The sequence below is a fragment of the Diaphorobacter nitroreducens genome (genome assembly GCF_002214645.1).
GTDB lineage: Bacteria > Pseudomonadota > Gammaproteobacteria > Burkholderiales > Burkholderiaceae_C > Diaphorobacter > Diaphorobacter nitroreducens.
On record NZ_CP016278.1, the window covers coordinates 3,615,172 to 3,670,502 of the forward strand.

Below are 55,331 nucleotides of genomic sequence, written 5' to 3' on the forward strand. Positions count from 1 at the left end.
CCAGCGCACGCATCTGCTCGGCGGGCGCCAGCGCGGCGTCGAACTCCTGGGTGCTGGTGTAGAAGTGCAGGATGCCCTGCGTGCGCTGGTCGTACTGCAGGCCCGTGTCGGTGCGCAGTTGCTGCAGCGTACTGCGGCTGTAGCTGCCCAGGCTCACGATCTGCTCGATGTTGTGGCGCGTGCGCGCGGGCGTGCATTCGCGCAGGAATTGCAGGCCCCAAAGCCACTGGCGCATGTCCGCGCGCAGGCGAAACAAGAGCGGCGCATCCTCTTTGCCCAGCCACTGCAGCACCTTGAGCGGCGCGCCGGGGTTGGCCCAGGGCTCGGCGTGGCTGACCGAGATCTGGCCGCCGTTGGCGAAGCTGGTTTCCGCACCGGGCACAGCCTGCCGGTCGATGACGGTGACCTCGTGGCCGAGTTGCTGGAGGAAGTACGCAGAGGTGGTGCCGACGACGCCGGCGCCCAGAACGATCACGCGCATGGTTTACAAGCCTTTTTCAAGGTTTGCGCAGGCAGGGCGCGCGCGAGCAGCTATTGAATGAATAGCGAACAGCGGGCGCGACATGGCCTGGCTGCCGCTCCCCCTGTCCTTGGTACCTGAGAGATTCATGCCGCGCGGGACCGTGCGCGGCACTTGCTCCTTCGGTGCGCCACGGCGGGCGTGGCGGCTCTCCAGACGGCTGTGTGGGTGTGCAGTACGGAACCTGAGCGTGTATGGGAGTTTGCGCCTTCGGTGAAACGGCATGCAGCCGTTTGCTCTCCTGCGCCGGCCATCGTAGCTGCGCGGGCGCGATGGCCCCAGCGGGCTAACCCTCAAACCATGAACACGCTCTCAGGGTGGGGCGCTGGGCGCATGCTCAGGGGTAGACCGCTTCGCCCAGGTTGAGCATGAGGCGGTTGGCCCAGGCGAACAGCGCGGCGGCGTGCACCGTGTCCAGGATTTCCAGGTCGCTCAGGCCCGCGGCGCGCAGCGGCGCGAGGTGCTGCGGCCCGAATGCACCGGGCGCGCGCGTGAGCGCGGCGCTGGCCTGCGCCAGGGCGCGCTCGCGGGCGTTGGTGCCGGCGCTGTCGGGGTCGGCGAAGATCTGCGCGATCACGTCGTTGCGCTTGGCCAGCTGCTCGAAGCGCTGCGCATGCACCGACGCGCAGTACACGCAGCCGTTGATGCGCGAGACCACGGTGGTGGCTACCTCGCGCTCGGCGCGCGGCAGGCCGCCAGGCGCGTACATGATGGCGTTGAACGCCTCTGAGCGCTCGGCGAGCACGCGGGGCTGGTGCGCCAGCACGAGGTAGAAGTCCGACGTGCGTGCCTTGGGGTGGCTTGCGTCGAGCACGGCGTTCTGCTCGGCGCTGGCGGTGGCGGGGTCCACCACGGGCAGCCAGGCCTTCCAGTCCAGCGTCTCGCTGGTGTAGCCGGCCAGGCGCAGTGGCTCGCCGGGCGGGGGCAGGTTGGCGGGGTGCACGAAGGGCGCGTCCGGCGTGGTGGGAGCGACCGCCGTGGCTGCGGTGCCCGCGGGGCCGAGGGTGGCCAGCGCCGCCACGCCGGCCACCAACCGCGCCTGGTAGGCCACGAAGCCGATGAGCTGCGCGAGCAGCACCACGTCCGGCGTGGCGAGGCCCGCCTGGGGCAGGGCGAGCAGGGCCGCGCGGTCGGCCGCGGCGGGCTGCGTGGCCAGCAGCTGCGTGAAATGCGTGATGGCTTGCCAGCGGGCATCCGCCGCGGGGGCGGGCAGGCCGGCCAGGCGCGCGCCGTAATGGTCGGCCAGCGTTGCCACGCCGCTGGCGGCCGCCACGGCCTGGGCCACGGACAGGCGCTCGGCCAGCGCCAGGCCCCCGGGCAGTTCGGGGGCGAGCAGCAGGTCTTCGCAGGCCTGGGTGGCGGTGATGGCCTTGGCGCGCTGTTGGCGCGCGGCCTGGGCATGGGGGGCATGGCCCAGGCGGGCGAGTTGGTCGATGGTGTCGGTCATGGCGAAGGCAGGATGCGTTGGGAGGTGTCGGCGGGCGTCCATTCGTCGCCCAGCAGTTCCGGCTCGGCATAGGCCTGCAGCGCGGCGAAGTGGTGCTCCACGTCCTCGCGGTACAGCAGGCCGGCGATGCCGCTGGCCAGGCGCCGTGCGCCGTCGCTGATGGCGGGAATGTCGCCCGACACCGTGCCGTGCGACAGCGCCGCCGGGTAGCAGAAGCAGTGGATGCGGTCCAGGCCGGGGCAGGCGCCGGCGGCTTTCTCGCGGAATTCGAACACCGGGCCGAGGTCGGGCGAGTCGGACAGTTCGCGGTCTTCATCGCCGGCGGGCGGCTGGTAGCGCTCGCCCCAGGTGCGCACATGGCGCGCAAACGGCGCGAACTCGGGCTTTTGTGCCCAGTCGATCACGAAGCCTGTGGCGAGGACCAGGAAGTCGAACGCAAACGTGCCCTTGGCCGTCGCCACGTGCAGCGCGTCGCCCACCTGCGTGACGCCCTGCACCGCGCAACCGAAGTGGAAGAACGCATGGGCGTGCCGCGACACGCGCAGCGTGCTGCCGTGCGGCGGCGGCACCTGCTGCACGTTGATGTAATGGCGGATGCGCCACTTCCATGCGTCGGGCAGGTCGTGGTGCCCTTGCGTGAGGCCGGGCACGCCCGAGCCCTTGGACTTGTTCACCGTGGGCATCACCGCGCGGCGCGCGATCAGGTCCACGCTGGCGGCGCCGCATTCCAGCGCCGTGCCGGCGCTGTCCATCGCGGACGAGCCCATGCCGATCACGCCCACGCGCTTGCCCTTGAGCGTGGCGTAGTCCAGCACGTCGGACGAATGCGCCCACAGGCCACCCTGTGCGGCGTGGGCCACGCCCCGCATGAAGGCAGGGACCTGCGGGCCGCCCAGGCCGTCGCGGCCCGTGGCCAGCACCACGCGGCGCGCCAGCCAGGTGGCGTGGCCGGTGGGGGCCTGCACGTCCACCGCCACCAGGCCGTCGGCGCGTGGGTGCACGGCAGTGACGGTGTGTTCATTGCGCACGTCGGCCTGCGTCACGCGGCGGTACCAGCGCAGGTAGTCCATCCACTGCAGGCGCGGGATCTTGTCGAGCGCGGCCCAGGCCTCGCTGCCCCACTGGGCCTCGAACCAGGCGCGGAAGGTGAGCGAGGGCACGCCGAGCGCGGGGCCGGTGAGCTCCTTGGGCGAGCGCAGCGTGTCCATGCGCGCCGTGGTGGCCCAGGGGCCCTCGTAGTCGGCGGGCGCGCGGTCCAGCAGCACGGCGGCAATGCCCTGCTGCGCCAGCGCCATGCTGGCCGCCAGGCCCGCCTGGCCGGCGCCGATGATGAGCACGTCGGTGACGGGCTGCCCTTCATGGGTGCGTGGCGGCAGCCATGCGCGGGCGCGCCAGTTGAGGGTGAGCAGGTCGTGCCGCAGGCGGTCTTCGAGGGCGGCCAGGCCGGCCGCCCCCAGGGGAAGCGAAAGTGACATGGAGGGCGTCGAAGAAAGCGTGGAGGGCGAAATCAGTCGATGCTGATTTTGGCGTCCTTCACCACCTGCGCCCACTTCGCGCGGTCCTTGTGGACCGTTTGGCGGAACTGCTCGGGCGTTTCGATGCGCACCGTGTTGCCCTGCGACTCGAAGCGCTGGCGCACGTCGGGCTGCTCCAGCACCTCGCGCAAGGCGGTGTTCAGCTTCTGGACCACGGCTGGGTCGGTGCCCTTGGGCGCGAAGATGCCGAACCAGATCGAGCTGTCAAAGCCCTTGGTGCCGGGCAGGCCACTGGCGCCGATGGGCGGCACCTCCTTCACGGCCGCCACGGGCTTGGCCGTGGTCACCCCCAGCAGGCGCACCTTGCCGGTCTTGTAGTGCGGCAGCACGGTCTGCACCTGGTTCATGATGCAGCAGGTCTCTCCGCGCAGCACGGAGGTGATGGCCTCGGGCCCGCCCTTGTAGGGCACGTGCACCATGTTCAGGCCCAGGCGCGCATTCAGCTCGGCAAAGGCCATGTGCGTGCCCGTGCCGTTGCCGGTGGAGGCGAAGTTGTACTTGCCCGGGTTGGCGCGCACGGTCTCGACGAACTCCTTGAGGTTCTTGGCGTCGATCACCGCGGGGTTGATGGTCAACACGTTGGACACGTCGATCAGCGGGGCGACGGGCACGAAGTCGGCCTCCACGTCGAACGGCAGGTTCTTGTAGAGCGCGGCATTGCTGCCGTGCGTGGCGGCCGTGCCGAAGGCCAGGGTGTAGCCGTCGGCCTTGGCCCGGGCCACGTACTCACTGGCGATGTTGCCGGCCGCGCCGGACTTGTAGTCGATGACCACGGGCTGGCCGAGTTTCTGGCCCAGCGGCTCCTGCACCGCGCGCGCCACCACGTCCACGCCCGATCCGGCCGGAAAGCCCATGATCAGGGTGACGGGCTGCTTGGGCCAGTCCGTGGCCTGGGCGAGGGCGGATGTGACGGTCAGCAGCGTGGCCAGGGCGGCGGTGGCGTGGCGCAGGAGGGGCATGGCAAATTTCCTTGTGATGGGTCAGTGCAAGGCGGCGCCCTATCGTGTAGGCACAGCCGAAACACGCCCATTGTGGAGAAATTCACATGCGCACGCGCTATATGCATATGGACGGCCCGTCGCCGTCCCGGGCCATGCTGGGCGCGGACGACCGGCGCTCGGCCGTTCATCTCCGGTAGGGGTTGTCGGGCCGGCGGTCGTGGCGGTTGGGCACGCCGTCGCCATCGCGGTCCCAGCCGCCGCGCACGAAGCGCCATTGGTCACCGCGCTGCACCCAACGCGGCTGGCGGTAATGGTGGCCGTGGCGCACCTGCATCCACTGGCCGGGCACCCACACATGGCGGTGGCCGCGCCATTCCCAGTGGCCCTGCGACCAGACCATGCCGCGGCGCGGTGCAGGCACGCGCTCGTAGCGTGGAGGCGGTGGCGCGTGGTATTGCACCGCATAGGCGGGCGGTGCCGAGTAGTGGGGCGTGCCGGCCTGGATCACGACGGTGGCGTTGGTGGCCGCATGCGCGGCGCCTGCCAATGACAGCAGGGCGACGAGGCTGCCGGCTGCGGCAAGGGTGGTGGTGCGGACCATGGCGTTCTCCTGTGTTGTGGGATGCGGCGCGGGGCGCTGCGGGAGACTCCATGCTGCGGGCCGCATGTCAACGTTTCGGGCGCGTTGTTGCATCCCCGGCAAAGGTTTGTGAGCAGGTGTGACGACGGCCTTCCGGCGGGCAGGACTCAGGTGCTGGTAGGGCTGAAGCCCTTGTCAGAGAAGCGGTACAAGCTCCTTTTTCAAGAGTGAGAGAGGCGCGACCAGTGCGTGGCGAGGCGCCGCGGTGCTTGGCGCACCGCCCGCCACGCCACGATTGCTTGCATGTACCGTGGGATTGACCCCTCTGGGGCCGCCCCCCCTAGATCAAACACCGCACACGGCTTGGAGAACTGGGGGCTTTGCATGGACACACCCAACTGGGCCCTGGTGGCCCATGGCTCGATGGCGCGCCTGCTGGAGCTTGACCCCGCGGCAGCCACGCACTGGACGGAAAGGCAATGCCTGACGCATCCGGCCGCCCGCCTGCATGGCAGTGCGGCGGGGCATGAGCCGCCCGGACATTCGATTGCAGGACGCAGCGGTCTGGCGCCGCGCAGCGAGGCCGCCGCGCAGGAGCGGCGCACCTTCGCGCGCGAGGTGGCCCACGCGCTGCGCGAGGCCGTGTTCGCGTCCAATCCTTTCCTCGGCGAGCTGATGGAACAGCTGGATGGTGTCACCCATCAGCGGCTGGTGGCCAGCCATGCACAGGATCTGACGCACCTGAGCTTGCAGGAGTTGGCGCGGCACTTGCAGGCAGAACGCGGCGGCTGACACTGCCCCGGTGTGAGGACCGACCATGCGCGCCATGGTGCTGGACGGACCCGGCCAGCCGCTGCGGCTGGCGGAGTTGCCGTGCCCCGTTCCGCAGGCAGGCCAGTTGCTGCTGGCGGTGCAAGCCTGCGGCGTGTGCCGCACGGACCTCCACCTGCGTGACGGCGATCTGCCGGACGCGGTGTGGCCCCTTGTGCCGGGGCATGAGATCGTGGCCCGTGTCGCCGGCCTGGGGCCGGGCGTGCGGGGCTGGCGGCAGGGACAGCGGGTAGGCGTTCCTTGGCTGGGGTGGACCTGTGGGCACTGCCGGTTCTGCACCAGTGGGCGCGAGAACCTGTGCGTGCAGGCGTGTGGGGGCGACGGATGGTCCAGTGTGGGCACCGCGAAGGGGGAAGTCAATGGCAGGCCGACTGCGTCGGGTTTTGGGTGTTTTAAGGCGCTGGCACCCGTCCATCAAGCGCCATAAGCTATTAATATAGGAGCATCACGGCCTTGCGGTGCGGCGCATCTGGGCAAAGGCCTCGAACTCCCAGCTGCGCATGGCCAGCAGCAGGGTGTAGCCCTCGCGCTCACGCTCGGGCAGGCGCTGGTCGGCCAGGTGCTGCTGCGCGAAATCCTGGGCCACGCGTTGCAGCCGCTCGGTGAAGGCCGGCGCCAGGCTGCGTGCGATGGAGCCGTGCACCAGCAGCACGCCCTCGCCCGGCGCGTCGAAGCCGCCGTTGAAGTAGTCCAGCAGTGCATGGTCGCGGAAGTAGTGCATCACCGGCCCGTGCGGGCGCCAGCGGAAGGTCTTGGCAAGCTTCAGGCGGTAGCGGTTGAGGGGGCGCAGTTCGATGATGCCGATGCGGTCGAGCTGCGCCAGGTACTGGATGCCCTCGGCCTCGCTCAGCCGGTAGGTGGTGGTGATCTGCTCCAGGGTCCACTGGCTCAGCACGCAGATCGCCATCAGCAGCAGCTTCTTGTCGGCCACCACGGCCTTTTCCTGCTCCTGCGTCAGCTCGCTCAGCAGCGGCTGGCTGTCGGCCACGCGCCGCGCCAGGTCGGCAAAGTCCAGCCGCAGCACGCGGCAGATGGCGTCGATGCGCGACAGCGGCATGTCGCCCTTGGCCAGCATGCGCTTGACGCTGGACTCGGCCATGCCCAGCGCCTGTGCCAGGCCGGCATAGGTCATCTGGGCGGACTTGAGTTCCTTCTTCAGGGCGATGACGAGGTCGGCGGTGGTGCTCATGGGGCGTGGAACGTAAAAAGTATCGAATGGCGATACCCTAAGTGTGATCCAAGCCACAAAGGCCCACAAGCGGCTGGCCTGCGCGGGCTTTGTGCGCACAATGCGCGGCACCTTCACACCCCAGCACACCGCATATGAGCGCGCAGCACCCCGTGACCTTGTCGCCCACCGCCCAGCCTGCCGAGGCGGCGCACCCCAACCAGTTCGCGCTGCTGCGCCAGCGCCGCTTCGCGCCGTTCTTCTGGACGCAGTTCGCCGGCGCGGCCAACGACAACCTGTTCAAGTTCGCCTTCACGGTGATGGTGACCTACCAGCTCAGCGTGTCGTGGATGCCGCCGGCGCTGGCGGGACTGGTGATCGGCGCGCTGTTCATCCTGCCGTTCCTGCTGTTCTCGGCCACGGCGGGGCAGCTCACGGACAAGTACGAGAAGACGCGCATCATCCGCTTCGTGAAGAACCTGGAGATCGCCATCATGCTGGTGGCGGGCGCGGGTTTCGTAGCCGGCAGCGCGGCCATCCTGCTGGGCTGCGTGTTCCTGATGGGGCTGCATTCCACGCTGTTCGGCCCCGTGAAGTTCGCCTACCTGCCGCAGGCCTTGAACGAGCGCGAGCTGACGGGCGGCAACGGCATGGTGGAGATGGGCACCTTCGTCGCCATCCTGCTGGGCAACGTCGCGGGCGGCCTGCTGGTGGCGCTGCCGGCCATCGGCCACACCACAGTGGCGGTAGCCTGCCTGGCCCTCGCCCTGCTGGGACGCCTGGTGGCGCAGTTCATTCCGCCGGCCCCGGCCACTGACCCGGGCCTGACGGTGAACTGGAACCCGGTCAGCGAGACGTGGCGCAACCTGAAGCTGGCGCACGGCAACACCGTGGTGTTCCGCTCGCTGCTGGGCATCTCGTGGATGTGGTTCTTTGGCGCGGTGTTCCTGTCGCAGTTCCCCAGCTTCGCCAAGGACGTGCTGCATGGCAACGAACAGGTGGCGTCGCTGCTGCTGGTGGTGTTCTCGGTGGGCATCGGCATCGGCTCGCTGCTGTGCGAGGTGCTCTCGCGCCGGCATGTGGAGATCGGCCTGGTGCCGCTGGGCGCCATCGGCATGAGCGTTTTCGCCATCGACCTGTACTTCGCCTCGCGGGCCCTGCCGCCGTCGGAGGTGCTCACCCTGGCGGCCTTCGCGGCGCAGCCCGCGCACTGGCGCGTGATGGCCGACCTGCTGCTGCTGTCGCTGTTCGCGGGCCTGTACAGCGTGCCCATGTACGCGTTGATCCAGATGCGCAGCCAGCCCACGCACCGCGCGCGCATCATCGCCGCCAACAACATCCTCAACGCGCTGTTCATGATCGCCAGTGCCGTGCTCGCGGGGGCGCTGCTGTCGGCGGGCTTCACGGTGCCGCAGATCTTCCTGTTCACCGGCATCGCCAATGCGGTGGTGGCGTTCTACATCTTCCTGCTGGTGCCCGAGTACCTGCTGCGCTTCGTGGCCTGGGTGCTGTCGCGCTGCATCTACCGTTTCAAGGTGCGCGGCGACGAGCACATTCCCACGGAGGGCGCGGCCATCCTGGCCTGCAACCATGTGAGCTTCGTCGATGCCGTGCTGCTGATGGCGGCCAGCCCGCGCCCCATCTACTTCATCATGGACCACCGCATCTTCCGCATCCCGGTGCTGGGTGCGCTGTTCCGCCTGGCCAAGGCCATTCCCGTCGCGCCGCAAAAGGACGATGCCGCCACCTACGAAGCCGCGTTCGAGCGCGCGGCCCAGGTGCTGAAGGACGGCGACCTGCTCGCCATCTTCCCCGAGGGCGGCATCACGCGCGACGGGCAACTGCAGGCGTTCAAGGGCGGCATCATGAAGATCATCGAACGCGCGCAGGCCGACGGCGTGCAGGCGCCGGTGGTGCCCATGGCGCTGACCAACCTGTGGGGCTCGTTCTTCAGCCGCATTGAGCAGGGCGGCGCCATGGTGCGGCCGTTCCGCCGCGGCATATTCAACCGCGTGGGGCTGAACGTGGGCGCACCGCTGCCGGCTGCCGAGGTGCAGCCCGCCCTGCTGCGTGAGCGGGTGGCGGGGCTGCTTCAGATCAGCGCCTGAGCCAGCAGGCGCCCCAGGGCCTGCGCATCCGCTGCGGCTTCAGCCGTTGCGAAAAAGAAAGCTGTACGCGTTCAGGGCCGGCACGCCGCCCAGATGCGCGTACAGCACCTTCGATCCGGCCGGGAATTCGCCGTTGCGCACCCGCTCGATCATGCCGTGCATGGACTTGCCTTCGTACACCGGGTCCGTGAGCATGCCCTCCTGGCGAGCGCACAGGCGGATGGCCTCCAGCGTGCCTTCATTGGGTAGGCCGTATTCCGGGCCGCCATAGCGTGTGTCCAGCACCACATCCTCGGCGGTGATGTCCTGGCCCAGCTCCACCAGATCGGCGGTGCTCTGCGCGATGCGCAGGATCTGCGCGTGGGTCTTCTCGGGCGTGGCGGATGCGTCGATGCCGATCACCCGGCGCGCGCGCCCGTCGGCGGCAAAGCCCACCACCATGCCCGCCTGCGTGCTGCCTGTGACCGAGCACACGACGATGTAGTCAAACCGAAAGCCCAGCTCTTTTTCCTGCTGGCGCACTTCCTCGGCAAAGCCGACGAAGCCCAGGCCGCCATAAGGGTGCTCGGAGCAGCCAGCAGGAATGGGAAAGGGCTTGCCGCCGGCCTGCTTCACGTCCGCCATGGCCTGCTCCCAGCTCGGGCGGATGCCGATGTCGAAGCCCGCCGCGTCCAGGCGCACGTCGGCGCCCAGGATGCGGCTCATCTCGATGTTGCCGACGCGGTCGTACACCGCGTCGCTGTAGTTGACCCAGTTCTCCTGCACCAGCACGCACTTGAGCCCCAAATGCGCGGCCACGGCGGCCACCTGGCGCGTTTGGTTGGACTGGATGCCGCCGATGGACACCAGCGTGTCGTAGCCGCCGGCAATCGCCTCGGGGATCAGGTACTCCAGCTTGCGCGTCTTGTTGCCGCCGAAGGCCAGGCCCGAGTTGCAGTCCTCGCGCTTGGCGTACAGCTCTACCCTGCCGCCCAGGTGCTGCGACAGGCGCTTGAGCGGCTGGATGGGCGTGGGGCCGAAGGTCAGGGGATGGCGGGGGAATTTCTGCAGGTTCATGGCGGTGTTCCAGTCGATGGGGAAGGTGCCTTGCATCGTAGGAAAACCGCGCATTAACAGGGTTGTGAAATAAGATGATCGCAAGAATCAAAAAAAGTACTTGCCGCCAAATAGCAGTATTTCATTTCCCCAATCAAGCAATGGCCGCAATAAAAAAACGCAACGTGAATGCCGCGGCAGAGGGTGCCGAGGTGGACCGCACCGACCGCGCCATCCTGCGCCTGCTGCAGCGCGACGCGTCGCTGTCCAACGTGGCCCTGGCGGCCAAGGTGCACCTGAGCCCGCCGGCCTGCCTGCGCCGCGTGGAGCGGCTCAAGCGGCTGGGCTTCATCGATGGCGTGGTGGCGCGGCTGAACCCGCAGGCGGTGGGTGCGGGCATGCTGGTGATGATCGGCGTGGTGCTGGACCGCTCCACGCCCGAGTCGTTCTCGGCCTTCGAGAAGGCGGCGGCCAAGATCTCGTGCTGCATGGAATGCCACGTGGTCACGGGCGAGTTCGACTACTTCATGCTGATCCGCACGCGCGACAGCGAGAGCTTCAACCGCCTGCATGCCGAGCAGCTGCTGTACCTGCCGGGCGTGCGGCAGGTGCGCTCGTTCATGGTGCTGCGCAACGTGTTGTCCACCACCGAGCTGCCGCTGGCGATCTGAATGCGGTATCGCATGGCGATACTTTTCGCCGCTGGATAGGTTACTGCGTCGGAATATCGGCTGCTTTGGCGCCGCGCGGCCGCAGCATCCGCCCCGTGTTCAACCAACGCCTGCGGGCACCGACCACCATGCATTCCTCTACCCCCACCCTCCAGCGCGACACGCGGGCCTGGCAGTTCCAGGTGTGGGCCTCGTTCGGCATCGCCGTGTTCCTGTGCGCCACCGGCCTGGCCTGGCTGCCGGGCGAGCGGCTGGAGGTGGCCTTCATGTTCATGGGCTACGTGTTCTGCCTGTCGGCGGCCTTCATGCTGGCCAAGTTCGTGCGCGACAACCAGGGCGCGCGCCGCGGCGCCGGCCAGGGTGGTGGCGACACCCCGCTGTGGAAGCTCGTCGTCTGGGGCGGCTTTGCCGTGGCCATGGGGCTCACCGGCTGGGGGCTGTGGGGCATGGCGATCAGCGCCACCTACAAGGCCTTTTTGGGCGTGAGCTGGCTGTACCTCATCACCTGCGCGTTCACGCTGGCCAAGATGCTGCGCGACCGCCACGAGGCGGATCTGGCCGACGCCCGCCTGCGCAGCCGCCTGCAGGCCCGCACCGAGGCCGCTGAATGATGCCCGCCGCGCAGGAGACCCACATGCCAACCCTTTTTCGCAAGACCTTCGCCCCCGCGCTGCTGGTGCTGGGCCTGCTGTGCGGCGCGGCGCTGCCGGCGCGGGCGCACAGCGAGGCCTCTGCCGCGCTGTCGCTGATGCCGGTGGCCTCCGTGGTCGTGGCCGCGGGCGGGGCGTCCGCGGCGGCGGGCGCCGTGGTGGCCCTGCCGGCGGCGCTGTCGGTGGGCGGCGCGGTGCTCACGGTGAAGGCCGTGCAGGCCTCGGCCACGGGCACGGTGTACCTGCTGGAGCGTGCATCGGACGGCGCCCAGGCCAGCGTGGAGGTGTCGGGCCGCGCCGCCGGTGCCGCCAGTGGTGCCGTGGGCACGGTGCTCACCTGCAGCGTGATCGGCACGGGCGTGATCCTGTCGGCCGCGGGCGAGGTGCTGGCCTTCGTGCCCAACGCGCTGGGCCGCGCGCTACTGCACAACGAAAGGCTCTGACCATGCGCACCCTGCACTGGATCGCGGCCGCCGCCCTGGCACTGGCGGCCATGGCGGCACATGCGGGCCGCTCCTGCGAGCCGCACAAACCCACGGCGCAGACCATCGCCCAGGGCATGCAGCTGGCGCAGCAGACGGCCCAGGCGCTGGACGCCAGCGGCGCCCGCGTGGTGGTGCTGGCGCGCGCGGGGCAGGACTTGTCCCGCTACGGCCTGCGCTACTCGCACCTCGGCTGGGCCTACAAGACGCCCGACGGCCCGTGGCGCGTGGTGCACAAGCTCAACGACTGCGGCACCGCCGTGGCCGCCGTGTACCGCCAGGGGCTGGGCGAGTTCTTCCTGGACGACCTGTGGCGCCATGAGGCCGTGTGGGCCGTACCCACGCCCGCCGTGCAGCAGGCGCTGCTGCCCGTGCTGGCCGACGGCGCGCGCGCCACGCGGCTGCACCAGCGTGCCTACAGCATGGTGAGCTATGCGTGGGGCACGACCTACCAGCAGTCCAACCAGTGGGCGCTGGAGACCCTGGCCCTGGCCATGGAGCCCGAGCGCGCCCAGACCCGCGCGCAGGCCCAGGCCTGGCTGCGGCTGCAGGGCTACCAGCCCACGGCGCTGCGCATCGGGCCGCTCACGCGGCTGGGCGGGCGCATGACGGCGGCCAACGTCGCCTTCGACGACCATCCGCCCGCGCAGCGCTACGCCGACCGCATCGAGACCGTGACGGTGGACTCCGCCCTCGCATGGCTGCAGCATGCGCGGCTGGCGGGCGCCCCGCAGGTGCAGGTGCTGGGTCCGGAGAAGTTTTAAGCAAAAACGGGCTCTTGCGCTTATCCATCAAGCGCGAGCAGCTACTATTTCAATAGTAAACATCGTGAGGGATCACACATGAGCAAGGCATTGCGACTGTCGGAGAAATGGTTTCGCCGCGGCCTGTGGCTGGTGGCGCTGGTGTTCGCCAGCTTTCTGATCGGGCTGGGCGGCACCATCGTGGGCGACCTGCCCAAGGTGGAGGCGCCCTTGCAGCTGGACGACTTCCTGGACCGCGACGCCGCCCAGGCGCTGCGCGCCCAGGTCAAGGAAGCGCGCCAGGCCGAGCAGGAGGCCCAGACCGCGCTGGAGCAGGCCCGGCTGCAGCACGCCAAGGCGCGCAGCGAGACGCAGGCCGAGCGCGAGACCTTCAGCAACTGGCTGGCCGCACGCCGCGCCACCCAGCGCGCCGAGCACGACCCCGAGGTGATCGCGCGCACCCAGGCGCTGGACGCCCTCAAGGCCCAGGAGCGCCGGGCCCAGCAGGCCGTGCAGGCGCAGGACCAGGCCCTGCTGGATGCGCGCCAGGCCGCGCAGGCCGCGCAGCAGCGCCTGGGGCGCCTCGAGCAGGGCGGCTACGAGAAGATGGCCGCCGAGCGGCGCAAGGTGGAGTTGCGCGTGTTCCTCTACCGCCTGGCGCTCACGCTGCCGCTGCTGGTGGCGGCAGGCTGGCTGTTCGCCAAAAAGCGCAAGAGCACCTGGTGGCCGTTCGTGTGGGGCTTCATCTTCTTCGCGGTGTTCGCGTTCTTCGTGGAGCTGGTGCCCTACCTGCCCAGCTATGGCGGCTATGTGCGCTACGTGGTGGGCATCGTGGTCACGGCGCTGGTGGGGCGCTACGCGATCCTTGCGCTCAACCGCTACCTGGAGCGCCAGAAACAGGCCGAGGCCCTGCCCGAGCAGGAGCGCCGCAAGGAGCTGGGCTACGACGTGGCCCTGGCACGCCTGGCCAAGGGCGTGTGCCCGGGGTGCGAACGGCTGGTGGACCTGAAGGACGGGGTGACCGACTTCTGCCCGCACTGCGGCATCGGCCTGTTCGACCGCTGCGGTGCCTGCGGCACGCGCAAGAGCGCCTTCGCCCGTTTCTGCCATGCCTGCGGGGCCGGTGCGGCGCCGTCCGGGATGGCCTCGCCCGGTGTGGCCCCTGCCGGTGCGGTCCCCTCGGGCATGCCGCCCGCCGGCGCGGCCCCCGCCGGTACGCCACCCCAGGGTGCGATGCCCGGCGCGGCAGGGAATCGCTAGGCGCAGGCCTGGTGCAGGTCCAGCGCGTTGGCAACTGCCGCGCCGCTGGCCGTGTTGTCGAAGATGCACCACACGCTGCGCGCCGCCAGGGTGGCGACCCGCAGCCGTGCCGCTAGCGCGTCGACCAGCGCCGCGTCATAGGCCGAGTAGTACACGCGTGGTGCGCCGTGCAGCCGGCAGTAGACCAGGCCGGGCCAGCCGCCGGGCACTTCGCCGCCCGCGTGCAGCACCGGGTCGGCCAGCACGCGGCCGGCCTGCCAGGCGCGCAGCAGCGCGTCGCCCTCCGGCGTGAACCAACTGGCGTGGCGCGGCTCCACGGCAACGCTGCCGTGGGGATGCCGTTCGCGCAGGCCGCGCAGGAACGCCTCGGCGATGGGCCGGTCGAGCCGCAGGCTGGGCGGCAATTGCACAAGCAGACAGCCCAGGCGCTCCCCCAGCCCCTGCGCCTGCGCCAGGAAAGCCTCCAGCAGTGCGTCCGTGCCCTTCAGGCGCGCCGTGTGCGTGATGCTGCGTGGCAGTTTGACGCTGAAGCGGAACGCTGGCGGCGTGGACGCGGCCCAGCGCTCGTAGGTGCTGCGCTGGTGGGAGCGGTAGAACGATGAATTGATCTCCACGGCGGGCAGCCGGGCGGCGTAGCGCTCCAGGTGTGAGCCTTTGGCCGGGAACCGGTGCCGGCTGCCCTGCGGCACGTTCCACCCCGCGGTGCCGATGTGCAGCGGTGCGGCCGTCGACGGTCGGGTGTCCATCGCGCCAGCATAGGAGGGACGGCGCGGCGCCGCGCGCGGAATGCGCCGGCCCTCGCCGTCAGCCGCCGCCTACGCGGCGCTATACGCCGCGTGCGCGCTCGGCCTTGAAGCGCGCGCGGAATGCGCCGAACTGGCCGGCGTCCAGCGCCTCGCGCACTTCGCGCATCAGGTTCAGGTAGTAGTGCAGGTTGTGGATGGTGGTGAGCATGGGCCCCAGCATCTCGCCGCAGCGGTCCAGGTGGTGCAGGTAGGCGCGCGAGAAGCCGCCGCGGCCCCCGTCGTTCCAGCTTACGCCCTCGGTGCCTGCGCAGGCGTGGCAGGTGCAGCTTGGGTCCAGCGGCTGGTGGTCGGTCTTGTGGCGGGCGTTGCGGATCTTCAGGTCGCCATAGCGCGTGAACAGCGTGCCGTTGCGCGCATTGCGCGTGGGCATCACGCAGTCGAACATGTCCACGCCCTGGGCCACGCCCTCCACCAGGTCCTCCGGCGTGCCCACACCCATCAGGTAGCGCGGCTTGTGCGCGGGCAGGCGGTGGGGGGTGTGCGCCATGATGTCCAGCATCTCGTCCTTGGGCTCGCCCACGCTCACGCCGCCCACGGCGTAGCCGGGGAAGTCCATCTCCACCAGGGCTTCGAGCGACTCCTGGCGCAGGTTCTTGTACATGCCGCCCTGCACGATGCCGAACAGCGCGTTGGGGTTGCCCAGGCGCTCGAATTCATTCTTGGAACGCACCGCCCAGCGGCGGCTCATCTCCATGCTCTTACGCGCCTCGGCCTCGGTGGTCTTGTGGCCGTTGGTCTCGTAGGGCGTGCACTCGTCCAGCTGCATCACGATGTCGCTGTTGAGCGTGGTCTGGATCTGCATGCTCACCTCGGGCGACATGAACAGCTTGTCGCCGTTCACGGGCGAGGCGAAATGCACGCCTTCTTCGGTGATCTTGCGCATGCTGCCCAGGCTCCAGACCTGGAACCCGCCCGAGTCCGTGAGGATGGGCTTGTCCCACTGCTCAAAGCCGTGCAGACCGCCAAAGCTCTGCATCACGTCCAGGCCGGGCCGCATCCACAGGTGGAAAGTGTTGCCCAGGATGATTTGCGCGCCCATCTCGCGCAGGCTGCGCGGCATCACGCCCTTGACGGTGCCGTAGGTGCCCACGGGCATGAAGATGGGGGTCTGCACCACGCCGTGGTTGAGCGTGAGCGTGCCGCGGCGCGCGTGGCTGGAGGTGTCGGTGGCCAGGATTTCAAACTTGAGCATGGGCGCGATTGTCCCAGACTGCACCAGCGGGGATTGGTGCCCGCAGCGCCCCGCGCGGCCTACACTGACCCTATCGACACAGCATTGCAAGGAGGTGCCCCTATGTTCCGAATCCTGATCGCCGTTGATGGCTCCGAACTCGCGCTCGACGCGGTGCGCCATGGCGTGGCCCTGGTGCGCCGCGGCGGCCTGCAGGCCACGCTGGTGCTGGGCCACGTGCAGGAAGAGGCCTCGCTGATCGAGCTGGCCACGCAGGGCGCGGACGCCGTGGCCGCCGCGAGCGTGGAGGCGGGCCAGCACCTGATGGCATCGGCCGTGGCGATGGTGGAGGCCGCGGGCGTGCCGTATGAGACCGAGATCGGTCTGGGCCCCGTGGCGGCCACGCTGGTGGACATGGTGGAGCGCTGCGGCTGCGACGCGCTCATCATCGGCGCGCGCGGCCTGGGCGGGCTGCGCGGCACGCTGCTGGGCTCGGTGTCGCAGGCGCTGGTGCAGCAAAGTCCCGTGCCCGTCACCGTGGTCAAGCATGCGGAGCCGGAGGAACTGCCCGAGGATGACGACCAGGACGACGACCTAGGTGCGCAGGACTGACACCAGAAACAACGGGTCCCGCAGGACCCATTGTGCTATTGAATCAAGAGCTGCTGGCGCAGATGGGCAGGGCGTTCAGGCTGCTTTTTTCCATTGCTGCGCCGCGCGCTGCAGCTTGCCGTGCGGCAGGCTGGCCAGGCGCGTGAACATGCGCCGGCAGTAGCCGCTGATCCACAGGCATTTGTTGAGCTCGTCCACGGGCAGCGGGCCGGAGACGACCACGATGTCGTTGGCCACGTCCGCCGCGCCAGCGGCGCGCAGGCGCCGGCGCGTGTGCGTGGCCCAGGACTGGATGCGTGCCGGGCTGCCGTGCTGGTGCACCTCGCCGGTGTGCAGGTCGAAGGCAATGGCCACGGTGTCGGTCTTGAGCTTGAAGCGACGCTCGCCCGTGACTGCGCTGGGCGTTTCGCGCATGTCGTACAGGTAGTAGCTGCCGGCCTTCAGCTGGTATTGCAGGTCCATGGTCGTCGTCCTCCGGGCTGCATTGTGCGGACGGCGCTGGCCGGTGATGGGGCGAATACCGCGCGAAAGCAGGCGCTTATTGCGCAGGGCGCGGGCCCGCCCCCGGCGGCGCCGGGGTGCGCCCGATTGTGTCGGCGCACTGCGGCGCCTTCAACCCGCCGGCCCGGTCAAAGGGTAACCGGTTGTGATCGGGCCGGCAGGCGCGCGTGGCGCGCCCGCCCATCCATTCGCGCTGTGGGGTTCAGAAATCCACCAGGCTCAGGCCCACGCTGAACACGGTGCGCTTGCGGTTGTAGTCGATCAGGCTGTCGCCGTAGCCCGTGAACAGCTGGGTGTGCAGGCGCAGGTTGGTGCGGTTGCCCACCAGGCTGGTTCCGAGGGTTTGCAGCCATTCCAGCCGTGCCGAGCCGCGCCCGGTCGCCCCCAGCGAATGCCGTGCGGTCAGCGCCAGGGTGTTGTCCTTGTCCACGTTCCAGGTCAGGCCCAGCTCGGCCCGGCCCACGTAGTTGCTGATGCCGGGGTTGTCGTCGCTGTCCGCGCTCTCGTGCAGGCGCTTCCACAGGCGGCCGGTGACGGTCCAGCGGTTGTCCAGCTCCATGCCGGTCATCAGGTACACGCGGTTCCAGCTGCGCGACAGAGGCAGGCTCTGGCCGTTGGACTGGTGTACCAGGCCGATGCCGCTGTAGCGCCAGCGCCAGCCGAAGGGCAGCTTGGCGTCGGTGGGGTACACGTACATGATCTCGGGCTCGTGGTCCGTGTTGCGGAACGGCCGCGAGATGCCCGGCGAGAACAGCTGCCAGTACGACTGCTGCGTGTAGCCCGCCCACAGCGAGTCGCGCAGCGTGGGGTGGCCGCGCGTGAGCAGGCCCTGCGCGAGCTTGGTACGCACCGACAGCTGCACGCGCATCTCGGTCTTGCGGTAGTCCACCTCGCTGGTGGCGTTGTTGTCCGGGCTGCCCGAGGTGGGCAGGCGGTTGACGCTGGTGGCGCCCACGACGGACACGCTCATGGGCCGGTACCCGCGAAAGCGGAACGCCCCGCAGTCGCTGCCCGTCTCCAGCTCCCAGAAGCGCGACAGGGTGCTGTACTGGCCGTCGCGGCAGCCTTCCACCTGCGCCACGTCGATGATGCGCGTGGCCGGCAGCGTGGCGTCCACCGGCGGGGGCGGCGCCTGCGTGGCGGCGGCGGGCTGGGCGCTGGCCGAAGCGGGCGGCGCCTGCCAGCTCTGCTCGCCGGCCCACTGGTCAAAGCAGGCCAGGCGTGCCTGGCTGTCACCGGTGAGGGCGGCGCACTGGCGCCAGCCGGCCGCCCGGTTGACGGCGGGGGCTGCGGCGGTTTGGGCCCAGCTGACCAGCGGCAGGGCCGTGCCCAGCAGCGCGGTGGCCAGGCCCAGGCGGGACAGGGGGTGTGAAGGCTGTGTCATGGTCGGATGATGCGCGTGGTCGGTGACGGCTGCCATGCAGGTCAGGGCCGGGAAGGGGCCTGCTTGCGCAGGGTGAAGGTGTAGGGCCGGTCGGCCTCGTCGGTCCATTCGCCGCGGATCTCGCGCGCGCAGCTGCCTTCGACGACGTCGCCGCTCCAGTTGCCGCTGACCCGCGTGCCGTCGCGCGACTCTTCCATGGTGAGCCGGCCCTGGTGCACGTCGCCCACCACCACCGAGGTGAAGCCCGGCCACTGGATGCGTCCCTTCACCGTGCCGTCCCATTCGGGGTGGGGGCCCAGTTCCAGCAGCACGGCCTCGGCCATGCCGTCCAGCCGCGCCTGCCAGCGGCCCACGAGTTCGGGCTGCTCCATCTGCGCGGCCGTGGGGCAGGCCGGGCGCGGAGGTTGAGAGGGTTTTTGGGCGCAAGCGCTTACCAGTAAAGCGCTGGCAGCTATCAAAATATAGTTTTCAACATGTGTTCAGGGTGTGGCGGGGCTGGGGGCGGCCTGGGCCTTGCGCGCAAATTCCTCGCGCAACTGGCGCAACTTGTCGCGTGGGTTCTCGCGCGCCGTGGCGGCGTCCAGTTTCATCTCGGCAATGAAGCGGCTGGGCTGGCAGGCCACCATCTCGCGGCCCTTCTTGCGCTTCTTGGTCCAGCTCACGGCCAGCGTGCGCTGGGCGCGGGTGATGCCCACGTACATCAGGCGGCGCTCCTCCTGCAGCCGCTGCAGGATGTCGTCACTCACCTTCTGCTGGCGGCCATCGTCATCGTCCAGCTTGAAGGGCAGCATGCCCTCGGTCACGCCGGCCAGGATCACGTGCGGCCACTCCAGCCCCTTGCTGGCATGCAGCGTGGACAGCACCACCATGTCCTGCTCCTGTTCGCGCTCGGAGATGGTGGACAGCAGGGCGATGGTCTGCGCCACCTCCAGTAGGCTCTTGGTCGCGGCCTGCACCGTCGTGCCCGCGGTGTCGTCGATCTGGCCGCCCGCGCGCTGCGCCATCCAGTCGCAGAACTCCAGCACGTTGCTCCAGCGCGCTGCGGCCACCTTTTCGCTGTCCTCGCTGTCGTACAGGTGCTGCTCGTAGCCCATGTCCTTGAGCCAGTCGGCCAGGAAGGCACGCGCGGCTTCGTGGCCGTGCGTGTGGCGTGCGCGGTGCTCCAAGTCGTTGACGGTGCGGCCGAACTCCAGCAGGCCTTCCAGGCCCCGCTTGGGGATCACGGCGGGCAGCATGGCGTTGAACAGCGCGCCGAACATGCTTTGCTTGTGCTGCGTGGCGAACTCGCCCAGCGCCGCCAGCGTGGTGTGGCCCACGCCGCGCCGCGGGCTGGTGACGGCGCGCAGAAAGGCCGGGTCGTCGTCGTTGTTGATCCACAGGCGGAACCACGCGCACAGGTCCTTGATCTCTGCGCGGTCGAAGAAGCTGGTGCCGCCCGAGACCTTGTAGGGGATGTTGGCCTTGCGCAGGGCCTTCTCGAACGGCTTGGCCTGGTGGTTGGCGCGGTAGAGGATGGCGAAGTTCTTCCACGCCGGCGGTGGATTGCTGGCTGCCCGCAGGCCCTGGATGCGCGCCACGGCGCGCTCGGCCTCGTGCTCCTCGTTGTCGCAATCGACCACGCGCACGGGCTCGCCCTCGCCCAGCTCGCTGAACAGCGTCTTGGGAAACAGCTTGGGATTGGGCTGGATGACGTGGTTGGCCGCGCGCAGGATGGCGCTGGTCGAGCGGTAGTTCTGCTCCAGCTTGATGACGTTGAGCTGCGGGAAGTCCTGCGGCAGCTTCTTCAGGTTGTCCAGCGTGGCGCCGCGCCAGCCGTAGATGCTCTGGTCGTCGTCGCCCACGGCGGTGAAGCGCGCGCGCTCGCCCACCAGGTATTTCAGCAGCTCGTACTGCGTGGCGTTGGTGTCCTGGTATTCGTCCACCAGCACGTGGCCCAAGAGGCGCTGCCACTTTTCGCGCACCTCGGGGTGGTGGCGCAAGAGGCGCATGGGCATGCCGATCAGGTCGTCGAAATCCACGCTCTGGTAGGCCGTCAGGCGCTCCTCGTAGCGCTGCATGATCAGGGCGATGCTGCGCTCATGGTCATCCTGGGCCATGGCGAGCGCCTTGCGCGCGTCCCAGCCCTGGTTCTTCCAGTTGCTGATGGTCCATTGCCACTGGCGCGCGGTGGCCAGGTCGGTGGTGCCGCCCGCGCAGTCCTTGAGGATGCCCGTCACGTCGTCCTGGTCCAGGATGCTGAACGAGGGCTTGAGGCCCAGCACATGGCCGTCCTCGCGCACCATGCGCACGCCCAGGGCGTGGAAGGTGCACACCAGCACGTCCTTGGCCTGGCGGCCGATCAGGCCGGCGGCGCGCTCGCGCATCTCGGCCGCGGCCTTGTTGGTGAAGGTGATGGCGGCGATGCGCCGGGGCGCCAGGCCCGTCTCGATCAGCCGCGCGATCTTGTGCGTGATCACCCGCGTCTTGCCCGAGCCCGCGCCCGCCAGCACCAGGCACGGGCCCTCGGTGTAGTGCACTGCCTGCAACTGAGCAAGATTGAGACCGGACATGGATGCAGCGGGAGGAACGGGGCGCGCCTGCGCCACGGGCTGCGGCGGGCGGCGGGTGAGAGGGAGAACAGCGGGTGTGCATGATAGCGGCGTGCGCGCACCAGGGTGATTGCCCGGGGTGGCACGCCCGGTGACAAGGCGTTTCAGCGCGCGGCGGCGCTGCGACAATCGCGCCCGTGCTGTCCGTCCTGCTGATCACCTTCCCCTTCTTCGCCCTCGTACTGTGCGGCTACCTTGCCACGCGGGCCGGGGCGCTGCCGGTGTCCGCCATCGGGGGGCTGAACAGCTTCGTGCTGTATTTCGCGCTGCCATGCATGCTGTACCGCTTCGGCGCCAGCACGCCCATCGCACAGCTGCTGGACCCGGCCGTCGCCGGGCTGTACCTGCTGTGTGCGCTGCTCATGGTGGGCGGCACGGTGGCCCTCACGCTGCGGCGCCGGGGGTGGAACGATGCGGCCTTCGGCGCGCTGGTGGCTGCCTTTCCCAACACCGGCTTCATGGGCGTTCCGCTGCTGGTGGCGTTGCTGGGCGAGGCCAGTGCCGGCACCGTGATCGTGGTGCTGGCGGTGGACCTGGTGATCACCAGTTCGGCGTGCATCGCGCTGTCGCGCCTGGATGGCGCGGGTGCGCACGGCGTGGCCGTGGCGCTGCGCAACGCGCTGCGCGGCATGGCCACCAACCCCATGCCCTGGTCCATCGTGCTGGGCGGCGTGGCGTCGGTCCTGCAGTGGCAGCCGCCGGGCCCCGTGGATCAGACCCTGGCCATGCTGGCGGGCGCGGCATCGCCGGTGGCGCTGTTCACCATTGGCGCGGTGCTGGCGCGCTCGCAGATGAACCAGCAGGAATACGTGCCGCCGGGCCAGTACGTGCCGATCGCGCTGGCCAAGCTCGTCGTGCACCCGCTGCTGGTGTGGTGCGTGGGACGTGCGGCGATGGCGCTGGGGGTGGACCTGTCGCCGTTCACGCTCACGGTGATGGTGCTGCTGGCCGCGCTGCCCAGCGCGAGCAACGTGGCGCTGCTGGTGGAGCGCTTCGGGGCCCACGGCGGGCGCGTGGCGCGCATCATCCTGGTGAGTACGGCGCTGGCGTTCGTCAGCTTTTCGGCTGCCGTTGCGCTTTTGACTTGACCTGTTTACTTCTGTTTTGATAGCTATAAGCGCTTACGGCATAAGCGTTGAGTGGCAAAAAATCGAGAAATCTTCTCAGCAGGCCTGGCGCACCGATTGGACGAGGGCGTCCCGCACGTAGTGCATCCCGACCATCGCCCCTGCCCAGAGCAGGCCTTCGACACAAAGCTGGAGCCGGAACGCCTGCCGGTACATCCGCGTGGTCACGGTATGCAGCGCTTTGGCCACGATGGGCAGGGGCGCGACGAGCGATACGGCGTAAACGGCGGCCTTCCAGCCCTGCAGGTACGTGCCGAAGGGCTTCGACCCGTGGCACAGGAGGATGGCTCCTTGGCCTTGCCAGTCGCCGTACGCCTGCCAAAGTCCCATCACGTTGAGAAAGCTGAAAAACGCCATCGCCACCAACCAGATAGAGGCCAGGTTGCCGTCCACCACGTTCCAACTCGGGGCATCGGCGCGTTCCGCTTTCTGCTGCGGGTTCTCCTTACGGCGCGCGCCTTCAGTGCGGATCACCTCTTCGGCAGCGTCCACGGCCAGGTCCAGCCACTGGCGCCACGTGCGCACGCGGGGCTGTTCGCCCAGCGCTGCGGCATAGACGCAGGCGTCGTCCACGCACACCTGCTTGTCAGGGGTGATGCGGTCGGCTGGCAAATACCAGTCCTTGGACTTGCGCGGCAGCCGCACCACGAAGACGGTGGTGGTCATGATCGTTTGCCGAAAGCCCGTGGGGCGATGTAGCAGCTCGATGGCCATCCAGTCGAATCCTCGATGCCGGCCCTTCACGATCCACTGCGGGCCCACCACAACTAGGCCCAGCCGTTGCCAGAGCGGGTCTGAAAAGCTCTCGAGTAGACCGCGCGGCGGCTTCTCCTTGAAAGCCATTCACAAGTCCTCCAGGTCGGCGTCGTCCTGCGCCGTGCGCCTGATCTGAATCCCCACCGTGACGGCCGTGACCGCGCAGATCAGCAGGTTCCAGGGGCCGGGCACGCCGAAGATGGCCGTACCCACTACGGCAACGCCCACAACGACCGCCATGCGCAGGAAACCGTAGTCTTCGCAAAATCGGAGGGTGTGCGCCAGCGCAAGGTAGATCAGGATCAGCATCACCGGCCAGAAAAACAGGCTGGCGATCATCAGTGCCATCAGGCCCGTGCCGTCGGTTTCTGCGAACCAGGCTGCCCAGACCCAGTTGGTGACCAGCGTGGCCACGGTCAGTGCGACGGTGCTCCAAAGCGGAGGCAGAATGTCTTGGTAGCGGTTCATTCGGTGAGTTGTCCCGAGTATGCCGGTGGGCGGTGCTGCGCAGTGTGGGCAGCGCGGGCGAGTATGGCGAGCGGTTTCCCAGCCCAGCCTGCCAGCGGCTACTCCCGGTAGCGCGGGGCGATACCGCGAGCCATGCGCGCCTGCATGGCGCAAAAAATGCTATCAGGAGGATAGCTGTAAGCGCTGGTTGAAAAGTGCTGGCAGCACCTTTGCCGTAGTTGCACCACGCGGGATTTCCTTCAGATCGCCTGCGGGTCCACGTCCACCAGCCAGCGCACCAGGCCGCGGTGGCGCGGGCGCTCGGCATGCAGCAGCGGCTGCCATGCGGCCAGAAAGCGCTGCAGCGCGCCGCGCTGGGGACTTTCCAGCAGCATCTGCGCGCGCTCCACATTGGCCACGCGCTGGATGGCGAGCGGCACCGGCGGGAACAGGAAGACCTGGTCCAGCCCCGGCAGCCCGGCGGCGCGCGCGGCGTCGCTGGCGGCCTGCAGGAAGGCCTGGGCCGCCTCCTGCGTGCGGGCGTCCGCGCGCACCAGCGCCTGATAGGCGAAGGGCGGCATGCCGGCTTCCTGGCGCTCGGCCAGCTGGCGCGCGGCGAAGGCCGGGTAGTCGTGGCGGCGCAGCGCGGCATAGACGGCGTGGTCGGGGTGCCAGGTCTGGATCCACATCTCGGGCGGGCTGCCCTGCGCGGCCACATAGCGCGCATCGCGCCCCGCGCGGCCCGCGGCCTGCATCAGCAGGGCGAACATGCGCTCGGGCGCGCGGAAGTCGCTGCTGAAGAGCGCTCCGTCGGGCTGCACGGCCGCCACCAGGGTGATGCGCCGAAAGTCATGCCCCTTGGCCACCATCTGCGTGCCGACCAGCACGTCCACCTCGCCGCTGTGCACCTGGGCCAGTTGCTCCTCCAGCGCCCCCTTGGCGCGGGTGGTGTCGGCGTCGATGCGTGCCACGCGCGCGGCGCGGCGGTCCGGGGTGATCACGTTGCGCAGCAGGGCGGCCAGTTGCTCTTCCAACTGCTCGGTGCCCCGGCCCAGGGGCAGGATGTCCGGATTGCCGCAGCTGGGGCAGGCGCGCGGCACGCGTTGCGTAAAGCCACAGTGGTGGCAGCGCAGCGTGCGGTCGCTCTTGTGGAACACCTGGTGGGCGCTGCAGTGCGGGCAGTCGCTCTTCCAGCCGCAGTCATGGCAGTGCAGCACGGGTGCAAAGCCGCGGCGGTTGAGCAGCACCAGGCATTGCTCCCCGCGCTGCACCCGTTCGGTGATGGCGGCCAGCAGCGGGGGCGAGAACACGCCACCCGCCCCCGAACTGCGCGGCTGTTGTCCCATGTCCACCAGGCGCACGCGCGGCAGCTCGCCTGCGCCGGCGCCTTCTGCGGAGCCGATACGGCTGGGCATGTGCAGGCGCAGGTAACGGCCCGGGCCCCCCTCGCTGGCCGGGGTGCTGGCATGCCAGCTCTCCAGCGACGGGGTGGCGCTGCCCAGGATCACCTTGGCGCCCTGCTCGCGTCCGCGCCACAGCGCCAGGTCGCGCGCGGAGTAGCGCGCGCCCTCCTGCTGCTTGTAGCTGGCGTCGTGCTCCTCGTCCACCACGACCAGTGCCAGCCCCGGCAGGCTGGCGAACACCGCCATGCGCGTGCCGAGCACGATGCGCGCAGCGCCCGTATGCGCGGCGAGCCAGCTCTTCAGGCGCTGTGCCGGCGTCATCCCGCTGTGCATGCTGACCACGGCCGCCTCGCCGTACAGGGGCGCGAAGCGCTCGCGAAAGCGCGCCTCCAGCTGCGGGGTGAGGTTGATCTCGGGCACCATCACCAGTGCCTGTGCAGCGGGGTGGCCGGCCAGGGCGCGCTGCACGCAGTGCAGGTACACCTCGGTCTTGCCGCTGCCCGTGCTGCCGAACAGCAGGAAGGGCCCGCTCTCTGCATCGATTTGGGCTGTAGCGCTTGCCTGTTCTGCGGTAAGTGCTATTGTTTTTGTAACTGCTTCGGACGGGTGCGCCGGCGGTGCGGGGCGGCGCAGGCGCCGCGCCAACTGCTCGGGCGTGAGGTCGCGCAGCTGTGGGGGCAGGGCGGCCAGCGCCACCTCGCCCACCGCGCGTTGGTAGTAGCGCGCGGCGAAGCTCACCAGACGGCGCCAGGCGGCGTCCAGCGGCGCCACGCCTTCGAGCACGCCCGCCACCGTGCGCGGCACCATGCCCGGCGGTAGCGCCGCTGGCTCGGCGGGCGCGTCCCAGACCACGCCCAGCACCTCGCGCGCGCCCAGCGGCACGCGCACCAGTGTCCCGGCAGGCAGCGGGCGCGGGCTGGCATAGCTCAGCGGTTCGCCCACGCCACTGTGCGCCGGCGTGCTCACGGCCACGCAGAGCAGGCAGGCGGCGCTGTCATGCGGCGTGGTCGGGGGCGGGGAGCGGTCAGGCATGGGCGGTGGGTGAAAACGCGGGCGGCACCGGGGGCGCGGCCCCGCATGATTCCACAAGCTTGCCCACTGCTACGAGAGATGCTGTGGATAACTTTGTTGAAAAGCAGCGTGCAACAGGCTGCGGGGCGCGCCCCTGCTGGACTGCGCGCTAGCGGATTTGTAGACGGCGCGGTGCAAAAAAAGCTTATGAATCAACGTTCTTTGCTGCGCCGCAAAAAGTGCCGCAGCGGTTGTCGGGCGATGCTCTGCGCAGGCGGGCGCAGTTGCCAGCATGTGAACAACTGGCGCTGTCAATAGGGAAGAGCATCCCCCGGATGTGGTAGGCGCCGCAGCCACTGTGGGACTTTTCCTTCACTTCGTGCGGCAAGTGCTTGATTTTGCGAGGGAAACACAGGAAGTTCAGATTTTCTGTGGATAACTTTGTTGATATCCCGGCTGGGCCGCCCGAAAGCCCTTGTCTGGCCGTGGTTTGCTTAGGGTGCCCACAAAATCGGCAGGCGCAGGACTTTCATATGAATCAACCACTTACGAGGTTCGGAGTGATTTGTTGCCGGTTGTTGCGCTGCTCACTGCGGGCCGCGCGGCACGCCGGATGCGGCTGCCGCAGTGTGAATAAGTCATGCCGGCGCCGCAGCCTTGGTAAGTAGGCATTCACCGCTGCCGCAGGCTGCGTGAATAGCCATGCACGGCTTCCACCAGCGCGGCCACGTGTTCGGGCGGGGTGAACTGGCTGATGCCGTGGCCCAGGTTGAAGATGTGCGTGGGGCCAGTGGTGGTCTTGTCGGTGTGCGGCGTGCCGAAGCTGTCGAGCACGCCCCGCACCTGCGCGGCCACGGCCTCGGGAGGTGCAAACAGCACGTTCGGGTCGATGTTGCCCTGCAGCGCCTTGCCCGGGCCGCCCACCTGCCCGCCGACGATGGCGCGCGCCTTGCCCAGGTGGGCCGTCCAGTCCAGGCCCAGCACCTCGCAGTCGATGTCCTTCATGTCGTCGAGCCAGATGCCGCCGCCCTTGGTGAAGACGATGCGCGGCACGTCCTGGCCGTCCACGCCCGTGCGCTTGAGCTGTGCCAGCACGCGCCGGGTGTATTCCAGGCTGAACTGCTGGAAGCACCCGTCGGCCAGCACGCCGCCCCAGCTGTCGAAGACCATCACGGCCTGGGCGCCGGCGTCGATCTGGGCATTCAGGTACGCGGCCACGGCGTCCGCATTCACCGCCAGGATGCGGTGCATCAGGTCCGGGCGGCTGTACATCAGCGTCTTGACGAGGCGGTAGTCGTCGCTGCCCTTGCCCTCGACCATGTAGCAGGCCAGCGTCCAGGGGCTGCCCGAGAAGCCGATCAGCGGCACACGGCCGTTCAGCGCGCGGCGGATGCTGGTGACGGCGTCGAACACATAGCGCAGCTTGTCCAGGTCGGGCACGGCCAGCGCGGCCACGTCGGCCTCGTCGCGCACCGCCTTGGCAAAGCGCGGGCCTTCGCCCTCGGCGAACGACAGGCCCAGGCCCATGGCGTCGGGCACGGTGAGGATGTCGCTGAACAGGATGGCCGCGTCCAGCGGGAAGCGCTCCAGCGGCTGCAGCGTCACCTCGGTGGCGTACTCCACGTTCGTGGCCAGGCCCATGAAGCTGCCGGCCTTGGCGCGCGTGGCCTTGTATTCGGGCAGGTAGCGGCCCGCCTGGCGCATCAGCCACAGGGGCGTGTAGTCGGTGGCCTGACGACGGCAGGCCCGCAGGAAGGTGTCGTTCTGGAGGGGGGCGAAGCTCATGCGCGCGATTGTCGCAGGCCGGCTCCCGCAGGCCTTGGGCAAGCCCCGCGGGCTTGCCTCAGATCAAGGAAAGGGGCGCTGCAGGACGATGCGCCGTCTCCTCAGACGGGGGAACGGGTGGGGTCCGGGTTCCACAGCGTCCCATCGGCTCCGGCCTCCAGCAGCCGGGTCAGCAGCGGGTGCATCACCTTGCGGGCGCTGTAGATCAGGTGGAACTGCTCATGCACCTCGGGGGTGGTGCCCACGGGCACGAGGCCATGGGTCTGCTCCAGGTGCGCGCCCAGGGTCTCGGGCGCGGGCATCACGCCCATGCCGGTGGCTGCGAAGGTGCTGAGCAGGGCGCTGTCCTCGAATTCCCCTGCAATGCGCGGGCGGATGCGCTCGCGTTCCAGCCAGTGGTCGATGCGCGCGCGCAGCGCGGCGTGCTCGGTGGGCAACAGCACGGGGACCACCGCCAGGCTGCGGGGGAATGCGTGGCGCGCGGCCTGCGCCCACAGCGGCGGGGCATACCAGCCAATGGCGCTGGTACCCAGCAACTGGCTGGTGGTGCGCAGCGCCGGGTTCGGCGGGGCGGGGCGGTCGGCCAGTACCGCGTGCAGCTTGTGCAGCGCCAGTTCGCCCAGCAGGGGCTGGAATTCCCCCTCGTGGCACAGCAGGCGCAGGTGGGGCTCGTCCAGCACGGGAGTGAGCAGCCGGTGGACCGCCAGTTTGGCAATGCCGTCGGAGATGCCCAGGTTCAGGCGCAATGTGGGGCCCGACGCGGCCTCGCGCACGCGCTGGGGCAGCTGCTCGCCCAGCGCGAAGATGTGGTCGGCCTCGTGCAGCGCGGCCACGCCGGCCTCGGTCAGCATGAGGTTGCGGCCCTCGGAGCGCAGCAGGCTCACCCCCAGGGACTTCTCCAGCTCGCGCACCTGTGCGCTGATGGTCTGCACGGCCATGTCCAGCCGCTCGGCGGCCCGTGCCATGCCGCCCTCCTTGGCGACGACCCAGAAGTAGTACAGGTGGCGGTAGTTGAAGCTCTGGCTCATGGAGTTACTTCGTAAAATCCGAAGTAATAGTATCAATAAGGCAGATTTTTTGGAATCCATGCGACCTCTACATTGCACCTCCTCGGGCTGTGGGCCCGTCAGTACAACCTTGTTGGAGAAGGAACGCATGGAAACGATAGGCACCTGGTGGATGTGGGCGGGCTTCGCCGCCTTTGTGGTCGTGGCGATCGCCGTGGACCTGCTGGTGATGGAGCGCCAGGGCGCGCACCGGGTGACGATGGGCGAGGCCGCGCGCTGGAGCCTGCTGTGGTTTGCGCTGGCGTTCGTGTTCGTGGGACTGCTGTGGTGGTACCTGGACGGCAGCCAGGGCCGCGACGTGGCCAACACGGTGTCGATGCAGTTCATCACCGGCTACCTCGTCGAAAAGAGCCTGTCGGTGGACAACATCTTTGTGTTCCTGATGCTGTTCAGCTACTTCGCCGTGCCGCCGCAGTACCAAAAGCGCGCCCTCATCATCGGCATCATCGGCGCCATCGTGTTGCGCACGCTGCTGATCCTGGCGGGCGCGTGGTTGCTGGCCACGTTCCACTGGCTGCTGTACGTGTTTGGCGCGTTCCTCGTGGTCACCGGCATCAAGATGTGGTTTGCCGCGGGGCAGGAGCCCGACATCGCGACCAACCCGGTGCTCAAGCTGCTGCGCCAGCGCATGCGCATCACCGACCGGTTCGACGGAGAGAAACTCTCCACCATGATCGACGGCGTCAAGCACTACACCCCGCTGTTCGTGGTGCTGGTGCTGATCGGCACCACCGACATCATCTTCGCGGTGGACAGCATCCCCGCCATCTTCGCCATCACCAGCGACCCGTTCATCGTGCTCACGGCCAACGTGTTCGCCATCCTGGGCCTGCGCGCGCTGTACTTCCTGCTGGCCGACCTGGCCAACCGGTTCCACCTGCTGGCCTATGGCCTGGCGCTGGTGCTGGTGTTCATCGGCACCAAGATGCTGCTGATCGACCTGGTGAAGATTCCCATCGGCTACGCGCTGCTGGTCACGGCGACGCTGATTGCCGGCTCCATCGTGCTGTCGCTGCGCGGCTCGGGGGGGAGCGCGGCGCGCCCCGTGCCCCCACTGCCGGGCAAGCGCTGACCTGCCCTGCGCGCCCCCGGTCGGGCGTGACCCTGGCCGTGGGTGGCCCGGTTCAGCGCGTGCGTGCCAGGGCTTGGTCGATGTCCCAGAGGATGTCGTCCAGCTCCTCGATGCCCACGCTCAGGCGCACCATGTCCGCGCGCACGCCGGCGCGGGCCAGCTCCTCCGCGTTGAGCTGGCGGTGCGTGGTGGAGGCGGGGTGGATCACCAGCGTCTTCGCGTCGCCGATGTTGGCCAGGTGGCTCAGGAACTCACAGGCGTCGATGAACCGCTCGCCCGCCGCGGCACCGCCCTTCACGCCGAAGGTCAGGATGCCCGAGGCGCCGGGCTGACCGTCCACTGCGCGGAACTGTTTTTGCGCCAGCGCGTAGTACGGCGAGTCCGACAGGCCCGGGTAGTGGACCCAGGCCACCTGCGGGTGCTGCTGCAGGAACTGCGCCACGGCCAGCGCGTTGCGGCAGTGTTCGCGCATGCGCAGGTGCAGTGTCTCGGCGCCCTGCAGCAGCAGCCAGGCGTTCAGGGGCGAGAGCACGCCGCCGAAGGTGCGGTTGACCTCCATGCGCGCCTTCATGGTGTAGCCAAAATCGCCGAAGGTCTCGTAGAACTTCACGCCGTGGTAGGCGCGGCTGGGCTCCACCATCTCGGGGAATCGGCCGTTGTCCCAGGGGAATTGGCCACCCTCCACCACCACGCCACCCATGGTGGTGCCGTGGCCGCCGATGTACTTGGTGGCGCTGTGCACCACGATGTCGGCGCCCAGGGCCAGCGGGTTGCACAGGTAGGGGCTGGCCACGGTGTTGTCGATGACCAGCGGCACGCCGTGGGCGTGGGCCACCTCCGCAATCGCCGCGATGTCCAGCACGTTGACCAGCGGGTTGCCGATGGTCTCGCCGTACACGGCGCGCGTGTTCGGGCGCATGGCGCGGGTGAAGTTCTCGGGGTCGGACGGGTCGACGAAGGTGGTCTCGATGCCCAGGCGGCTGAAACCCACGCCCAGCTGCCCCACCGTGCCGCCATAGAGCGTGCTGGCGGCCACGATGTGGTCGCCGGCCTTCAGGATGGCCAGCAGCGCCGCCATCTGCGCAGCCATGCCGCTGGCGCAGGCGAGGGCCGCGCGGCCGCCCTCCAGGCTGGCCATGCGCTCCTCGAACACGGCGACCGTGGGGTTGCTGATGCGGCTGTAGACGTTGCCGAAGGTCTGCAGGTTGAACAGGCTGCTGGCGTGTTCGGCGTCGTCGAAGACGAAGCTCGTGGTCTGGTGGATGGGCGTGGCGCGCGCGCCGGTCACGGGGTCGGGCTGGGCGCCGGCGTGAATGGCGCGCGTGCCGAAGCCGAAGGCACGGTCGGCTCCAGAGCCGGGTGGGGTGGATGCGGTCATGGTGTTATGGGTCAAATAGGCCTCTAGCGCTTATCCATCAAGCGCTAGTAGCTATCAATATGGGAGCTTGCGCAGGCGCTTGGACGAGATCACCTGGGTGTTCACGCCCATCCAGCCCAGGCCGCCGAACAGGCGTGCGTGCTCGATCTTCACGCAGCGGTTCTGGATCACGCGCAGGCCCGCGGCCTCGGCCTGCGCGCCGGCGGCCTCGTTGAACACGCCCAGCTGCATCCACAGGCATTGCGCGCCCACCGCGATGGCTTCAGCCGCCAGCGGCGGGATGTCCTCGCTCTTGCGAAAGCAATCCACCATGTCGATGCGCGCGCCCTGCGCGGCCAGAGCGGCGGAGGCCTCGGTCACGCTGGCGTAGGCGGTCTCGCCCAGGATCTGCCCGCCTTCGCGCGCGACCAGCGGGTTCACGGGAATCACGCGGTAGCCATGGGCCTGCATGTACTTGGCGGCAAAGTGGCTGGGCCGGTGCCATTGCGGCGACAGGCCCACCACGGCGATGGTGTGGCACTGCGTGAGCACGTCACGCAAAGTGCTGATGGTGTCGGGTGTGCGGAGCATGGCGGCAGTGTATGCACAGCCGTGGGCCCACGGGTATCCGCGCCACCTCTCAGGCGGTCGTGACGCGGCGCTGGAGCCACCACCCCCACGCCAGTCCCAGCAGCGCCGCCAGGCCCGAGGCCAGCAGCACGCCGCGCTTGGCGGCGTCCAGCAGCGCGGCGCTGTCGAACGCCAGGGTGGCAATGAAGATCGCCATGGTGAAGCCGATGCCCGCCAGCAGCCCGGTCAGCAGCAGCCCGCCCCAGCCCATGCCCGCGGGCAGGGCGCACAGGCGCAGGCGCACCGCCAGCCAGCAGGCCAGCAGCACGCCCAGCGGCTTGCCGGCCACCAGCGCCAGGGCCACCGCGGCCATGAGCAGGCCGGTGCCCGGCGCCGCCGGTTGCGCGCCGCCTGCACTGCCCAGCGCCACGCCGGCATTGGCCAGCGCGAACAGCGGCATCACGCCAAAGGTCACCCAGGGATGCAGGCTGGCCTGCACGCGCTGCACCGGGGGCGCGGGCTCGCGCCCGGCCAGTGCGTGCACCGGCGTCACCAGGCCCAGCACCACGCCGGCCAGCGTGGGGTGGGCGCCCGTCTGCCAGATGCCCCACCACAGCACCGCGCCGGCCGGCACATAGGCCCAGGCGCGGCGCACACCCAGCTGCTGCAGCAGCAGCACGCCCGCCAGGCCCAGCGCGGCGATGCCGAACATCGGCCACTGCAGCCCGCCCGAGTAGAACAGCGCGATGATGAGCACGGCCACCAGGTCGTCGATGATGGCCAGCGTGAGCAGGAACACCCGCAGCACCGGCGGCAGGCCGCGCCCCAGCAGGGCCAGCACGCCCACCGCGAAGGCGATGTCGGTGGCGGTGGGCACGGCCCAGCCGCTGCGCAACGCGGGCGGCACCAGCGCCAGGTACAGCAGCGCCGGCACGGCCACGCCGCCCAGCGCGGCCAGCACGGGCAGCAGCGCATCGCGGGGCTGGGCCAGGGCGCCTTCGTGCAGTTCGCGCCGGATCTCCAGCCCCACCACGAGGAAGAACACCGTCATCAGCGCGTCGTTCACCCAGAAATGCAGCGACTGCGTGAGCTGCCAGCCGCCCACGGCGACCGACAGTGGCACGTGCCACAGCGCGTGGTAGCTGGCGGCCCAGGGTGAGTTGGCCCAGGCCAGCGCGGCGGCGGCCGCGATCAGCAGCACGATGCCGCCCGCGGCATCGGCATGCGACAGGCGCGAGAGCAGGGCGGTGCAGCGGTCGGCCAGGGGAAGCAGGGCGGGCTGGCGCGGCGCAGCGCGCCGCGGGGTAAGGCGGTCGGTCATGGGCAGGCGGGGCCGCATGCTGCGGCCCGTGGTGCACAGGCGGCCCGACCTGCGCTGCAACAATCCTGCCCTGCCGCCCCATGCGGTGGACACCCGCGGGCAGTATAGGAAGCCGCGCCCAGCGTGCCCGCGCAATGCCCCGGCCCTACACTGGCTTTTTTCGCATGCCCAGGAGTTTGCGATGGTCCGAGCCACCTCTGCCGCTTTGCAAGGCGTCTGTTTGGCGCTTGTCCTGGCCGCCAGCGCGGCGCAGGCGCAGCCGGCCGCGCCGGCCCTCTGGGTGAATGCGCTGGGCATGCCCTTCGTGCGCATCGCGCCGGGCAGCTTCCGCATGGGCAGCAGCGAGCCCGACGACGCGCTGGCCCGTGCCTACCCGACGCTGGAGCGCTGGCGGTTTGAGCAGTTGGCCGACGAGGCGCCCGCCCATACCGTGCGCATCACGCGCGCCTTCTACCTGGGGCAGACGGAGGTCACGGTGGGGCAGTTCCGCCGCTTCGTGCAGGCTGCCGGCTACGTGCCCGAGTCCGAGGCCGACGGCACGGGCGGCTACGGCTACAACCCGGCCTACGACCCCGCCGCCAGCGCGCGCGGCGACGCATTCGAGGGGCGCGACCCGCGCTATTCCTGGCGCAACCCCGGCTTCGCCCAGGGCGACGACCACCCGGTGGTCAACATCACCTGGCACGACGCGCATGCGCTGGCCGCCTGGCTCAGCGCCACCGAGGGCCACCGCTACCGCCTGCCCACCGAGGCGGAGTGGGAATACGCCTGCCGCGCTGGCACGCGCACGCGCTACCCGCATGGCGACGACCCGGCCGCGCTGGCGCGCCACGCGAACGTGTTCGACGAGGATGCCGCGCCCTACTGGCCGCGCTGGCGGCCCCAGGCCGCGCCGGGGCACGACGGGCATGCGTTCACCGCGCCCGTGGGCCGCTACGCGCCCAACGCCTTCGGCGTGCACGACATGCTGGGCAACGTGTGGGAATGGGTGTCGGACTGGTATGCCGAGGAGGGCTATGCGCACTCCCCGCAGGACGATCCGCAGGGCCCGGCCACCGGCCAGGTGCGCGTGCGCCGCGGCGGTTCCTGGCACACCTGGCCGCTGTACGCGCGCTGCGCGTTCCGTAACTGGAACACGCCCCAGACGCGCTACACCCTGGTGGGCCTGCGCCTGGTGCGCGAGATCGACCCGCCGCAATCGCCACGGCCACGCGGCGCGCGGCGGTGATCAGAGCGCGGACATGGCGGCGCGCAGTTCCGACTCGCCCAGGATCTCGGAGAACACCACCGGCGCCTTGCCCGGCGCATGCAGCACATACACCGGCACGCCGCTGCGGCCGAGCTGCGCCAGCGCGGCGGTGATGGCGGGGTCGCGCCGTGTCCAGTCGGCGCGCAGCAGGGCCACGTTCTTCGTTGCAAAGTCCTGCAGCACCGCAGCGCTGGCCAGCGTGGTGTTCTTGTTGTACTGGCAGGTCACACACCAGGCGGCTGTGTAGTCCACGAACACCGGGCGGCCCTGGGCCACCAGCTCGTCGGCCAGGCCAGGGCGCCAGGACTGCCAGGAGGTCACGCCGGCCACGCCGCTGGGGGCCGAGGCTGCGCCCATGGGTGTGCTTTCCAGTTCAATGATCTTTGGGCCCCAAAGCCATACCAGCCAAGCGCAAGCAGCTATTGAAAGAGGAGCGAGAACAGCCCGCGTGGCCCCGCGCAGCGTGAGCGCCCACACGGCCATGCTGAGCACCACCAGCAGCGCCAGCAGCGCCGCCGCGCCGTTGATGCCGCTTTGCTGGCCCAGCACCCACACCAGCCACACCACGGTGGCGAACATCGGGAACGCCAGCAGGCGGCGCAGCGTGTCCATCCACGCGCCCGGCCGCGGCAGGGCGCGCGCAAACGCGGGCAGCCAGCTTGCCAGCAGGTAGGGCAGGGCCAGGCCCAGGCCCAGCGCCGCGAAGATGGACAGTGCCTGCCCCGCGGGCAGCGTGGCCGTGAGGCCCAGCGATGCGCCCATGAACGGCGCCGTGCACGGCGAGGCCACGGCCACGGCGAGCACGCCGGTCAGGAAGGCATCCAGCACGGGGTGGCGCGCCTGCAGGCCCGCCAGCGACGAGGGCAGCATGCGCCCGAACTCGAAGACGCCCGCCAGGTTCAATCCGATCAGCGTGAACAGCGCGGCCAGCGACGCCACCACCGCTGGCGACTGCAGCTGAAAGCCCCAGCCCACGGCCTCACCCGCGGAGCGCAGGCCCAGCATCAGCGCGCCCAGCAGCAGGAACGACAGCACCACGCCCGCGGTGTAGGCCAGCCCGCCGATGCGGTGGGCGCGCTGGTTCTGCGCATGGCGCGCAAAGCCCACCACCTTGATCGCCAGCACCGGGAACACGCAGGGCATGAGGTTCAGGATCAGCCCGCCCAGCAGCGCGCCGGCCAGAGCGGCCAGCCAGGTGCCCAGCGGCGCGGGTGTCGCAGCGGCGGGCGCCGTGGGCGCAGCGGCATTGGCGGCGTTGGCTTTCAGCGCGGCCTCCAGCGCGGGCGACATGCCCTTCAGTGCCGCCACGGCGGGCCAGCCGCCCGGCACGGGCAGCTCGGCACGCCAGCCCTGGCCGCCATGGGCCAGCACCACCGGCATCGGTACGGGCCCGTCGCTGCGCTGGGGCGACAGCGGCAGGCGCGCGGTCCACACCGCGCCGTCCCATTGCTGCGCGGGCGTGGCGGCGGTCTCCACCACGCCCGTGGTCTCGGGGAACACCTCCAGCGTCTGGCCCTGCAGCGCCGGGGGCAGGCCGGCCACGCGCAGCAGCACGGCGTCGCCCTCGACCTGCGCGCTGCTGCCGCCTAGAGCCGGCAGATCGCGCGGGTGCGCCGCGGCGGCGGCATCGAACGCGGCGGCATGCAGCGCCGTCGTGCCGCGCAAGGGCAATTGCAGCGTGAAGCTGCCCTCCTCGGGGATGCACTCCTGGCGGCACACCAGCCACGAGGCCTTGAGCTGGAAGGTCGCTTCCTTGGCCAGCGGGCCGGGGTTGAATGCTGGGGAGACGGTCATGGGCACGGGCAACAGCACCGTGCCCTCGTAGCCGTAGTTGGCCAGGTTGCCCAGCGGAATCTTCTTGGGCACGGGCCAGGCGACCTCGCCCGCATCGATGCCCGCCGGCAGCTGCCACTCCAGTTGCGTGGGCAGGCCGGAGTCGCCCGGGTTCTTCCAGTAGGTGTGCCACTCGGGCTGGTGCGTGATCGACAGGCCCAGCCACAGCGGCTTGCCCGGGCCCACGCCGTCGGGCGCCTGGGCCACCAGCTCGGCGCGCACATGCGGCGTGACCACGCTGCTGCTGCCCGCGGCGGCGGATGTCTTGAGCTGAATTTGGCCGATGGCGCCCGTGGATACAGCGCAGGCAGCTATGAAAAAAAGAGTGTGCAGGGAGCGCTGCAAGGGGCGAAGGCAGGACATGGCGCAGGGTGGGAGCGGCGGGGACGGGGTTTGGTTCCTTGGGGGCTGGCGTTCAGGCGCCCAAGCCCAGCACCACGCGGCGCGACATCGCGCCCTTTTTCTCGATCTTGGTGACCACCACGGCGCCGATCTCGCCGGTGCGCGCCACATGCGTGCCGCCGCAGGGCTGCAGGTCGATCTGCGCGGCGTCGCCGTCGCAGGCGCCGCCCACGCGCACCGTGCGCACCGTGCCGGTGCCGCGCGGGGGCTGCACGCTCATGCTCTTGACGAGCTGCGGGTTGGCGTCCAGCGCCGCGTCGCTGATCGCGCCGATGGTCACCGCATGGTCTTGCGCCACCAGGCGCGCGATGGCGGCGGTGAGCGCGTCCTTGTCCAGCGCACCGTCCATGTGGAAGTCCAGGCGCGCGTAGTCGGGCGTGATCGAGCAGCCGTTCACCGGCTGCGCGACGATGTGGCACAGCAGGTGCGTGGTGGTGTGAAAGCGCATCAGCCGGTGGCGGCGCTCCCAGTCGATGCGCGCCGTGACCGCATCGCCCACCGCCAGGCCGAGCGCCTGGCCTGGCGCGGGCAGGTGCACGATGTCCGCGGTGGGCCGCCCCTCGGCGTCCTTGCCCTTGCGCGTGTCGGCGATGGCCAGTGCCGTGCCATCGGGGCGCAGCAGCACGCCGGCATCGCCCGCCTGGCCGCCGCCCAGCGGGTAGAACACGGTGCGGTCCAGCACCACGCCACCTTCGGGCGTGAGGGCGGTGACGGTGGCGCTGCATTCGCGCAGGTAGCTGTCGGCGCGGAAAAGGTCGTGGGTCATGGTGGGCAATGGTAGAGCGTCCGCCCAGGAGTGCGCGGACAGGCTCTAAGATGGCCCGCATGCGATATCCCTCCCGCTTTTGGGCCGATCTGTCCGCCCGCGACTTTGCCCAGGCGCAGGCCTCGGGCCTGGCCGCGCAGACCGTGGCGGTGCTGCCCGTGGCCGCCGTCGAGCAGCATGGGCCGCACCTGCCGCTGTCGGTCGATGCCACGCTGCTGGCCGGCGTGATCGACGCCGCCTTGCCGCTGCTGAGCGCTGACCTGCCCGTGCTGCTGCTGCCGGCGCAGAACGTGGGCCTGTCCACCGAGCACCTGTCTTACCCCGGCACGCTCACGCTGTCGCCCGCCACGCTGATCGCGCTGTGGACCGAGCTGGGCGCCTGCATCGCGCGCGCGGGGGTGAAGAAGCTCCTGCTGCTCAACGGCCACGGGGGCAACGTGGCGGCCATGGACATCGTGGCGCGCGAGCTGCGCCAGCGCCACGGGCTGCTGGTGTACGGCAGTAGCTGGTTCAACCTGGTGGACGAGGCCACCAACGCACGTTTTGCTGCGCAGGAGCACCGCTTCGGCATCCACGGCGGCGAGATCGAGACGTCCATGATGCTGCACCTGGCGCCGGCCACCGTGCGCATGGAGCATGCGCAGCATTTCCCCTCGACCTCGCAGGACCGCGCGGCGCGCTACGGGCTGCTGGGCAACGGCAAGAGCGCCAAGATGGGCTGGGCCATCGAGGACTACAACCCCGCGGGCGCCGTTGGCAATGCCGCGGCCGCCACTGCCGCCCAGGGACAGGCCATGGTGCAGGCTGCCGCAAGGGGGCTGGCCCAGTTGTTGGGCGAGCTGCATGCGCTGCCGCCCGAGACGGTGGCAAAAATTTAAGCAAAAATCGGCTCTAGCGCTTTTCCATCAAGCGCTAACAGCTCACTTTTCAATAGCAAACGTTCTCAGGCGTGCGTTGCCCAGCCGCGGTGTTCGGGCGTGTCCAGGTGCGGCAGCGTGTTGAAGGTCTGCAGCATCAGGCGTTTGGGGCTGATGCTGAACTCCGTGACCGCGCTGTTGCGGATGCGCATGTTCAGCGCGATCGTGACCTCGGGCGGGGTGCAGAGCACCTCGCCCACGGCGGCGGCGATGGGCCCGCCGCTGGAGACCAGCAGCACGTTGTGTCCCGTGTGCTGGCGCCGTACATGGTCCAGCGCCGCGCGCACCCCGCCAGAGAAATCGTCCCAGCAGGGCATGCCCGCCGGGCTGATGGTGCCCGCCATCCACTGCGCCATGGCATCGCACAGCAGGCGAAAGTGCTGCTTGTACAGCTCGGGCGTGTCGGGGCGCGGCAACGGCATGGGGTGCACGCAGTGGATCAGCGCATGGCTGTCGTATTCGTTGAGTCCCGGCATCAGCAGGGGCTCGGGCGTACCCTCCAGCCCTTGCTGAATGCCTTGCAGCGTCTGCGCATGGCGGCGCAGCGTGCCGCACAGCACCGCATCGAACTGCAGCCCGCGCTCGCGCCAGTACGCGCCCAGGCGCACCGCCTGCTCATGGCCGCGCGGGCTGAGCTGGTCATAGTCGTCCGCGCCAAACGAGGCCTGGCCGTGGCGCACGAGGTAGAGGGTTCCCATGGTCTGGAATTGTGGCGAGGCCGCACCCGCGCGCTTGTCGCGGCTGCGACCGGCGGCGCGCTAGGCGGCAAGCGCCGCCCGCGCCTGCGCCGCCGTGGGCAGCAGGCGGCGCTGCTGCAACTGGCCGAACCATTTGCGGAACATGTCCTCGGTGTCCATGCACGCATGAAAGCCCGCCTGGCGGATCTTCACCGAACTCATGATCACCGGCGGCAGCGGGGCGGCCCTGCCGTGGTTCATCTGGAAGTCGGCGTACGCTGCGCCCTGGCCGATGAAGGCGGTCAGATCGCGCGGCGCCGCCAACTGGTACTTGTCCACCAGGCGCTCCCACGCGGGCTGCTGGTCGGCCAGCGCGGTGGCCAGCGACTGGGGCTCGGGCTCGCCCACGGGCATGCCCAGCGCGTCGGCGATGGTGGGCCAGACGTTCTGCCAGACGAACACGTCGCCGTTTTCCAGGTTGAAGGTTTCGTTGCGTGCGTTGGGCGACTCGGCAGCCCAGGCGCAGGCCTGGGCGATCAGGTCGGCGTCGATGGCTTGGTTCACGCGCGCCGGGCCGCCGGGGTAGGCCAGCGGCAGGCCCTGTTCATGGCGCAGCCAGGCATAGACGCCGATGGCCGGGATGGGGTTCATGTTGCTGCCCGCCGCGTCGCCGAACACGATGCGCGGGCGCATGATGGTGAAGTGCCACTGGCCCTTGGCCTGGCGCTCGCGCAGGAAGTCCTCCTGCAGCCAGTAGAAGTTCTCGTGGGGGTCGCGCGGCCAGCGTTCGCGTGCGGGCACGGCGATCTGCGGGTGGATGTGCACGCCGTAGGCCTTGCCGCCCTGCATGATGGTCACATGGCGCAGCGCACCGCCCGGGCGGTCCAGCGGCTCGACCACGTTGCGCAGCATTTGCAGGTTGATGCGCATCTGCTCCTCGTCGCGCCAACCGCCCACGAGGCCCCCGGGCTGCTCATACACGGCGGCATAGACCACATGGGTGATGTCGTCCCGTGCGCCCAGCGCAGCCTGGCAGGCCGCCGCGTCCTGCAGGTCCAGCTGCAGCGCGGTGGCGCCCGCGGGCAGGGCGATGGCGCGGCGCGCCACGCCCACGGCGCGCCAGCCGGGCAGGGCGGCGAAGTGGCGCAGGCAGGCCTGGCCCACGACGCCGGTGGCGCCCACGACGAGTACGGTGTTCGTCATTTCTTCACCATGGGGCACTTGGACTGCGACAGTGGCAGGAACGCCTTGTCACCCGGCACGGTGGCCACGAGCTTGTAGTAGTCCCACGGGTACTTGGACTCGGCCTGCGACTTGACCTCGAACAGGTACATGTCATGCACCATGCGGCCGTCCTCGCGGATGCGGCCGTTCTTGGCGAAGAAGTCGTTGATGGGCGTGGCCTTCATCTTGGCCATGACCTGGGCCGTGTCGTCGGTCTTGGCGGCCTGCACGGCCTTCAGGTAATGCATGGTCGAGGAATAGGCGCCCGCCTGGCTCATGTTGGGCATCTTCTTCATCTTCTCGAAGTAGCGCTTGGACCAGGCGCGCGTCTCGTCGTTCATGTCCCAGTAGAAGCCCTCGGTCAGCATCAGGCCGCCGGCGGTGCGCAGGCCGATGGCGTGGATGTCGTTGATGTACATGAGCAGGCCGGCCAGGGTCTGTTTGTTCTTGCCCGTGGTCAGGCCGAACTCGCGCGCGGCCTTGATGGTGTTCACCGTATCGCCCCCCGCGTTGGCCAGGCCCACGACCTGGGCCTTGCTGTTCTGCGCGCTGATCAGGAACGAGGCGAAGTCGGTCGCCGCGATCGGGTGGCGGGCCGCGCCCAGCACCTTGCCGCCCTGGGCTGTGACCACGGCGCTGGCCTGCTCCTGCAGGCTGTGGCCGAAGGCGTAGTCGGCGGTGATGAAGAACCAGTCCTTTCCGCCGCGTGCGGTGATCGCGCTGGCCGTTACGTTGGCCAGGGCGTAGGTGTCGTACACGTAGTGCACGGTACTGGGCATGCACAGGTCGCCCGTGAGGCGGTCCAGGCCGGGGCCGTTGAAGATGACGACCTTCTGCTTTTGCTTGGCCACCTCCAGCACCGCCAGCGCGGGCGCGGAGACGGCCACGTCCATGATGGCGTCCACCTTGCCGGTATCGAACCACTCGCGCGCCTTGCTGGAGGCGATGTCGGCCTTGTTCTGGTGATCGGCCACCACCAGTTCGATCTTCTTGCCCGCTACCTTGCCGCCGAAGTCGTCGATGGCCATCTGGATGGCGGCGGCGCTGCCTGGGCCGGTGATGTCGGCGAACGGACCGTTCAGGTCGGTGAGGATGCCCAGGCGCACCACGTCGTCAGAAATTGCCGTGTCCTGGGCGGTGACGGTGGCCGTGGCGGCCAGCAGGGCAAGGCCCGTGCACAGCGCGCGGCAGGCGCGGGTCAGGGGACGCGGAGTGAGGTGGACGGGGCGGTTCATGGTTGTCTCCTTCGTTGGTGTGTGTATGGGGAATTACAGGGTGGCAATGGGGGTCACGGGCGAGCCCACGGCGCCCGGCAGGCGCAGCGGTGGCGCGGTGAGCAGGAAGCGGGTGCGCCCGAGGGCGTGCAGGTGGTCGGCCAGTTCCTTCAGGTACCACAGCTCGCCCAGCGGCAGGCCCAGCTTGAACAGGCAGTGCTCGTGCAGCGGCAGCACCGGGTAGGGCGCACCGTCCTCGGGCACGCGGCGTGGCGGGTGGCGCTCCACGGCGTAGTTGTCGGCGATCAGCGCGGCGATGCCGCTGTCGGTGATCCACTGCAGCAGCTTTTCGTCGCCGCCGTCCAGCGCGGCGCAGCTGTGGTGCAGGCGGTGCGCGTCGGGCTGGCGCTGCATGGACAGCACCAGCTCGGCAAAGCCGGTGCGCAGCAGCAGCATGTCGCCGGGCTCCACGCTGGCGCCGCTGCGCTCAATGGCACGCATGAGTTCGTCGTAGCCGATGTCGCGGAAGTCGGTGCCGTAGGCGCGCTCCAGGTCCACCAGCACGCCGCGCCCCTGCATGCCCTTCACGGCCAGGTGCTCCACGCCCAGCGCGCGGGCCACGCTCTCGTCCGGCGCGCGGCCGGCGCAGCACACGGGCTGGTAACGTGCCGCCGCGCCGTCGCCGTCGCGCGCGGGGATGCCATGGTCCTGCGGACCCAGGATGTGCTCGTGGCCGCGGTAGCCGTTGTAGTACACCGTGCGCGGCTGGCCATCGCCGTCGGGGTCGAACAGCGCGCCCACATGCGCCAGCGAGTCCCATTGCGTGGAGTACTGCAACGACAGCAGCACCTGGTCGTCGCTGACCACGTCGGTGGCGCCGGGGTACACATGGCCCAGCGGAAAGTTGACGTACGGAATGCCTTCGCGCCGCGTGGGGCGCAGTTGGGGCGGCAGGCGGCGCGCGTTCAGCACGTTGCCGCCGGGGTAGTCCAGCGGCAGCGACAGGCACAGGCTGATGCCCTCGCGCACTTCCTGCACGCCCTTGCGCACCTGCTCCGGGCCTATCAGGTTGGTGCGGCCCAACTGGTCGTCGGGCCCGAAGTCACCCCAGTTGGAGCCGGCGGGGCGTTGTCTCCATCGCATATTGGTGTCTCCAGCGCCGCGGATGGGTGCGGCTTGGAAGCAATGGTGTTGGCGCAGGCAGGGCTGAGTCAAACACCGCGATGAAAGTTTTGTTGGTTGAAATCACCCGCCGGGAAAACCCTGGCGTTCTCTGGCCGTCCTCGTGCAGCGTGTTTTGCAGGTCGAAACCCGCAGTCACTGCCCCAGCAGTACCCGGGCGAACAACGCCGCATCCACATTACCGCCCGTGAGCGGCAGGCCCACGCACTGGCCGCGCAGGGCTTCCCGCTCCTGCAGCGCGGCAGCCAGTGCCGCCGCGCCCGCGCCCTCGGCCACGTTGTGGGTGTCCGTGAACAGCGCGCGCATGGCGGCAGCCACTGCGTCATCGTTGACCTGCGCCACCCGGTCCAGTTCAGGCAGCAGCACGGCCAATGCGTCCGGGTCGGCCAAGCGCACCGCCAGGCCGTCGGCGATCTGCGTGCTGACGGGCGACGCCACCACATGGCCCGCGGCTAACGAGTCGGCATAGGTGGTGGCGTGGCAGCTCACCACGCCCACCAGGCGCACTCCATGTCCCAATGCCCGCTTGGCCGCCACGGCAGCGCAGGCGCCGGAACCCAGGCCGATGGGCACATAGGCCACATCCATGTGCGGCACGGCGCGCAGGAATTCCCACCAGTAGGTGGCCACGCCGCGCACCAGGTCGGGGTGGTAGCTGGGCACCATGTGGGCGCCGCGTTCGGCGGCCAGCCGCAGGGCGTGCTCGCGGGCGGCCTGGAAGTCTTCGCCGTGCTCCACCAGGTTCACGCCCAGTGCGCGCATGGCCGCGTTCTTCTCCACCGAATTGCCGTGCGGCACGACGATGGTGCAGGCCACGCCATGGCGTCGCGCGGCCCAGCCGATGCTCTGGCCGTGGTTGCCGCGCGTGGCGCTGATGACCTCGCGCGGCAGCTCACCCCGCTGCGCCAGCTGGTCGAAGTACGTCAGGCCGCCGCGGATCTTGAACGCGCCCACCGGGTTGTGGTTCTCGTGCTTGAGCCAGCACTCCGTGCCGAGCCTCTCGCCCAGCAGGCCCCAGCGGTACTGCGGCGTGGGCTGGAACTCCTGGTAGACGGTGCGTGCCGCGGCTTCGATGTCGGCCAGCGTGGGCAGCGGTGCTGCGGCGCGCGTCACAGCCGCACCTCGCCGCGCACGCAGGTGACGGAGTGGCCGCCCACCCAGATCTGCGGGCCGTCCTGCTGCACATGCACGCGCCCGGCGCGGCCCAGCGCCGTGCCCTGGCTGGCCACATAGCGGCTGGGCGCCAGGCCCGCGCCGATGAGCCATTGCGCCAGCGCCGCGTTCAGGCTGCCGGTGACGGGGTCTTCCGCCAGACCGTTGTTGCCCGGGAAGAAGGCGCGCACCTCGAACGCAATGCCCTCGGCATCGCTGGCACCCACCACGCCGACCTTGCCGCGCGGCCCCACCACGCCCACGTCCAGCCCGGCCAGTACCGCGCCGTCGGGCCTGAGCCCGAGTACCTGCTCGGCAGAGCGCAGCATCACGCCGCGCCAGTTGGGGCCGTTGTCGCACCAGGCATGCGCCACGATGTCGTCCCGTGCCACGCCCAGGCCGCGTGCGATGAGCTGCACATCGTCCTCGGCCAGTGGGCCGCTCTTGACGAGCGGGGGCGCGGCAAAGGCAAGCTGCTCGCCGTCGCGCCGCAGTGTGACCAGCCCCACGCCGCATTCCTGCACGATGCGCCCCGTCGCGCGCGGCTGGCCGCCGGCCTGCAGCCAGGCGTGGCAGGTGCCCAGCGTGGGGTGGCCGGCAAAGGGCAGCTCGCGCCCAGGGCAGAAGATGCGCACGCGGTAGTCCGCGCCGGCCGCATGACCCTCGGGCGTCGGCGGCAGCACGAAGGTGGCCTCGGACAGGTTGGTCCAGTTGGTGAACCGCTGCATCTCCTCGGTGGACAGGCCCTCGCCGTCCAGCACCACGGCCAGCGGGTTGCCGAGGTAGGGCGTGGCGGTGAAGACATCGACTTGCTGGAACGGGCGCAGGCGCATGGAAAGGCTCCGGAGATGGGGTGGAAATGGGTGTGGGCATGCGGCGGCGGCACCTGCGCGTGCGCAGGGCTGCAGCCACCTTCCCGCGCGGGAAGGTCAGGGTTTGAAGGGCGTCAGGCCGCTTCGCGGATGGCGGCGGCCAGCGCGGCAATCGCGGTGCGGATCTGGCCCTGCGACGCCGTGACGAAGGACAGGCGCAGCGTGCGGTCGTCCGGCTGGTCGGCGTAGAAGGCCGCGCCGGGCACGAAGGCCACGTTGCGCTCCACCGCGCGCGGCAGCAGTTGCAGCGCGCTCATGCCTTCGGGCAGGCGCAGCCACAGGAACATGCCACCGTCGGGGCGGTTCCAGGTCACGCCCAGGCCCTGCATCTCCTGCTCCAGCGCGGCCACCATGGCCTGGCACTGCTCCTTGTAGAGCTGGCGGATGGTGGGCACGTGGCGGTCCAGGAAGCCGTTCTTGATGACCTCGGACACCAGGCGCTGGTTGAAGCTGGGCGTGTGCAGGTCGGCCGCCTGCTTGGCCTGCAGCAGCTTGGGGTACATCTGGCGCGGTGCGACGACGTAGCCCAGGCGCAGGCCGGGGGCCAGCACCTTGGAGAACGAGCCCATGTAGATGCAGCCCTCGGGGTTGCGCGCCGTCAGGGGTTGGGGGGGCGCCTGGTCGAACCACAGGTCGCCATAGGGGTTGTCTTCCACCAGCGGCAGGTTCAGCGCGGCGGCCTGGGCCACCAGGGCCTCGCGGCGGGCTTCGCTCATGGTGCGGCCCGTGGGGTTCTGGAAGTTGGGCAGCACGTACAGGAAGCGCGCCTTGTCCGCGCCGCTGCCGGCCTTGGCCGCCAGGTCGTCGATCAGCACGCCCTCGCTGTCGCTGGCCACCGACACCACCTGGGGTTCCATGGGCGCGAAGGCCTGCAGCGCGCCCAGGTAGGTGGGCGTTTCCACCAGCACGCGGCTGCCCGCGTCGATGAGCACCTTGCCGATCAGGTCCAGCGCCTGCTGCGATCCGGTGGTGATCAGCACCTGGTCGGGGTGCACGTCCCAGGGCAGGAATGCGGCAATGGCCTCGCGCAGCGGGGTATAGCCCTCACTGGCCGCGTACTGCAGCGCCGATGCGCCGTCTGTGGCCAGCACGGAAGCGGCCGCGGCGGCGAAGGATTCGATCGGGAAGGTCTTGGGCGAGGGCAGCCCGCCGGCCAGGCTGATGATGCCGGGCTTCTCGGTCACCTTCAGGATTTCCCGGATCACCGAGGGGTTCATCTTTTCGGCGCGTGCGGCCAGGGTCCAGTTCGTCATTCGTTTATCTCCAATGGCGCGCTGCTGCGCGCCGTCTATCCACTCAGAAATGCCGTTGTGCGGCGGTGTGCGGCCCTGCGGGTGGGGCAGCGCGCGCAGCATACGGCAACGGCGCACCGCCCGAGGGGCGCGGCGCCGGGTCCAGGGTTTTCACGGGGCGGCGGTTCACCGGCGCACCGGCATGCGCCGCCCCAGGGCCACGGTGGCCAGCACCGCCAGGCCAAACGCCACGCTCACCGCGTCCAGCGACTCGCCCAGCAGCGGCACGGCAAACAGCATGCTCATGAACGGCTGGGCCAGTTGCACCTGGCTCACCCGCACCGTGCCGCCCAGGGCCAGGCCGCGGTACCAGGCGAAGAAGCCCAGCCACATCGAAAACACCGCCACGTAGGCAAAGCCGGCCCAGGCGGCGGCAGGCACCGCCGCCTGCGGCCATGCCAGCCAGGCCAGCGGCAGCGATACGGGCAGCGACAGCACCAGGGCCCAGCAGATCACCGCATCGGCGCGCATGTGCTGCGCCAGCCGCCCGCCCCAGGCGTAGCCCACGGCGGCGCAGGCCACGGCGGCCATCAGCAGCAGATCGGCCGGATGCAGCGACAGGCCCTGCCGGCCCGAGCGCAGCACCGCGAACACCACCACCAGCGCCGAGCCCAGCAGCGCGCAGGCCCAGAACGCGGCAGACGGCCGCTGGCGGTGCAGCAGCGCGCCCACAGTGGCGGTCGCCAGCGGCAGCAGGCCGATGATCACGGCCGCGTGCACGGCGCCCACGTAGCGCATGGCGATGGAGGTGAGCAGCGGAAAGCCGAACACCACGCCCAGCGCCGTCACGGCCAGCGGCCACCAGTCGCCGCGCTGCGGCAATGGGGCGCGCTGCCACAGCAACAGCGCGGCCGACAGCAGCCCGGCCACCGCCGCGCGGCCCATGGCCAGGAACAGGCCGGACATCAGCGGTGCCTCGGGCGTGCCGACGGCCAGGCGCGTCATGGGCAGGGTGAGCGCGAAGATCGCCACGCCCAGCAAGCCCAGCAGCAGGCCGCGTGTCTCGGCGGACAACGGCTCGCCCGGTGGAGCCACGGCTGGGGCCGACGGAGGGCGCGTGCTCATGCGGCCACCATCCACAGCGCCGTGGCCAGCAGCACCACCGCCATGGCGCGGTTGAACCACAGCAGGCGCTGTCCGTGGGCCAGCCAGTGGCGCAGCAGCGCACCCGTGGCGGCGTAGGTGAAGTTGCTGGTCAGTGCGAAGAAGGCCATTGCCGGCAGCACCACGGCCATGCGCTGCAGGCTGTCGTCGCGCCCGATGACCCAGCCGGCCACGATGGTCAGCGCGAGCAGCCAGGCTTTGATGTTCACGAACTGCAGCGCCACGCCCTGCCAGAAGCCCACCGACAGGCGTGCCGCATCGGCCTCGGACAGACGGCCCGTGTTCGACAGCTTGAACGCGAGCCACAGCAGGTAGCCGATGCCCAGGGCCTTGATGGCCCAGCGCAGCGCCGGCACCGCCACCACCACCGCACCCAGCCCGGCGGCGCACAGCACCAGCAGCAGGCTCCAGCCCACGGGCACCGCCACCACGAAGCGCATGGCGGCGGGCAGGCCGCGGTTGGCGGCCAGCGCGGTGGACAGGGTGGTGTTGGGCCCGGGGGTAAAGCTCATGGCAGTGGCCAGCACCAGCAGGGCGGTGAATTCAACCAGGGGCATGGGTGGGGTCCATCGTTGGGAATGAAGTTATGCGATGCACTGTAGGGGCAAAGTCCATTACAGTACCAATACAGTCAAACCCCACAATTTCATGCACTGTATCGGCAATTGCATTGGCACAGTGCCGGCTCAGGAAACGCCTCCATGCTGACCCGCACCCCCGACCGCACCCTGACCGAACAGCTCGCCGAGCGCTTTGCCGAGCGCATCCGCGCGCGGCTGCTGCCCGCGGGCGCGCGCCTGCCGTCGGTGCGCGAATGCGCGCGCCAGCAGGGCGTGAGCCCCTACACCGTGGTGGCAGCCTACGACAAGCTGCTGGCCCAGGGGCTGGTAGAGGCCCGGCGCCAGCGTGGCTTCTTCGTGCGCGATTTTGTGCAAAAACAGGCTCCGACGCCCGATGGGCAAGCGCTGACAGCTCCTACAAAAGGAGCAAAAAATGTGTCGCCGCTGGCCGGTGTGGGCATGCGCCTGTCGGGCTCGCACATCAACGCCACGGCGCTGATCCGCGGCATGTTCCACCAGGCGTCGAGCAAGCCCCAGCCCGGTGCGGGCGTGCTGCCCATCGGCTGGCTGGATGAGGCGCGCTTCATGGGCGCCGCGGTGCGCAAGATCACCGGCAGCAGCGCGCTGCGCGACGGCTCGCTGAGCTACGGCGAGCCCATGGGCGAGCCCGCGCTGCGCGAGGCGCTGGCACGGCGCATGGCTGACATCAACATCCACGCCCAGCCCGATCAGATCATGACCACCGTGGGCGCCACGCAGGCGCTGGACATCGTGAGCCGCACGCTGCTCAAGGCGGGCGACCCGGTGATGGTGGAGGAGCCCGGCTGGTCGGTGGAGTTCGCGCGCCTGGACGCGCTGGGCATGCGCGTGCTGCCCGTGCCGCGCGGCCCCGAGGGGCCAGACCTCGCCGTCATGGCGCGCTACTGCGAGCTGCATGCGCCCAAGCTGTTCGTGAGCGTGAGCGTGCTGCACAACCCCACGGGCTACAGCCTGTCGCCGGGCAGCGCGCACCAGGTGCTGCAGCTGGCGCAGCAGCACAACTTCCACGTGGTCGAGGACGACACCTACGGCCACATCGCCGCCGATCACGCCACGCGCCTGACGGCGCTGGACGGGCTGCGCCGCACCATCTACGTGAGCGGCTTCGCCAAGATCTTGGCGCCCAACTGGCGCGTGGGCTACCTGGCCGCGCCGCCCGACCTGGTGGAGCGGCTGCTGGACACCAAGCTGCTGTCCACGCTGACCACGCCCTCGCTGCTGGAAAAGGCCCTCGCGCTGTGCATCGAGCAGGGCCAGCTGCGCCGCCATGCCGACCGCATGCGGCTGCGCCTGGCGCAGGCCCGCGCGCGCAGCGTGCAACTGGCGCTGGAGGCGGGCTGCAGCTTTGCCGCCGAGCCCGCGGGCATGTTCGGCTGGGTGGAAACCGGCGTGGACACCGACATGCTGGCCCAGCGCATGCTGGACGAGGGCTACCTCATCGCGCCGGGCGCACTGTTCCACGCCACGCGCCGCCCCTGCACGCTGATGCGCATCAACTTCTGCACCACGCAGGACCCGGCGTTCTGGCGCACGTGGAAGAGAGTGGTCCAATCGGGCTGAAGCGCTTGATGGGCAAGCGCAAGCAGCTCTCTTTTGCGTAGCGTTGGCGTCAACGCCGCGGCGGCGTGAGCCCCAAGGTGGTGTTCACCTTGTCCAGGTTGTCCACGTGTGCCTGCAGCATCTCCTGCAGCCCGGCGCGGATGCCCGTATCGTCCACCAGCGGCAGCAGCTCGCGCAGCTTCTTGGCCACCCAGCCCTGGCCGCGGTTGAGGAAGGCCAGGCGCTCGCGCAGGTCGGGCACGGCCATGGCCTTGTCGTAGAAGTCGCCCGTGCGGCTGCCGGGCGTGCCCTCCAGCGTGCGGATGGCGCGCATCAGCATGCCGCACCACTTCACTTCGTCGCGGTGGATGGCGTCGATCAGCGCGCGCAGCGCTTCGTCCTCGGTTTCGGTGCGGCTGCGCAGCGCCACGCGCGCGCCGGCGCGCTCGGCCTCCAGCAGCTCGTCCAGCCGCGCGATGAGTGGGGCGTGGCGCTCGCGCTCCGCATCTCCCGCGTAGCACACGGGGGACGTCACGGCCACGGGCGTGTCGTTCAGCAGCCGCAGGTGTGCGGCGGCCTCGGCGGCGATGCGGCGCAGCCGCTCGCCTGCGGGTTCGATGGCCGTGATGCGCCCCACACCCTGGCCGGCGTACAGCGCCATGGCCTCGAAGTCGCCGGTCATGGAGCGCAGCGGCGAGTCGGTGCTGAACAGGTAGATGGGCCGGCCTTCCTCGTCGCCGATCACCGTGCGTGGGATGTCGCCTGTGGCGGCGAACGGGTCGCCGCGCTCGCGCCGCGTGACGCTGTTGGCCAGCACACGCACCGCGGCGTGGGGCGGCCAGTTGATGTGGAAGTCCTCGGTCAGCACGGTGTCGCCGGCCTGCGCGCCCACCAGCCGCTGCTTGTGCGCGTCGTGGGCGAAGGACTCATGCGTGGCCATCAAGGCGGTCCCCAGCACCGCGGCCTGCGCGCCCTGGGCCAGTACGCGCGCCACGCCCTGCCCATCGGCCAGGCCGCCCGCGGCGGCCACGGGGACGCTGGCCATCGCCAGTACCTCGGACAACAGCTCGGCCAGCGGCTGGCGCCCGCGCACATGGCCGCCGGCCTCCACGCCCTGCGCGATGAGCGCCTGCGCGCCGGCCTCCTGCGCCTGCAGCGCCTCGGCTGCGGAGCCGATCTGGTGCACCACGGTGATGCCCGCTGCGCGCAGCCGCGCGATCACGGCGGCATCCACGTCCCAGAACAGGCTGACCACGGGCACCTGCAGCGCGATCAGCAGGTCCACCTGCGCGCGCAGCAGGGGCGCGGGCGTGGCCGCGGGGATCAGGTTCACGCCGAAGGGCAAGGCCGTGCGCTGGCGCACCTGCACCACCTCGCGCTCGATCAGCGCCAGCGGCTCGCGCACCATGCCCAGGAAGCCGAACCCGCCGGCCTCGGCCACCGCAGCCACCAGTTCGCTGCGCGACACGCCGCCCATGCCCGCGAGCATCAGCGGCAGGCGGCAGCCCAGCAGGCGGCACAGGGGGGTGGCGGGCGGGGCGTCGTGCATGGACTTCTCCTGTGGGCTGGCGGCTATGGAAGAGCCGGCCATCATGCGTCCTGCGCCACGCACGGCGCAAAGGCCATGCCGGCGCCATGGATGGCGTGCGCTATGAAAAAACTAGCTACTTGCGCTGGCCAGGAAAGGGTTGCGCGGCGTTTTTGCTCAAAACGCCGAGGTGCCGCGCCGTCACGCGCCGGAGAACACCCCCAGCCCCGCGAGCATGACCACCAGGATCAGCACCGGCGTGACCCAGCGCAGCAGCAGGCTCACGACGCGGGCCAGCCCCTGGTTGCCCAACTGCCCGTGGTTGGAGAGTTGCGCCGCGAATGCGCGCTCGCCCCAGGCCCAGCCGACGAAGAGCGCGATGGCGATGCCCCCCGCGGGCAGCAGCAGGTTGGACGAGAGGTAGTCCGCCCAGTCGAACAGGGTGCGCCCGCCCGGCTGGAAGGCGGCCAGCGTGCTCTGGCTCAGGGCGCAGCCCGCGCCCAGCAGCCCCAGGATCAGCAGCGTGAGCAGCGTGGCCCGGGGCCGGCTCAGGCCCCAGCGCTCGTGCAGGATGACGACCGGCACCTCCATCAGGGAGAGCATGGCGCCCGTCGCGGCGATGGCGGTGAGGAGGAAGAACGCCGCCAGCAGCACCGAGCCACCCGGCATCTGCGCGAACACCGCGGGGATCGTGATGAACACCAGGGACGGCCCCGCCGACGGCTGGAAGCCGAAGCTGAACACCGCGGGGAAGATCGCCATGCCCGCCAGCAGCGACACCGACAGGTCGGCCAGCATCACGCGCGTGGCGGTGGCCGGGATGTTCTGCTCGGCGGTGAAGTAACTGCCGTAGGTCATCATCGTGCCCATGCCGATGGACAGCTTGAAGAACGCCAGGCCCATGGCGGTCAGCACCACCGCGGGCGTGATCTTGTGCCACTCGGGCGCGAACAGGAACGACAGCGCCTGGCCCGCTCCGGGCAGCGTCAGGCTGTAGCCGCCCAGCAGCACCAGCAGCAGGAACAGCAGCGGCATCAGCCGTTTGGTGGCCGCCTCGATGCCGCGGGTGACGCCCAGCAGCAGGATGCCGCCGATGAAGGCCAGCACCACCCACTGCCACAGCAGCGCCTGCACCGGGTCCCGCACCAGGGCGTCGAAGCTGGCCTGCGTCTGCACCGGGTCGCTGGACAGCAGGTTGCCCGACAGGGCCTTGGCCACGTAGGCGAACACCCAGGCGACGACCTCGGAATAGAACGCCATGATCAGGAACGCCGCCGCCATGCCTGCCACGCCGATCAGCCACCACGGCGCGCCGCGGGGCTGCAACTGGCGCAGCGCAGAGATGGGATTGGCGCGCGCCTGGCGGCCGATGGCGATCTCGGCCACCATGAGCGGCAGGCCGATGAACAGCGTCGAGAGCAGGTAGATCAGCAGAAAGCCCGCGCCACCGTTGGCCCCGGTGAGCGAGGGGAACTTCCAGATGTTGCCCAGCCCGACGGCGGAACCCAGCGTGGCGGCGAGCACGCCCAGGCTGGAGGAGAAGGCGCCGCGGCTGGTGGCTGCGTGGGCGCGGGAGGCGCCGGTGCTTGAAGGGCCGGATTTGCTCATGATTGATAGTGGTCTGCGCGCCTGGATTGTGCGCTACGGCCCAAAAACACCACGGGCCGTGAGTCGCCATCAGTGCGCGTGCGGGCGCTCCACCACCAGCTCGGACAGCACGCGCAGCAGCGCGCGGTTGACGTATTCCAGCTCCAGCTCATGCGTCTCGCACAGCTGGCGGATGGCGCCCGCGTCGTCGCTCTCCAGCGCGCAGGCCATCTCCAGGCTGGGGGCGTAGGGGCCGGTGCGCAGCACTGCGGCGTCGTACACCCGCTCGGACAGCGGCACGCGGCGCAGGATGGTGCCCAGAGGCTCGCGCAGCACCTCGTCCAGCTGCGAGAACAGGCCGCTCAGGTACACCTCGCGGCGCAGGTCTTTGCCCACGCCAGCGTCCAGCAGGTGCTCGGTCAGGTGCGCGCGCAGCACCATGCTGGCGCGGATGGGGCGCAGATCGGGTTCGGTGGCAGCGTGCGGCAACTGGTCGGCCAGCCAGCGCCCCAGCGAGCCGTAGCCCATCATCACCAGACCGCGGCGCAGCGAATCCACGCCGGTGGACAGGCCGAGCGCAGCGGAGTTGGTGTAGACCATGAAGCGGTAGGCCAGCAGCGGGTCCTCGCCCAGGATCTGCTCGAAGCGGTCGATGGACTGCTCGTCGTCGATGGCCTTCATGAGCTTGAGCACCACCTCGTGCGCGGGCTGGGGCTGGCGATGGCGCAGGCTGTAGAGCACGTCCTCCACGGGCCAGCCGGCCACGGCCAGCGCGCCGCCCTCGTCCAGGCAGTGCGTGAGCAGCGCGCGGCTGGCCACGTTGTCATACACCTGCCCGGCGATCAGCGGACTGCGCTGGCCGGCGGCACGGGGGCTGGCATCGCTGCGCCCCGCAGCGGCGGCCTGCAGGGCCTGCACGGCATCGCTGCTGGACAGGTGCAGCAGGCTGTTGTCGAACAGCCGCGCGGTGTCGGCGTCGGGCAGGTGGTCCAGCTCGCCGCGCCACACCAGGCGCAGGCCGCGGGCGTGGGCCTGGCGCGCGCGCTCGCGGATCGCGGGCACGTCCAGCCAGGCCTGGGGCACTTCGATCCAGGGCGCGCCGCGAGGGGCATGCTCCAGCAGGTCCACCAGCAGTTGCTGCGAGCGAGCGGACAGCAGCAGCGGCGGCGAGCTGGAGGTCCACAGTTCCTGGATGGTGCGCAGCAGGTGCGGCGCATCCACCAGGGTGGCGCCCTCGCTGTGAACGTACAGCTGGATGCCGGCCAGCCGGCGCGCGGCATTCCAGAGGGGCCGGTAGCCCAGCACCAGGCTGCCAAGAACGGATTGGACCATGGGGTAGAAGTGTGGTCAGAGCGGGATGCCGGCCATTGTCACGCCAGTCGCGCGGGCGCGCACGTGGCGAAACCCTGCGTGCGCGGCGTCAGCTGATGAAATTGAAGAGCGACAGGCGCTGCACCTGCGCGTAGGACTTGAGCGCGGCCTCGTAGCCCACGCTGGCGTTCTGGAAGTCCGAGATACCCTGCACCATGTCGAGGTCCTCCGCGCGCGAGCGGTCGGCTTCGAGCTGGATCGAGCGCTTGTCCTGGTCGCCGGTGATGCGGTCGGCGCGGTTGAGCAGCTCGCCCGCATAGCCGCGCATGTTGTGCAGGCGTTCCATGCCGGCGTCGATGTTGGCCAGGGCCTGGCCGACGGCCTGGGCGGCGGCCACGCTGTCGGTGGCGTCGGTGATCCCGCGGATGGCGCTGTCGATGGTGCCCATCAGGCTGGAGCTGGGCTGCAGGGCAACGCTGTCGCCCGCCGCGGGCGTGCCCGTCAGGCTGAACGACATGACCGTGTCCGGGCCTTCGTTGATGGTGATGGGAATGGGCTGGCCGGTCTTGACGGGCGCGGTGGTCACGTTTGAGGTGGTCACCGTGCCGTCCTTGGCGGTCTTGGTCAGCGTGTAGTCGACGACGGTGGTGCCCGCTACCGGGTCCACCGTGACGGTGTTCACGGCCAGCGCATACTGCGCGCCGTCCAGTGCCTCGCGGTTGGAGGTCGTGATGGCGCTCGTCACCAGGGAACTGCCCGCGCCGCGCGTGACGGTGGCGGTGTACACGCCGTCGCGCACCGGGTCGAACATCAGCGCGGCATGCCCGTCCACGGTGGTGGGGATCGCCGCGCCACTGCTGGCTGCCTGCCCCGGCAGTCCGGCGAACAGGTAGTCGGGGTTGTTCAGCAGCGGGCCGGTGAAGGGCTCCAGCGCACTGCCCAGCGCGCCCAGCAGGGGAACGCCGTTGGTGTCCTTGCGGTTGATCACCTGCGTGAGCTGCTCGCGCAGGCTCTGGATCTGGTTGGCGTAGGTCTTGCGGTCCTCGGGCTTGAGCGCGCCGCCGCCAGCGGCCACGACCAGCTGGCGAATCTCCTGCACCAGGCCCACGGCGTCGCCCAGGGTGGATTCGGCCTGTGCGATGGCGTTGCGCTGCACGTCCAGCGCGCGCTGCTCGGTCTGGATGCGGCTGATGCGCGTGAGCGCACGCTCGGCCTGGGCGGCGGCCACGGGGTCGTCGCTGGGACGCACCACGCGCTTGCCCGCGGTGAGGTTCTCCTGCAGGTCCACCAGGGTTTTCTGCCGTGCGCTGAGGTTGCGCAGCGTGGCGTCGTACATGTTGGCGGTGCTGACGCGATAGAAAGAGCTGCTCATGGCGATTCCTTTCAGCGGCCCATGGTCTGGATCAGGTTGTCGAAAATGTTCTGCGCGATCTGCAGCATCTTGGCGGATGCCTGGTAGGCCTGCTGGTACTGAATCAGCCGCGCGGCCTCCTCGTCCAGGTTCACGCCGGAGACGGCCGTGCGGCTGGCTTCCAGGTTGCTGGCGATGGAGCCCGAAAGCTTGGCCGCGTACTGCGCGCTTTGCGTGCGCGTGCCCACCTGGGCCATGAGGCCCGCATAGCCGTCGGCCAGCGAGGACTCGTCGAACATTTTCACGTCGCGCAGCGCCATGAGGGCGCTGGCGTTGCCCGCGTTGCGGGTGTAGATGTCGCCGTACTGCGGGTCCAGGGCATTGCCCACGTTGACCGTGTCGCCATCCTTGGGCGTGCCCTGCAGGGTGATGGACCAGCCATTGATCTGGATGGGGACGCCCGGTGTGAAGGTCTGGCCCGTGGCAACCGCCGTGGGGGGCGTGGTTCCCCGGTTGTACACGTCGTATGTCGCGGGCGGGCCGGCGGTGAAGGCCAGCTGGATGCCACCGGGAAAGGTGGGCG

50 protein-coding genes, 1 pseudogene and 1 riboswitch (2 of these 52 only partly in view) are annotated in these 55,331 nt (G+C 69.9%); of the genes and pseudogenes, 14 read left to right on the forward strand and 37 right to left on the reverse strand.

The window, feature by feature from the left end; genetic code table 11:
* From BA022_RS16935 to BA022_RS16955, 5 genes are all read right to left on the reverse strand, one after another.
* Positions 1-481 carry the 5' end (the start) of a D-amino acid dehydrogenase gene (locus BA022_RS16935; RefSeq protein WP_088888230.1) on the reverse strand. 830 nt of this gene lie to the left of the window's left edge, so only the first 481 of its 1,311 coding nucleotides appear in the window; the start codon lies at positions 479-481; its stop codon lies off the left edge, out of view.
* Positions 482-574: 93 nt separating this feature from the next.
* A riboswitch (glycine riboswitch) is annotated at positions 575-686 on the reverse strand.
* Between the two features lie 171 nt (positions 687-857).
* On the reverse strand, positions 858-1,967 hold the full coding sequence (locus tag BA022_RS16940; protein ID WP_088888231.1) for a CMD domain-containing protein: 1,110 nt from the start codon (positions 1,965-1,967) through the stop codon (positions 858-860).
* Positions 1,964-3,442: an NAD(P)-binding domain-containing protein gene (locus BA022_RS16945; RefSeq protein ID WP_088888232.1), complete on the reverse strand. Its 1,479-nt coding sequence runs from the start codon at positions 3,440-3,442 to the stop codon at positions 1,964-1,966. The genes BA022_RS16940 and BA022_RS16945 overlap by 4 nt, the downstream gene beginning before the upstream one ends.
* A 32-nt stretch (positions 3,443-3,474) precedes the next feature.
* Positions 3,475-4,461 (reverse strand): Bug family tripartite tricarboxylate transporter substrate binding protein, encoded by a 987-nt coding sequence (locus BA022_RS16950; protein WP_011806970.1) that lies wholly within the window; start codon positions 4,459-4,461, stop codon positions 3,475-3,477.
* A 166-nt stretch (positions 4,462-4,627) separates the two neighbouring features.
* The gene (locus BA022_RS16955; RefSeq protein WP_088888233.1) at positions 4,628-5,044 is read right to left on the reverse strand and encodes a YXWGXW repeat-containing protein; all 417 of its coding nucleotides are present in this window, start codon (positions 5,042-5,044) and stop codon (positions 4,628-4,630) included.
* Between the two features lie 363 nt (positions 5,045-5,407).
* Here BA022_RS16955 and BA022_RS16960 point away from each other — a divergent pair, with 363 nt between their 5' ends.
* Both BA022_RS16960 and BA022_RS16965 read left to right on the forward strand, forming a co-directional pair.
* A complete protein-coding gene (locus BA022_RS16960) occupies positions 5,408-5,815 on the forward strand; it encodes a host attachment protein (protein WP_088888234.1) in 408 nt (135 codons plus the stop codon).
* A 25-nt stretch (positions 5,816-5,840) separates the two neighbouring features.
* Positions 5,841-6,194 (forward strand): annotated as a pseudogene (locus BA022_RS16965) (alcohol dehydrogenase catalytic domain-containing protein); the annotation flags it as partial.
* A 105-nt stretch (positions 6,195-6,299) separates the two neighbouring features.
* Here the strand turns inward: BA022_RS16965 and BA022_RS16970 are convergent.
* Positions 6,300-7,043: a helix-turn-helix domain-containing protein gene (locus BA022_RS16970; protein WP_011806966.1), complete on the reverse strand. Its 744-nt coding sequence runs from the start codon at positions 7,041-7,043 to the stop codon at positions 6,300-6,302.
* Between the two features lie 134 nt (positions 7,044-7,177).
* Here BA022_RS16970 and BA022_RS16975 point away from each other — a divergent pair, with 134 nt between their 5' ends.
* A complete protein-coding gene (locus tag BA022_RS16975; protein ID WP_088888235.1) occupies positions 7,178-9,130 on the forward strand; it encodes an MFS transporter in 1,953 nt (650 codons plus the stop codon).
* 39 nt (positions 9,131-9,169) lie between these two features.
* On the opposite strand, the gene BA022_RS16980 is transcribed toward BA022_RS16975, so the two are convergent.
* Positions 9,170-10,186, reverse strand: a complete 1,017-nt coding sequence (locus BA022_RS16980) for a 1-aminocyclopropane-1-carboxylate deaminase (protein WP_088888651.1) — start codon at positions 10,184-10,186, stop codon at positions 9,170-9,172.
* A 140-nt stretch (positions 10,187-10,326) separates the two neighbouring features.
* Between BA022_RS16980 and BA022_RS16985 the strand changes: the two genes are divergently transcribed.
* From BA022_RS16985 to BA022_RS17005, 5 genes are all read left to right on the forward strand, one after another.
* On the forward strand, positions 10,327-10,836 hold the full coding sequence (locus BA022_RS16985) for an Lrp/AsnC family transcriptional regulator (RefSeq protein WP_088888236.1): 510 nt from the start codon (positions 10,327-10,329) through the stop codon (positions 10,834-10,836).
* Positions 10,837-10,964: 128 nt separating this feature from the next.
* Complete coding sequence (locus BA022_RS16990) at positions 10,965-11,447, forward strand: YiaA/YiaB family inner membrane protein (RefSeq protein ID WP_015914406.1); 483 nt, start codon at positions 10,965-10,967, stop codon at positions 11,445-11,447.
* 23 nt (positions 11,448-11,470) lie between these two features.
* A complete protein-coding gene (locus BA022_RS16995) occupies positions 11,471-11,929 on the forward strand; it encodes a hypothetical protein (RefSeq protein ID WP_088888652.1) in 459 nt (152 codons plus the stop codon).
* Between the two features lie 2 nt (positions 11,930-11,931).
* A complete protein-coding gene (locus BA022_RS17000) occupies positions 11,932-12,732 on the forward strand; it encodes a DUF2145 domain-containing protein (RefSeq protein ID WP_088888237.1) in 801 nt (266 codons plus the stop codon).
* Positions 12,733-12,810: 78 nt separating this feature from the next.
* Complete coding sequence (locus BA022_RS17005; protein WP_088888238.1) at positions 12,811-13,971, forward strand: serine endopeptidase; 1,161 nt, start codon at positions 12,811-12,813, stop codon at positions 13,969-13,971.
* Here BA022_RS17005 and BA022_RS17010 read toward each other — a convergent pair.
* Complete coding sequence (locus BA022_RS17010; protein WP_088888239.1) at positions 13,968-14,717, reverse strand: DUF72 domain-containing protein; 750 nt, start codon at positions 14,715-14,717, stop codon at positions 13,968-13,970. The genes BA022_RS17005 and BA022_RS17010 overlap by 4 nt on opposite strands.
* Positions 14,718-14,796: 79 nt before the next feature.
* A complete protein-coding gene (gene tgt / locus BA022_RS17015) occupies positions 14,797-15,969 on the reverse strand; it encodes a tRNA guanosine(34) transglycosylase Tgt (RefSeq protein WP_015914401.1) in 1,173 nt (390 codons plus the stop codon).
* A 102-nt stretch (positions 15,970-16,071) separates the two neighbouring features.
* Here tgt and BA022_RS17020 point away from each other — a divergent pair, with 102 nt between their 5' ends.
* Positions 16,072-16,560, forward strand: a complete 489-nt coding sequence (locus BA022_RS17020) for a universal stress protein (RefSeq protein ID WP_088888240.1) — start codon at positions 16,072-16,074, stop codon at positions 16,558-16,560.
* Between the two features lie 75 nt (positions 16,561-16,635).
* Here the strand turns inward: BA022_RS17020 and BA022_RS17025 are convergent, their stop codons facing one another.
* The 4 genes from BA022_RS17025 to BA022_RS17040 form a co-directional block, all read right to left on the reverse strand.
* A complete protein-coding gene (locus BA022_RS17025; protein WP_011806955.1) occupies positions 16,636-17,022 on the reverse strand; it encodes a hypothetical protein in 387 nt (128 codons plus the stop codon).
* Between the two features lie 241 nt (positions 17,023-17,263).
* A complete protein-coding gene (locus BA022_RS17030; RefSeq protein ID WP_088888653.1) occupies positions 17,264-18,445 on the reverse strand; it encodes a phospholipase A in 1,182 nt (393 codons plus the stop codon).
* A gap of 41 nt (positions 18,446-18,486) precedes the next feature.
* Entirely contained in the window at positions 18,487-18,816 is a 330-nt protein-coding gene (locus BA022_RS17035; RefSeq protein ID WP_228403648.1) for a hypothetical protein, read from the reverse strand.
* Positions 18,817-18,924: 108 nt separating this feature from the next.
* Positions 18,925-20,994 carry an ATP-dependent helicase gene (locus BA022_RS17040; protein ID WP_088888242.1) on the reverse strand — a complete coding sequence of 690 codons (2,070 nt, stop codon included), beginning with the start codon at positions 20,992-20,994 and terminating at the stop codon, positions 18,925-18,927.
* Positions 20,995-21,170: 176 nt separating this feature from the next.
* Between BA022_RS17040 and BA022_RS17045 the strand changes: the two genes are divergently transcribed.
* Entirely contained in the window at positions 21,171-22,121 is a 951-nt protein-coding gene (locus tag BA022_RS17045) for an AEC family transporter (protein ID WP_088888243.1), read from the forward strand.
* Between the two features lie 75 nt (positions 22,122-22,196).
* Here BA022_RS17045 and BA022_RS17050 read toward each other — a convergent pair whose 3' ends face one another.
* From BA022_RS17050 to BA022_RS17070, 5 genes are all read right to left on the reverse strand, one after another.
* Positions 22,197-23,003 (reverse strand): hypothetical protein, encoded by an 807-nt coding sequence (locus BA022_RS17050; protein WP_148665198.1) that lies wholly within the window; start codon positions 23,001-23,003, stop codon positions 22,197-22,199.
* Positions 23,004-23,384 (reverse strand): hypothetical protein, encoded by a 381-nt coding sequence (locus BA022_RS17055; RefSeq protein ID WP_088888245.1) that lies wholly within the window; start codon positions 23,382-23,384, stop codon positions 23,004-23,006.
* Positions 23,385-23,623: 239 nt separating this feature from the next.
* On the reverse strand, positions 23,624-25,798 hold the full coding sequence (priA, locus tag BA022_RS17060) for a replication restart helicase PriA (RefSeq protein ID WP_088888246.1): 2,175 nt from the start codon (positions 25,796-25,798) through the stop codon (positions 23,624-23,626).
* 651 nt (positions 25,799-26,449) lie between these two features.
* Positions 26,450-27,562, reverse strand: a complete 1,113-nt coding sequence (gene hemE / locus BA022_RS17065) for a uroporphyrinogen decarboxylase (RefSeq protein WP_088888247.1) — start codon at positions 27,560-27,562, stop codon at positions 26,450-26,452.
* Positions 27,563-27,663: 101 nt separating this feature from the next.
* Positions 27,664-28,590: a LysR family transcriptional regulator gene (locus BA022_RS17070; RefSeq protein WP_088888248.1), complete on the reverse strand. Its 927-nt coding sequence runs from the start codon at positions 28,588-28,590 to the stop codon at positions 27,664-27,666.
* 127 nt (positions 28,591-28,717) lie between these two features.
* On the opposite strand from BA022_RS17070, the gene BA022_RS17075 reads away from it, so the two are divergent.
* A complete protein-coding gene (locus tag BA022_RS17075; RefSeq protein WP_088888654.1) occupies positions 28,718-29,701 on the forward strand; it encodes a TerC family protein in 984 nt (327 codons plus the stop codon).
* 52 nt (positions 29,702-29,753) lie between these two features.
* Here the strand turns inward: BA022_RS17075 and BA022_RS17080 are convergent, their stop codons facing one another.
* From BA022_RS17080 to nhaA, 3 genes are read right to left on the reverse strand one after another with little or no spacing between them, the layout of a single operon-like run.
* The gene (locus BA022_RS17080; RefSeq protein ID WP_088888249.1) at positions 29,754-31,079 is read right to left on the reverse strand and encodes an O-acetylhomoserine aminocarboxypropyltransferase/cysteine synthase family protein; all 1,326 of its coding nucleotides are present in this window, start codon (positions 31,077-31,079) and stop codon (positions 29,754-29,756) included.
* A 54-nt stretch (positions 31,080-31,133) separates the two neighbouring features.
* Positions 31,134-31,649: a CoA-binding protein gene (locus tag BA022_RS17085; RefSeq protein WP_088888250.1), complete on the reverse strand. Its 516-nt coding sequence runs from the start codon at positions 31,647-31,649 to the stop codon at positions 31,134-31,136.
* Between the two features lie 49 nt (positions 31,650-31,698).
* A complete protein-coding gene (gene nhaA / locus BA022_RS17090; RefSeq protein ID WP_088888251.1) occupies positions 31,699-32,949 on the reverse strand; it encodes a Na+/H+ antiporter NhaA in 1,251 nt (416 codons plus the stop codon).
* Positions 32,950-33,130: 181 nt separating this feature from the next.
* Here nhaA and BA022_RS17095 point away from each other — a divergent pair, with 181 nt between their 5' ends.
* Complete coding sequence (locus BA022_RS17095; protein WP_088888252.1) at positions 33,131-34,177, forward strand: formylglycine-generating enzyme family protein; 1,047 nt, start codon at positions 33,131-33,133, stop codon at positions 34,175-34,177.
* Here BA022_RS17095 and BA022_RS17100 read toward each other — a convergent pair whose 3' ends face one another.
* Both BA022_RS17100 and BA022_RS17105 read right to left on the reverse strand, forming a co-directional pair.
* A complete protein-coding gene (locus tag BA022_RS17100; RefSeq protein ID WP_187305985.1) occupies positions 34,178-36,394 on the reverse strand; it encodes a protein-disulfide reductase DsbD family protein in 2,217 nt (738 codons plus the stop codon).
* A 52-nt stretch (positions 36,395-36,446) separates the two neighbouring features.
* Positions 36,447-37,199 carry an alanyl-tRNA editing protein gene (locus tag BA022_RS17105; protein WP_088888253.1) on the reverse strand — a complete coding sequence of 251 codons (753 nt, stop codon included), beginning with the start codon at positions 37,197-37,199 and terminating at the stop codon, positions 36,447-36,449.
* A 50-nt stretch (positions 37,200-37,249) separates the two neighbouring features.
* On the opposite strand from BA022_RS17105, the gene BA022_RS17110 reads away from it, so the two are divergent.
* Positions 37,250-38,077 (forward strand): creatininase family protein, encoded by an 828-nt coding sequence (locus BA022_RS17110; RefSeq protein ID WP_088888254.1) that lies wholly within the window; start codon positions 37,250-37,252, stop codon positions 38,075-38,077.
* Between the two features lie 65 nt (positions 38,078-38,142).
* On the opposite strand, the gene BA022_RS17115 is transcribed toward BA022_RS17110, so the two are convergent.
* From BA022_RS17115 to BA022_RS17155, 9 genes are all read right to left on the reverse strand, one after another.
* Complete coding sequence (locus BA022_RS17115) at positions 38,143-38,814, reverse strand: histidine phosphatase family protein (protein ID WP_011806938.1); 672 nt, start codon at positions 38,812-38,814, stop codon at positions 38,143-38,145.
* A 60-nt stretch (positions 38,815-38,874) separates the two neighbouring features.
* Complete coding sequence (locus tag BA022_RS17120; protein WP_088888255.1) at positions 38,875-39,996, reverse strand: SDR family oxidoreductase; 1,122 nt, start codon at positions 39,994-39,996, stop codon at positions 38,875-38,877.
* Positions 39,993-41,252, reverse strand: a complete 1,260-nt coding sequence (locus tag BA022_RS17125) for an ABC transporter substrate-binding protein (protein ID WP_088888256.1) — start codon at positions 41,250-41,252, stop codon at positions 39,993-39,995. The genes BA022_RS17120 and BA022_RS17125 overlap by 4 nt, the downstream gene beginning before the upstream one ends.
* 33 nt (positions 41,253-41,285) lie before the next feature.
* Entirely contained in the window at positions 41,286-42,374 is a 1,089-nt protein-coding gene (locus tag BA022_RS17130) for a cyclase family protein (RefSeq protein WP_088888257.1), read from the reverse strand.
* Between the two features lie 174 nt (positions 42,375-42,548).
* Positions 42,549-43,526, reverse strand: coding sequence for a threonine dehydratase (locus BA022_RS17135; protein WP_088888258.1), 978 nt, complete (start codon positions 43,524-43,526; stop codon positions 42,549-42,551).
* Positions 43,523-44,398 (reverse strand): PhzF family phenazine biosynthesis protein, encoded by an 876-nt coding sequence (locus BA022_RS17140; RefSeq protein ID WP_015914380.1) that lies wholly within the window; start codon positions 44,396-44,398, stop codon positions 43,523-43,525. Before BA022_RS17140 ends, BA022_RS17135 begins: the two co-directional genes overlap by 4 nt.
* Positions 44,399-44,511: 113 nt before the next feature.
* Complete coding sequence (locus BA022_RS17145) at positions 44,512-45,690, reverse strand: aminotransferase-like domain-containing protein (protein ID WP_172208743.1); 1,179 nt, start codon at positions 45,688-45,690, stop codon at positions 44,512-44,514.
* Positions 45,691-45,855: 165 nt separating this feature from the next.
* Complete coding sequence (locus BA022_RS17150; RefSeq protein WP_088888260.1) at positions 45,856-46,794, reverse strand: DMT family transporter; 939 nt, start codon at positions 46,792-46,794, stop codon at positions 45,856-45,858.
* Entirely contained in the window at positions 46,791-47,390 is a 600-nt protein-coding gene (locus BA022_RS17155; protein ID WP_011806930.1) for a LysE family translocator, read from the reverse strand. Before BA022_RS17155 ends, BA022_RS17150 begins: the two co-directional genes overlap by 4 nt.
* Positions 47,391-47,534: 144 nt before the next feature.
* On the opposite strand from BA022_RS17155, the gene BA022_RS17160 reads away from it, so the two are divergent.
* Positions 47,535-48,992, forward strand: a complete 1,458-nt coding sequence (locus BA022_RS17160) for an aminotransferase-like domain-containing protein (protein WP_088888261.1) — start codon at positions 47,535-47,537, stop codon at positions 48,990-48,992.
* Between the two features lie 49 nt (positions 48,993-49,041).
* On the opposite strand, the gene BA022_RS17165 is transcribed toward BA022_RS17160, so the two are convergent.
* From BA022_RS17165 to flgK, 5 genes are all read right to left on the reverse strand, one after another.
* Positions 49,042-50,520 carry a nitronate monooxygenase gene (locus BA022_RS17165; RefSeq protein WP_088888656.1) on the reverse strand — a complete coding sequence of 493 codons (1,479 nt, stop codon included), beginning with the start codon at positions 50,518-50,520 and terminating at the stop codon, positions 49,042-49,044.
* 180 nt (positions 50,521-50,700) lie between these two features.
* Positions 50,701-52,107, reverse strand: a complete 1,407-nt coding sequence (locus tag BA022_RS17170; RefSeq protein ID WP_088888262.1) for a sodium-dependent transporter — start codon at positions 52,105-52,107, stop codon at positions 50,701-50,703.
* A gap of 69 nt (positions 52,108-52,176) precedes the next feature.
* Complete coding sequence (locus tag BA022_RS17175) at positions 52,177-53,418, reverse strand: HDOD domain-containing protein (RefSeq protein WP_088888263.1); 1,242 nt, start codon at positions 53,416-53,418, stop codon at positions 52,177-52,179.
* An 88-nt stretch (positions 53,419-53,506) separates the two neighbouring features.
* Positions 53,507-54,769 (reverse strand): flagellar hook-associated protein FlgL, encoded by a 1,263-nt coding sequence (flgL, locus tag BA022_RS17180; RefSeq protein ID WP_088888264.1) that lies wholly within the window; start codon positions 54,767-54,769, stop codon positions 53,507-53,509.
* A gap of 11 nt (positions 54,770-54,780) precedes the next feature.
* Positions 54,781-55,331: the end of a flagellar hook-associated protein FlgK gene (gene flgK / locus BA022_RS17185; RefSeq protein WP_088888265.1), read on the reverse strand. 1,444 nt of this gene lie beyond the right edge of the window; the window shows 551 of its 1,995 coding nt (coding positions 1,445-1,995); the start codon falls outside the window, past its right edge — the gene reads right to left on this strand; the stop codon is at positions 54,781-54,783.

Excerpts from the sequence above, each read along its gene's own strand:
- nhaA (WP_088888251.1), bottom strand. The coding sequence starts at position 32,949 with ATGACCGACCGCCTTACCCCGCGGCGCGCTGCGCCGCGCCAGCCCGCC.
- BA022_RS17000 (WP_088888237.1), top strand. The coding sequence starts at position 11,932 with ATGCGCACCCTGCACTGGATCGCGGCCGCCGCCCTGGCACTGGCGGCC.
- BA022_RS17010 (WP_088888239.1), bottom strand. The coding sequence starts at position 14,717 with ATGGACACCCGACCGTCGACGGCCGCACCGCTGCACATCGGCACCGCG.
- BA022_RS17070 (WP_088888248.1), bottom strand. The coding sequence starts at position 28,590 with ATGAGCCAGAGCTTCAACTACCGCCACCTGTACTACTTCTGGGTCGTC.
- BA022_RS17120 (WP_088888255.1), bottom strand. The coding sequence starts at position 39,996 with ATGACGAACACCGTACTCGTCGTGGGCGCCACCGGCGTCGTGGGCCAG.
- priA (WP_088888246.1), bottom strand. The coding sequence starts at position 25,798 with ATGCCTGACCGCTCCCCGCCCCCGACCACGCCGCATGACAGCGCCGCC.
- BA022_RS17155 (WP_011806930.1), bottom strand. The coding sequence starts at position 47,390 with ATGCCCCTGGTTGAATTCACCGCCCTGCTGGTGCTGGCCACTGCCATG.
- BA022_RS16945 (WP_088888232.1), bottom strand. The coding sequence starts at position 3,442 with ATGTCACTTTCGCTTCCCCTGGGGGCGGCCGGCCTGGCCGCCCTCGAA.
- BA022_RS17100 (WP_187305985.1), bottom strand. The coding sequence starts at position 36,394 with ATGTCCTGCCTTCGCCCCTTGCAGCGCTCCCTGCACACTCTTTTTTTC.
- BA022_RS17005 (WP_088888238.1), top strand. The coding sequence starts at position 12,811 with ATGAGCAAGGCATTGCGACTGTCGGAGAAATGGTTTCGCCGCGGCCTG.
- BA022_RS16985 (WP_088888236.1), top strand. The coding sequence starts at position 10,327 with ATGGCCGCAATAAAAAAACGCAACGTGAATGCCGCGGCAGAGGGTGCC.
- hemE (WP_088888247.1), bottom strand. The coding sequence starts at position 27,562 with ATGAGCTTCGCCCCCCTCCAGAACGACACCTTCCTGCGGGCCTGCCGT.
- BA022_RS17165 (WP_088888656.1), bottom strand. The coding sequence starts at position 50,520 with ATGCACGACGCCCCGCCCGCCACCCCCCTGTGCCGCCTGCTGGGCTGC.
- BA022_RS16955 (WP_088888233.1), bottom strand. The coding sequence starts at position 5,044 with ATGGTCCGCACCACCACCCTTGCCGCAGCCGGCAGCCTCGTCGCCCTG.
- BA022_RS17085 (WP_088888250.1), bottom strand. The coding sequence starts at position 31,649 with ATGCTCCGCACACCCGACACCATCAGCACTTTGCGTGACGTGCTCACG.
- BA022_RS17130 (WP_088888257.1), bottom strand. The coding sequence starts at position 42,374 with ATGCGATGGAGACAACGCCCCGCCGGCTCCAACTGGGGTGACTTCGGG.
- BA022_RS17030 (WP_088888653.1), bottom strand. The coding sequence starts at position 18,445 with ATGACACAGCCTTCACACCCCCTGTCCCGCCTGGGCCTGGCCACCGCG.
- BA022_RS16990 (WP_015914406.1), top strand. The coding sequence starts at position 10,965 with ATGCATTCCTCTACCCCCACCCTCCAGCGCGACACGCGGGCCTGGCAG.
- BA022_RS17145 (WP_172208743.1), bottom strand. The coding sequence starts at position 45,690 with ATGACGAACTGGACCCTGGCCGCACGCGCCGAAAAGATGAACCCCTCG.
- BA022_RS17095 (WP_088888252.1), top strand. The coding sequence starts at position 33,131 with ATGGTCCGAGCCACCTCTGCCGCTTTGCAAGGCGTCTGTTTGGCGCTT.
- BA022_RS16940 (WP_088888231.1), bottom strand. The coding sequence starts at position 1,967 with ATGACCGACACCATCGACCAACTCGCCCGCCTGGGCCATGCCCCCCAT.
- BA022_RS17055 (WP_088888245.1), bottom strand. The coding sequence starts at position 23,384 with ATGAACCGCTACCAAGACATTCTGCCTCCGCTTTGGAGCACCGTCGCA.
- BA022_RS17080 (WP_088888249.1), bottom strand. The coding sequence starts at position 31,079 with ATGACCGCATCCACCCCACCCGGCTCTGGAGCCGACCGTGCCTTCGGC.
- BA022_RS16970 (WP_011806966.1), bottom strand. The coding sequence starts at position 7,043 with ATGAGCACCACCGCCGACCTCGTCATCGCCCTGAAGAAGGAACTCAAG.
- BA022_RS17140 (WP_015914380.1), bottom strand. The coding sequence starts at position 44,398 with ATGCGCCTGCGCCCGTTCCAGCAAGTCGATGTCTTCACCGCCACGCCC.
- BA022_RS17050 (WP_148665198.1), bottom strand. The coding sequence starts at position 23,003 with ATGGCTTTCAAGGAGAAGCCGCCGCGCGGTCTACTCGAGAGCTTTTCA.
- BA022_RS17110 (WP_088888254.1), top strand. The coding sequence starts at position 37,250 with ATGGCCCGCATGCGATATCCCTCCCGCTTTTGGGCCGATCTGTCCGCC.
- flgL (WP_088888264.1), bottom strand. The coding sequence starts at position 54,769 with ATGAGCAGCTCTTTCTATCGCGTCAGCACCGCCAACATGTACGACGCC.
- BA022_RS17075 (WP_088888654.1), top strand. The coding sequence starts at position 28,718 with ATGGAAACGATAGGCACCTGGTGGATGTGGGCGGGCTTCGCCGCCTTT.
- BA022_RS17020 (WP_088888240.1), top strand. The coding sequence starts at position 16,072 with ATGTTCCGAATCCTGATCGCCGTTGATGGCTCCGAACTCGCGCTCGAC.
- BA022_RS17175 (WP_088888263.1), bottom strand. The coding sequence starts at position 53,418 with ATGGTCCAATCCGTTCTTGGCAGCCTGGTGCTGGGCTACCGGCCCCTC.
- BA022_RS17035 (WP_228403648.1), bottom strand. The coding sequence starts at position 18,816 with ATGGAGCAGCCCGAACTCGTGGGCCGCTGGCAGGCGCGGCTGGACGGC.
- BA022_RS17125 (WP_088888256.1), bottom strand. The coding sequence starts at position 41,252 with ATGAACCGCCCCGTCCACCTCACTCCGCGTCCCCTGACCCGCGCCTGC.
- BA022_RS17040 (WP_088888242.1), bottom strand. The coding sequence starts at position 20,994 with ATGTCCGGTCTCAATCTTGCTCAGTTGCAGGCAGTGCACTACACCGAG.
- BA022_RS17115 (WP_011806938.1), bottom strand. The coding sequence starts at position 38,814 with ATGGGAACCCTCTACCTCGTGCGCCACGGCCAGGCCTCGTTTGGCGCG.
- BA022_RS16950 (WP_011806970.1), bottom strand. The coding sequence starts at position 4,461 with ATGCCCCTCCTGCGCCACGCCACCGCCGCCCTGGCCACGCTGCTGACC.
- tgt (WP_015914401.1), bottom strand. The coding sequence starts at position 15,969 with ATGCTCAAGTTTGAAATCCTGGCCACCGACACCTCCAGCCACGCGCGC.
- BA022_RS17105 (WP_088888253.1), bottom strand. The coding sequence starts at position 37,199 with ATGACCCACGACCTTTTCCGCGCCGACAGCTACCTGCGCGAATGCAGC.
- BA022_RS16975 (WP_088888235.1), top strand. The coding sequence starts at position 7,178 with ATGAGCGCGCAGCACCCCGTGACCTTGTCGCCCACCGCCCAGCCTGCC.
- BA022_RS16960 (WP_088888234.1), top strand. The coding sequence starts at position 5,408 with ATGGACACACCCAACTGGGCCCTGGTGGCCCATGGCTCGATGGCGCGC.
- BA022_RS17170 (WP_088888262.1), bottom strand. The coding sequence starts at position 52,107 with ATGAGCAAATCCGGCCCTTCAAGCACCGGCGCCTCCCGCGCCCACGCA.
- BA022_RS17160 (WP_088888261.1), top strand. The coding sequence starts at position 47,535 with ATGCTGACCCGCACCCCCGACCGCACCCTGACCGAACAGCTCGCCGAG.
- BA022_RS17025 (WP_011806955.1), bottom strand. The coding sequence starts at position 17,022 with ATGGACCTGCAATACCAGCTGAAGGCCGGCAGCTACTACCTGTACGAC.
- BA022_RS16995 (WP_088888652.1), top strand. The coding sequence starts at position 11,471 with ATGCCAACCCTTTTTCGCAAGACCTTCGCCCCCGCGCTGCTGGTGCTG.
- BA022_RS16980 (WP_088888651.1), bottom strand. The coding sequence starts at position 10,186 with ATGAACCTGCAGAAATTCCCCCGCCATCCCCTGACCTTCGGCCCCACG.
- BA022_RS17150 (WP_088888260.1), bottom strand. The coding sequence starts at position 46,794 with ATGAGCACGCGCCCTCCGTCGGCCCCAGCCGTGGCTCCACCGGGCGAG.